Source organism: Gilliamella sp. Pas-s95 (genome assembly GCF_009795795.1).
GTDB classification, from domain to species: domain Bacteria; phylum Pseudomonadota; class Gammaproteobacteria; order Enterobacterales; family Orbaceae; genus Gilliamella; species Gilliamella bombicola.
Map to the genome: position 1 here is coordinate 57672 of NZ_WTFC01000002.1, position 46348 is coordinate 104019.

Sequence of the window (46348 nt, forward strand, 5' to 3'; positions counted from 1 at the left end):
CTTGTTCCACAAGAATTTAATTTTAATCAATTTGAAGAAGTGCTACAAATAGTTACTAATCAAGGTGGTTATTATGGATTGCCCCGAAAATTTGCATTAGAGCGTGCTGAAAAATATTTGCGAATTTTAGATTTATGGGACAAACGCCATAGTCGAGCTAGCATGTTATCCGGTGGTATGAAAAGGCGATTAATGATAGCAAGAGCGCTTGTGCATGAGCCTAAATTATTGATTCTTGATGAACCAACTGCAGGTGTTGATATTGAATTACGCCGTTCTATGTGGGATTTTTTGCGTGAAATCAATCGGCAAGGTATCACAATTATTCTAACCACCCATTATTTAGAAGAAGCCGAAATGCTATGTCGAAATATTGGTATCATTCAGCATGGTCAATTGATAGCTAACTCATCCATGCGTGATCTATTGGCGAAAAGCCAATCTGAAACAATTGTTATTGATTATGTCCCTACATCTGAGCCAATTAAATTACAAGGATACAATTATTCTGATGTGGAGCCCGGCATGTTAGAAGTGCAAGTAGATAAGCAACATGGATTAAACCAATTATTTGAACAATTAAATCAACAAAATATTAAAGTGATCAGCGTACGAAATAAAGCAAATCGATTAGAAGAGTTATTTGTTGATCTGTTGCATAATGATACCCAACGAAAAGGTAGTATTGATGAATAATTTATATTGGATTGCCTTAAAAAGTATTTGGCGTAAAGAAGTGACACGATTTTTAAGAATTTGGGTTCAAACGCTAATTCCACCCGTTATTACCATGTCTCTTTATTTTATTATCTTTGGTAATTTAATTGGCTCTCGTGTTGGTGAGATGGGGGGATTTAGCTATATGGCATTTATTGTGCCGGGATTAATTATGATGTCAGTTATTACCAATTCTTATACCAATGTTTGTTCATCCTTTTTTAGCGCTAAATTTCAACGTAACATTGAAGAGTTATTGGTCGCACCTGTACCAACGCATATTCTTATTTTGGGGTATGTTGGTGGTGGCGTTATGCGTGGTATTTTAACTGGTATTTTAGTGACTATTGTGTCACTATTTTTTGTTCGTTATGAAGTTCATTCTTGGTTATTTGTTGTTTGTACATTGCTATTGACCTCAATTCTGTTTTCATTAGCTGGCTTATTAAATGCGGTATTTGCCAAGTCATTTGATGATATAAGCATTATTCCAACATTTGTATTAACACCATTAACTTATCTTGGTGGTGTTTTTTATTCCATTACTATGTTGCCAGACTTTTGGCAGTGGATTTCAAAAATTAATCCAATCGTTTATATGATTAACGGTTTTCGTTATGGATTTTTGGGCGTGACAGACGTGCCATTAGGGATCACGTTTTCAATACTGATTTTGTTTGTTACCGGACTATATGTAATTGCATGGCGACTTATTGAAAGTGGGCGAGGATTGAGAAGTTAATAAGGATAGACGACGAGTAGTTTTACCGCCGATATGATATCGGCGGAATAATAACAGTTATTTTGCACCAGCAACAGCTTCTTTTGCCATTTCCGTAATTTTAGCAAAATCCCCTTTTGCAATTGCATCGGTTGGAATAAACCAAGTACCACCGACGCAAAGTACATTATCAAGTGCAAGGTAATCGCGATAGTTTTTAGGGTTTACTCCTCCTGTTGGACAGAACTTCATATATCCACAAGGGCCAGCAAAAGCTTTTAATGCTGCAACGCCACCATTGATTTCAGCTGGAAAGAATTTTAGTGCCGTTAGACCATATTCTTGTGCTGTTAATAGTTCAGAAATAGTTGCAATACCTGGGATAACAGGAATAGGACCTTCAACTGCAGCTTTTAAAATAGCGTCAGTAATACCAGGAGTGATGACAAATTCAACACCAGCTTCGGTGACTTGTTTTAATTGTTCAACAGTTGTCACTGTTCCGGCACCAACCACAGCTTCAGGAACTTCTTTGATGATTTTCTTTATTGCATCAATTGCGCAAGCTGTTCGTAACGTCACTTCCAATACTTTAACGCCACCAGCAATGAGCGCTTTGGCTAGCGGTACAGCATCTTCAATACGTTCAATCACAATAACCGGAACAACAGGTCCCATGGTTAAAATCTCTTCAGCGCTTTTTTCCCAATTTTTCATTTATATCTACCCATTCCTTATTGATACTTAAATATAGCAATAATCCCTAATAGATAGGGATTATTTTGTTACTCATAAATGCCTAATTTCTTTTCTAAATAATGAATGTTAGTGCCACCTTTTTGGAAGCCTTCATCATTCATGATTTCAATATGAAGATCAATATTGGTTTTGATTCCATCAATCACTAGCTCTGCTAAGGCATTTTTCATCCGTGCAATGGCAACTTCGCGTGTTTCACCATAAGCAATTAATTTTCCAATCATTGAGTCATAGTAAGGTGGGACAGTATAACCTGCATAAATATGTGACTCCCAACGAATACCAAAGCCACCTGGCGCATGAAAACGGGTAATTTTTCCTGGTGATGGCATAAAGGTTTTGGGATCTTCAGCATTAATTCGGCATTCAATCGCATGGCCTTTGATTTCAATGTCGCTTTGTTTAATTGACAGTGGTTTGCCGGCGGCGATCAAAATTTGTTCTCTTATTAAATCAACACCAGTTATCATTTCGGTAACCGGATGCTCTACTTGAATACGAGTGTTCATTTCAATGAAATAAAACTCACCGTTTTCAAATAAGAATTCAAATGTACCTGCACCACGATAGCCAATTTCAATACATGCATTAACGCAACGTTCACCAATAAATTTACGCATTTTAGGTGTGATTCCGAGTGCTGGTGCTTCTTCCACAACTTTTTGATGACGTCTTTGCATTGAGCAATCTCGCTCACCTAAATAAACAGCATGTCCCTGACCATCAGAAAGCACTTGAATTTCGATATGACGTGGGTTTTCTAGGAATTTTTCCATATAAACCATATCATTATTGAAAGCTGTTTTTGCTTCTAATTTGGTCATTTTGATGGATTGTTCAAGATCTTTTTCTTCCCGAACAATACGCATACCGCGACCACCTCCGCCACCAGAAGCTTTAATAATTACAGGATAGCCAATTTGTTTAGCGATTTGTTTATTAGTTTCAATATCACTACCAAGCGGCCCATCTGAACCCGGTACACAAGGCACACCAGCTTTTTTCATGGCATGAATTGCTGATACTTTATCGCCCATTAGACGAATTGTGTCGGGTTTTGGACCAATAAAAATAAAGCCTGATCGCTCAACTTGTTCAGCAAAGTCTGCATTTTCAGATAAGAATCCATATCCTGGGTGAATAGCAGCAGCACCAGTTACTTCAGCAGCTGAAATTAATGCTGGTACATTAAGGTAACTTTTTACTGAAGCTGCTGAGCCAATACAAACAGTTTCATCTGCTAATAATACATGTTTTAAATCTTTATCTGCTGTAGAATGAACTGCAACAGTTTTAATCCCAAGTTCTTTACATGCTCGTAATATACGTAGAGCTATTTCTCCACGATTCGCAATAAGAATTTTATCAAGCATATTCTATCTCTTAATCGTATAGTCAATAATAAATTCAGGTTATTCAATAATGAATAGAGGCTGATCAAATTCAACTGGTTGACCATTTTCAACCAAGATAGCTTTTATAGTACCAGCCTTTTCTGACTCAATTTGGTTCATCATTTTCATCGCTTCAACGATGCAAAGTACATCACCAATATTTACTGTTTGACCAACTTCAACAAAAGCTTTTGATTCTGGGCTTGGTGTGCGATAAAAAGTTCCAACCATTGGAGATTTTATTGTTGCACCATCATTTGCAACAGTATCTGTTACAACTTCTGTTTGAACTGTTGGAGCCACAACGACGGGTGCCGGTTGAGGAATTTGAATGTTTTGTACTGGCGCCGAATAGTTTGTAGTAGGAGCTGAGCGACTAATTCTAACTGATTCTTCGCCTTCAGAAATTTCAAGTTCAGAAATACCTGACTCTTCAACTAATTCAATTAATTTTTTAATTTTGCGTATATCCATGAATTACACCGTGTTTATTTGATATAAGTAACAATGATTTTAATGCATCCTTATCATCGACAAAAGCTATCTTGTAGTTGATAATAAGGTAGTAACTCAACATTTACGCGGAAGAATACACTGTAAAACAGAATTTGTCATTATATATCTCCTTTACAAACACTTGTTATACTATTTTCTAGGTATTATTTTATAATTGCGATACAATAGTAAGCGTAAATTACTATTGAGGTTGGCTATGGTTTAAAAGGGGTAAATAATATTTTATTTAGCTTAACTAAAGTTAAAATATATATTTTTTGATTCCATGGTTTGTTTTTAAAAACAAAAATATACTTAAGCAAGATTAATTCTAGGAAGAGTTTTTATTATGTTCAAAAAAGTTCGTGGCTTGTTTTCAAATGATTTATCGATCGATTTAGGTACAGCAAACACACTTATTTATGTAAAAGGACAAGGTATTGTATTAAACGAACCTTCAGTTGTAGCGATTCGCCAAGATCATCGCACTGGCACACCGAAAAGTGTTGCTGCTGTCGGGCATGCTGCGAAACTGATGTTAGGGAGAACACCTGGTAATATTGCAGCTATTAGACCAATGAAGGATGGTGTTATTGCCGATTTTTCTGTCACAGAAAAGATGTTACAGTATTTTATTCGTCAAGTTCATAGTCATAGCTTTTTAAGGCCAAGCCCGCGTGTGCTTGTTTGTGTTCCTGTTGGTGCTACACAAGTTGAACGTCGTGCTATTCGTGAGTCAGCATTAGGAGCAGGTGCTCGTGAAGTATATTTAATTGAAGAGCCAATGGCCGCTGCTATAGGCGCTGATTTACCTGTCTCTGCACCAACGGGTTCAATGGTTGTTGATATCGGTGGTGGAACGACAGAAGTCGCTGTTATTTCATTAAATGGTGTTGTTTATTCTGCATCTGCACGTATTGGTGGTGACCGATTTGATGAAGCGATTATTAACTATGTTCGTCGTAATTATGGCGCATTAATTGGTGAAGCAACAGCCGAAAAAATTAAACATTTTATTGGTAGTGCGTATCCTGGAGATGAAGTCCTTGAAATCGAAGTTCGTGGACGTAACCTTGCCGAAGGGGTGCCTCGTAGTTTTACTTTAAATTCTAATGAAATTTTAGAGGCGCTACAAGAACCTTTAAGTGGCATAGTCAGTGCAGTTAAAGTGGCGTTAGAGCAATGTCCTCCAGAACTTGCTTCTGATATTTCAGAGCATGGTATGGTTTTAACAGGCGGTGGAGCTTTATTACGTAATATTGATAAATTATTATCGGCTGAAACTGGTATTCATGTTGTAGTGGCTGAAGATCCATTAACATGTGTTGCGCGAGGTGGTGGAAAAGCGCTAGATATGGTTGACATGCATGGTGGCGATCTATTTAGTGAAGAGTAATTGCTACCTTAATCGTTGCTGAATTTCATGTTAATGAAACGATTAGTAAGTAAACATCTCATATTTTATCCGCCGACATTGTCGGCGGAGTCGTATCTTAAAATAATTAGATCTTGAGCATAAAACAGGTAAGTACTGGATAATGAAATTACTCTTTTCTAAACGTTCTCCTCTCAGTGTACAATTATTTACTTTTTTAGCATTAGCTTTAGTACTAATTGTATTAGATGTCAATTATCGCCCATTTAAAGAAATTCGCTATTATTTAGATACTATCATTTCGCCTCTTTATCATGTGTCGAATGCGCCAATGTCTTCATTTGATTCTCTTTACGAGATGTCAAAAACACGAGAAATCTTGATCAGTGAAAAAGAAAAATTGCATGCAGAATTGTTGCAGCAAAAAAATGATTTATTGTTGCTTGAACATTTAAAACATGAAAACACTAGGCTTCGTGAATTACTTGGTTCTCCATTAAGACCTGATGAGCATAAAATGGCTGCACAAGTATTGCTTGCAGATACAGATCCTTATGTTTATCAATTTGTTGTAAATAAAGGTAAACAAGATGGTGTTTATGTCGGCCAGCCAGTAGTTGATGAAAAAGGAATAGTCGGACAAATTTATGAAACTGCTCAATCAACTAGTCGAGCTATTTTAGTATGTGATTATCAGCATGCAATACCAGTACAAGTACTAAGAAATGATATTGGTATGATTGCTGTGGGTAACGGATGTAGTAATGATTTAACATTAGAGTTTTTGCCTAATAATGTTGATATAAAAGTAGGGGATGTTTTAGTTACTTCAGGACTTGATGGTCGTTTTCCAGAAGGCTACCCGGTAGCAATAGTAAGTTCAGTAAAGCTTGATATTACTGATTCAACTCCAATTATTTCGGCTACACCAACAGCAGATTTAAAACGTTTGCGCTATTTATTGTTATTGTGGGGAAATCAAGGGGTAAAACATGAGGGGTCGTAATCGGATATTGATTATTTGGATAACGCTATTAATTGGCTTATGTTTGCAAATTATTCCATGGTCACCGTCATATAGCATGTTTAAACCGCATCTGCTGATTCTTATTTTTGCTTATTGGTTAATTGCTCTTCCTCATCGAGTTGGAATTGGTACTGCTTTCATCTTTGGAGTTGTAATAGATCTGTGTTCCGGTTCAATCTTGGGGATACATGCTTTTATTTATTCATGTATTGCTTATTTACTTGTTTTTAAATTCCAATTGATACGTAATTTAGCTTTATGGCAGCAGTCATTTATTATTTTTGGCATTTCGGTGTGCTACAATTTACTCGTGTTTTTATTTCAAGTTAGTATTTATCATACTATAACAATATCACCATTGATTTTACTATCAAGCTGTATTGATGGCTTATTATGGGTTGTTATCTATCTATTTTTGCGATTAATAAGACGAAGCTTTGCCATCAATTAAAAGGGAATTTTATGTCTGTTGAATTATTAATGAATGTAACGCCATCTGAAACGAGAGTTGCTTATATTGAAGATGGTGTATTACAAGAAATCCATGTGGATCGTGAATCTAGAAGAGGTATTGTTGGAAATATCTACAAAGGCAAAGTGATCCGTATTTTACCTGGTATGCAGGCTGCTTTTGTAGACATTGGGCTTGAGAAAGCGGCTTTTCTGCATGCATCAGACATTATGCCTCATACTGAATGTGTATCTGATACTGAACAAGAACAATTTCAAGTAAAAGATATCTCTGAACTTGTTCGTCAAGGACAGGACTTAATGGTGCAAGTAGTGAAAGATCCACTCGGAACCAAAGGAGCTAGACTGACAACCGACATTACTTTGCCATCGCGTTATTTAGTATTAATGCCTGGACCAAATTCTGCACATGTGGCAACTTCGCAACGCATAGAAAGTGAACAAGAACGGGAAAGATTAAAAAATATTGTTCAGCAATATGTGACAGACGAAGGCGGTTTTATTGTTAGAACGGCAGCCGAAGGTGCGAACGCTCATGAGTTAGAGCAAGATGCCAATTTTTTAAAACGACTTTGGACTAAGATTCAACAGCGTATGGCTCGTCCGGTAAGTAAAAATCTAGTTTATGGTGAATTGGCATTATCACAGCGTGTATTACGTGATTTTGTGGGCGATCCAATTGAACGAATTTTGGTAGACTCAAAATTAACTTATGATTTATTGGTTGAGTTTACGCAAGAATTTATGCCCGAAGTGACCAGTAAATTATCGCATTATCGAGGTAATATTCCGATTTTCGATCTTTATGATACCGAAAACGAGATTCAAAGAGCATTAGATCGTAAAGTCAAATTGAAATCTGGCGGATATTTGATTATTGATCAAACCGAAGCTATGACAACAATTGATATTAACACTGGTGCATTTGTTGGTCATCGTAATTTAGAGGAAACTATTTTTAATACCAATATTGAGGCCACAATCGCAATTGCTCGACAATTGCGATTGCGTAATTTGGGCGGTATTATTATTATCGATTTTATTGATATGCAAGAGGATTTGCATCGTGAGCGAGTATTACAATCGCTCCAAGATTTTTTATCTAAAGATAGAGCTAGAACTACCGTTAATCTATTTTCTACCTTAGGCTTAGTAGAAATGACACGCAAACGAACACGCGAAAGTATCGGGCATATTTTGTGCGAGGAATGTCCCGCATGTAAAGGCCGTGGTATGGTCAAATCAGTAGAAACAGTTTGCAACGAAATTTTACGCGAAATAGTTCGTGTTTATAAAGCACACCACTCAGAGTATTTTCTGGTTTATGCATCGGCTGCTGTGGCTAATGCTTTAACTAATGATGAGTCTCACGCTTTAGCTGAAGTCGAGGTTTTTGTGGGTAAGCGTGTTGAAGTAAAGATTGAACCACTTTATATTCAAGAGCAATACGATGTAGTATTAATGTAATAATCACATGTTTGATTATAAAATATTGAAAGAAAAAATATTATGATCAAATATTTATAAATGATCATCAAAAAAACTTGCATCCACAATTAAAATTTAAGGAATTTATGACACTAACTCAAGTGAGTGAACGATTGCTCAATCCAAATAATCTAAGCCAACAAGATCTTTTGTATTTACTTGATATGCTAAGTTCAAGGCAAATTGATTTTGGTGATTTGTATTTTTTATCTGGCTATTATGAAAGCTGGTTAATTGAAGACGGTATTATAAAAAATGCTTCATTCCATCGAGATCAAGGTGTTGGAGTTAGAGCTATTGTTGGTGAAAAAACGGGATTTGCTTATACTGATCAGCTTTCATTAGCTCGTTTAGAACAAAGTGTATTAGCAGCAAGTTCAATCACTACACTACAAACATCCATCGCGGTGACTCCATTTAGAACTACTCAAACAGTGTCAATATATCCATCAATCAATCCGATTAATTCGTTTTCTCAAGAGCAAAAAATTTCGCTGTTGCAACATGTTGATCAATTAGCTCGTTCAATTGATCCTAGAGTTATTGAAGTATCTGCTAGTTTAACTGGAAGTTATGAAGATATTTTAATCGCGGCAACAGACGGTACATTATGTGCCGATATTCGCCCTTTAGTTCGTTTATCTGTTTCTGTTTTAGTTGAAAAAGAAGGCAAACGTGAACGTGGCAGTAGTGGCGGTGGTGGGAGATTTGGGTATGAATATTTCCTAACAATCAATCCTAAAACATCAGAAAGTTATGCTGATAGTTACACTCGAGAAGCCGTACGCCAAGCGCTCGTGTCCCTTTCAGCAAAAGCAGCACCTGCTGGAACGATGCCTGTTATTTTAGGTGCTGGTTGGCCTGGTGTATTGTTACATGAAGCTGTAGGGCATGGATTAGAAGGTGATTTTAACCGTAAAAATAGTTCAGTGTTTTCCAGAAAAATTGGTGAAAAGGTTACCTCAGAATTTTGTACCATTGTCGATGATGGTACCATCGAAAATCGCCGAGGATCACTCTCTATAGATGATGAAGGTACACCAAGCCAAAAGACAGTCCTTATAGAAAATGGTATCCTAAAAGGATATATGTTTGATAAACTCAACGCAAAATTGATGAATACAAATTCAACGGGCAACGGGCGTCGTGAGGGGTATGCTTGCCTACCTATGCCAAGAATGACAAACACCTATATGCTGGCGGGAAATTCCTCCTTTGACGATATTATTAGTAGCGTTGATTATGGGCTTTATGCACCTAATTTTGCTGGTGGGCAAGTTGATATAACTTCCGGTAAGTTTGTTTTTTCAGCCTCAGAGGCTTATTTGATTGAAAAGGGTAAAATAACAACGCCGGTAAAAGGTGCAACACTAATTGGTTCAGGTATTGAAACCATGCAACAAGTATCTATGGTGGGTAATGATCTAGAACTAGATTCAGGTGTTGGCGTTTGTGGTAAAGCTGGTCAAAGTGTTCCTGTTGGCGTTGGGCAACCTACTTTGAAAGTGAATAATTTGACCGTTGGCGGTACTATTAACCACTAATAACGATACATCAATAGGATTTCAAAATAGATGGAAACAATAATTACACTTTATCATGCATTTATTAATTTGGATATTACAACGCTCTCAAATCCTAATGTACTATGGACTCTATATGGCATGTTGTTTGTTATTATCCTTTTAGAAAATGGAGTCTTACCAGCAGCTTTTTTACCTGGAGACAGCTTATTATTCTTAACAGGTGTATTAATTAGTCAAAATGTATTTCATTTTGGTTTAATTAATCTTATTTTGATTGCTGGTGCAGCTTTAGGAACTTGGTTAGGTTATGCACAAGGTTTGTGGCTTGGTAATACCAAGCTTGTACAAGGTTGGATGGCACACATACCGGAAAAGTATCATCATAAATCAGAACTATTATTCCATAAGTATGGATTACAAGCGTTATTTATTGGGCGATTTATTGCTTTTGTACGTACATTATTACCAATGATGGCAGGGTTATCGGGACTACATAGTCGGAAATTCCATATCTATAATCTAATCAGTGCGACATTATGGATCTTTTTGATTGTGACATTAGGTTATTTATTTGGATTATCGCCAATTTTCAAAGAATACGAAAAACAGATTATGTATATTCTGATGCTAATACCTGTTTTTTTATTAGTATTAGGATTGATATTTTCAATTTATCTTGCTGTTAAACGCTCATTAAGTAATAAAAAGCAATTTAAATCTAAAGCTATATCAAAAAATAATAAAAAGAATAATAAGTAGAAAGTGAAATTAACCGATAAGCCGGGTTCTGTCGTGGACAATCATTCCTCTAGGCTAATACTCACGTATTAGCTCAAGCAGTCTACCCGGATTCAACGCGGGCCACGCCAATGAATCCCTATTTGACCTTGCTCCGAGTGGAGTTTACCATGCCACAACTGTTACCAGTTGCGCGGTGCGCTCTTACCGCACCCTTTCACCCTTACCTGATCTTATATAATAAGCCATTGGCGGTATACTCTCTGTTGCACTAGTCGTGAATGTTTGCTCTCGCAAAACATCCCCCAGGCGTTACCTGGCACTCTGCCCTATGGAGCCCGGACTTTCCTCCCCTTCGTTTATCCCCTCTAATAAAGAACAACAAAGCAGCGATTGTCTGGTTAATTTCGTTGACAAGTATAACTTAAAGCACAATTTTGTCCAGCACTGTATGGGCATTAAAGAATAGATGAATGATGTTTAAACGTTTTTAATGTAAATAGAATTAGATAATAAAGATTAGACATAAAATGAAAAGCACATCTTGATGATGTGCTATAAAATAATATTACTTTAATTTAATTACCATTTTTTCTGTTTTTGATTTTCGTCATAATTAAACCAAGTTACAACGCCTTTAGAAATAATAATATCTAGCTTTCCTTCAAGGATATTGTATTGTGTTTCACCAATTAACATATGACTGGTTGAGCTTTTTTTAGTGTATTGGTATGTCCACTGTGTTTCATTATTATTAAGGATTTTTTTAGTTGTAGGTTCTCCAAATATAGATAAAATTTGAGATTCAGTGGATGAACCTTCAACAATTTTGCTTACTTTTTCGTTATTAAGAGGAGAGCCTTGTTCAATAAAATTTTTTTGTGCACATGCGGATAGGGCGAGTATAGAACTTAGAATTATAATAAATTTTTTTATATTTTTCATAGTATAGTTGCCTATTAGGTTATCAAAAATGTGAGTTGATAATATCATATGTTTTATAACGTTCAATATGCAGTAACTAAGATGTGATTAAAAAAGATAATTTGGCTAATTGTTATGTCTTTCTTTTTTGATACAGCATATATATATTTATAATAGTCACAAGATTTTATTTCTATTTTTTAATTCCTCTTAGTTTATAACCATAAGTATCTATGCTATGCTTTTTTAATACTAAGAACAGTAAGTTCAATGTTTGATTGTATATTCTAATATAGAATGTTTTTATAATAGTATTTAGGATGTTATAACAATTATTAATGAACAAAAAAAGATAGTTAGTGTTATTATATAAGCTGCGATATACTTTAAACGCTAGTAAAATTTAGTTGCTATGGGATAGCCAATGGAAAATCAGTTTCAATTAACAAATAGTAAAGAGATTATTGCTTATTTAGCTCAACAATTCCCGAATTGTTTCACCCTTGATGGTGAAGCAAAACCATTAAAGATTGGGATTTTTCAAGATATTATTTCTCGTCTAGACGGTTGTCAAATATTAAGTAAAACTAAACTTCGTATTGCATTACGTTCTTACACAATGAGTTGGCGTTACTTACATAGTATAAAAGAGGGTGCTAATCGTATTGATTTAGATGGCAACCCTAATGAAGTCATTAACCAAGAACAGATGGATCATGCTCAACAGCAATTAAAGGAGAGCAAAGAAAAGGCTAAAGAACGTTTTAAAGAACAAGCAAAAGAAAAACGTAAAACTACTAAACAGCCTTCTAAAAGAGTTAAACCTTTAAATAATGGTGATTTTGTTAAAGTTTTAGTAGGTAATAAACCTATAAAAGTACAAATTATCAATATTGAAAAAGATCATATTAAAGTAAAAATTGGTGCAGGTATGGAATTAACGGTTAAACCTGAATATATTATCAATAAATAGAGAATTTGAATGAATAAATTACTGAAAGGTATTATTACATTTAGCCTTGTTTTGTGTATTTTTGACCAAAACGCTCAGGCAAAAACACAAGCTAAAGAACAGATACCTCTTTTAAAGCAAGATGAGATCCACCAAGTTGTTGCTAGGCGTGTGACAAATTTTTTTACTCAGTCACATTATCGTAATTTTGCTTTAGATGGTGCTTTTTCTTCGAAGATTTTTGATCGCTATTTCAAATTATTAGATAGCAATAAATCTTTATTTATTCAAAGTGATGTTGATAGCTTTCGAAATAAACAAGAATCTTTAGGTCAGGAATTAATTGATGGTAATCTAAAAACGGCTTATGACATCTATAATCTCTTTTTGCAAAAACGTTATAACCGTTATCAATACGCCCTTGAAGTTTTACAAAAACCAATGGATTTTTCTACTAACGATGAAGTTGATTTTAATCGTGAAGAAATTGCGTGGCCTACTTCTGAAACTGAACTCAATGTCTATTGGGATAAACGAGTTAAATATGACGAGTTGAATTTATCTTTATCTGGAAAAAATGAAAAAGAGATCCGAGAAATATTAACTAAACGTTACAATCGTGTTTTAAAAACAGTAATGCAATCAAATAATGAAGATGCCTTTCAAGTATTTATGAATGCATTTGCAAGAGAGATTGACCCTCACACCAGCTACTTAGCGCCACGTAAAAAACGAGATTTTGATTCTGAAATGAGTTTATCCTTTGAAGGTATTGGTGCAACATTAAGTCAGCAAGATGATTATACAGTGATTATGTCTTTTGTAACCGGTGGTCCTGCAGAAAAAAGTAAGCAACTTTCCGTAGGGGATAAAATTATTGGCGTAGGCCAAAGCAATTCTGCAATTGAAGATGTTATTGGTTGGCGTTTAGATGATATTGTCGATAAAATTCGTGGGCCGAAAGGCACTGTCGTGAAGTTAGAAATTTTACCAACGGGTAATAACAGTAAAGCAAAAGTTATCGAACTTACTCGTGATAAAATTCATTTTGAAGATCGTGAAGCAAAATTAAAAATTATTGATAATGAACGTGGTAAAGTAGGTGTTATTGAAATACCGAGTTTCTATATGGGATTAACCGAAAAAGTTGATTCACTCTTATCGAAAGCAAATAAAGAAAATTTGCAAGGGCTGGTTATTGATTTACGAGATAATGGTGGTGGTTCATTAGCCGAAGTTATTTCTTTAACTGGTTTATTTATTGATAGCGGACCGGTTGTTCAGGTGCGTGATAATTTACAAAAAGTCATCACTTATAATGACAAGAATAAAGGTATAGAGTACACAGGTCCGCTTGTTGTAATGATTAACCGTTATAGCGCATCAGCATCAGAAATATTTTCTGCTGCTATGCAAGACTATGGGCGTGCATTAATTGTTGGTGAAACGACTTATGGGAAAGGAACTGTACAAACATCTCGTAACATTTCTTATCCGGTTGATGCAAGATTACATCCAAATTGGCCTGAATTTGGTGGCGCTCAGTACACTATTCAGAAGTTTTATCGTATCAATGGTGGTAGTACTCAATTAAAAGGTGTTGAACCAGACATTGAAATGAATAATGTTAAATATGTTGATGAAACAGGTGAACGATTCTTAGACAATGCTTTGCCTTGGGATAAAATTGCTTCAGCTGATTATTTGACTCTTTTCAATATTAAGCCATTGCTACCTGATTTGGAATCACAACATTTGGCTAGAATTTCAAAAAATACTGAATTTATTTATATTGATGAAGATATTAAAACTTTTAATGACAAAAAAGATCATCAATATATTGTTTCATTGAATAAGCAAAAAAGAGAAGCAGAACAAAAAACTAATGATGAACGTAGTTTAAAAAGAATGAATGAACGTTTAAATAAAGCAGGTTTACCATCGATCACTAAATTAGATGATTTACCTAAAGATTATAAGCAACCCGATGCTTATTTGGATGAGTCTATAGAGATACTTCTTGATTTTGCGCCTAAATATCCAAAAATTAGAGGTAGTAACTCTATTAATGGAGTTATTTCGTTCGATTTGCCAATCGAAAAAGCTAATTAATAAAAAATAATTGGAGATAATGAAATGTGTTCAAATTTAAAATATGCATTGATTACAACTGCCGGGGTGTTAGCTGTTTTGGTAACATTTGGTATCATCGTTTGTATGAATTAAAAAAGCTTGATTAATTATCTTGTGATCATTATAGTATGCAGCCTGCTTGAAAAGGCAGGTGCTAATAATTAGGTGAGGTGTCCGAGTGGTTGAAGGAGCACGCCTGGAAAGTGTGTATACGGCAACGTATCAAGGGTTCGAATCCCTTCCTCACCGCCATAAATAGTTAGTCATTAAAGGGTGGAACATTAGGTTCAACATTGTGATTATAAGCATACTGTCAAGATTACTCTAGCAAAACCCACTGAAGGCAGTCGCCTAAAATGACAAATAACACCTTCCTCTCCTAAAGCATTTGGAGTCATTATGGAAAACTTACGCACAGTTCAGGACTTTATACGCTGGACAGCATCGCAGCTTAATCTATCAGATGTCTTTTTAGGGCATGGTACGGATAATCCTATTGATGAATCTAAACAACTCATTTTGGCAACATTAGGGCTATCGTTGTTTATTCCTACGGAATTTTATTCGGCAAATCTGACTAATGATGAAAAAAATCAACTTTTTGATGTTATTCAAAAACGAATTAAAGATCGTGTACCAACCCCTTATTTAACCAATCAAGCTTGGTTTTGTGGCCATTCTTTTTATGTCGATGAACGTGTATTAATTCCTCGTTCTCCTATTGGTGAACTCATCAATAATCATTTTGAACAGATAATATTTACTGAACCTAAAAATATTTTAGATTTGTGCACAGGCAGTGGTTGTATTGGTATTGCTTGTGCTTATGAGTTTGCTGATGCTCAAGTTGATATCACCGATATTTCATTAGAAGCATTAGATATTGCACAAACAAATATTGAAATGCACGAAATGGATTTTCAAGTTACCCCTATTTTGTCAGATCTATTTAATGATGTGCCTGCAAAACAATATGATCTAATTGTCACAAATCCACCTTACGTTGATAGTGAAGATATGAGTGATTTGCCCGATGAGTTTTTATATGAACCTAAATTAGCATTACAGGCGGGCTTTGATGGTTTAGATTTGGTAAAAAGAATTTTACGAGATGCGATAGATTATTTAACTCCAGAGGGTGTATTAGTCTGCGAAGTTGGCAATAGTTGGATTAGCTTACAACAACAATACCCAGATGTTCCTTTCAATTGGATAGAATTTGAACGTGGTGGTCTGGGCGTATTTTCGATCACCTATAAAGAGCTAGTTCAATATCATGACTGTTTTAAATAAGCTGCTTTCAATAATTGGAATAAATTTATTATGGCTGGAAACTCAATCGGAAAATTATTTAAAGTGACCACATTTGGTGAGTCACACGGCATAGCATTAGGATGTGTTGTCGATGGTGTTCCTCCTGGACTTGCATTAACTGAATCAGATATGCAACATGATCTTGACCGCCGTCGACCGGGTTCATCTCGCTATACTACTCAGCGCCGAGAAGCCGACCAAGTTAAAATTTTATCTGGCGTATTTGAGGGTATGACAACAGGTACAAGTATTGGGTTACTTATTGAAAACACTGACCAACGTTCTCAAGATTATAGCAAAATTAAAGATATCTTTAGACCGAGTCATGCCGATTATACATATCAAAATAAATATGGCATACGTGATTATCGTGGAGGTGGTCGCTCTTCTGCTCGTGAAACTGCTATGCGCGTTGCCGCTGGTGCGATTGCCAAAAAATATCTACAAGAAAAGCTTGGCATAACTATTCGTGGTTATTTGGCTCAGATGGGCGATGTAAAATGTGAATTAAAAGACTGGCAACAAGTTGAACAAAATCCATTTTTTTGTGCTGATGAAAGTAAATTAGAGGCGCTTGATCAGTTACTCAGAATATTGAAAAAAGAAGGGGATTCAATTGGGGCTAAAGTCTGCATTGTTGCCGAAAATGTTCCTGTAGGACTTGGTGAACCTGTATTTGACAAATTAGATGCTGAACTTGCACATGCGTTAATGAGTATTAATGCAGTGAAAGGTGTTGAAATTGGTGATGGTTATGCGGTTGTCAATAAACGAGGCAGTGAAAATCGAGATGAAATAACTAAGCAAGGTTTTTTATCTAACCATGCTGGTGGTATTTTAGGAGGGATTAGCTCAGGACAAACGATATTAGCCAGTATTGCCTTAAAGCCAACACCCAGTATTGAAATTGCAGGGCAATCAATCAATATTCATGGCGAAACCGTTGAAGTATCGACCCATGGTCGACATGATCCATGTGTAGGAATACGAGCCGTGCCCATTGCTGAAGCGATGGTTGCTATTGTGCTAATGGATCATTATCTTCGCTATCGCGCTCAATGTAATGATGTCAATTCGCTATGAGTTATGAGTTACTTATCTTACTGTTTATTATTGCTACTTTAGCAGGTTTTATTGATTCAATTGCCGGTGGCGGAGGTCTATTAACTGTGCCGGCTTTACTTGCTGTTGGACTGCCGCCAGCCAGTGCCTTGGCAACCAATAAATTACAAAGCTGTGGTGGTTCATTTTCAGCTAGTTTATATTTTATTCGTCAGCATATGGTGGATTTAAAACAGCAAAAATGGGCAATCGTGTTTGCATTTATTGGTTCGGCAGTTGGCACGTTACTGGTTATGCATATCCAAGCTGATTTTTTAAAGCTATTACTACCTATTTTAACCATTGGCGTGGGACTTTATTTTTTGCTTTCTCCAACCATTGGTGAAAACGATCGTAAAAGTCGCTTTTCAGTTATCCAATTTGCACTGATACCAGCTTTGGCAATTGGTTTTTATGATGGATTTTTTGGGCCAGGCGCGGGTTCATTTTATGCGTTAGCCTATATTACACTGGCAGGTTTTAATTTAACTAAAGCCACAGCACATACCAAAGTGTTAAACTTCACTTCAAATTTAGCCGGTTTACTGTTTTTTATTATTGGTGGCGAAGTGATATGGTCAATTGGACTTGTCATGTTAGTTGGTCAATTTATAGGTGCAAGACTTGGCGCTAAGATGGTCATTGCTAAAGGTCGCAAATTAATCAGACCAATGCTAATTACTGTTTCAACGCTTATGAGTATAAAATTAATTTACGAAAACTTCTTTTAATTGCCCACTATTTTAATCATTAATATTTGTTTTTCATCACTATTTTATAGCGCAACAAAATCGTTGTAAAAAACTTTCAGGAAAGCATGTGTTTGAGTATAAAAACGATAACAATTATTTACTTCACTTAAATATGATTTAGTATATATTTGTGTTAAGCAAGATAGTTTGTGTTAAGACATTAACTGATATTATGAAACTTCAACAACTACGTTATATTTTAGAAATTGCACGTTCAGGCTCAATTAATGAGGCAGCTAAAAATTTGTATATTACACAACCGAGTTTATCAACGGCGGTAAAGGATTTAGAAGCTGAATTTGGAATTGAAATTTTTGTGCGTACTTCTAAAGGTGTTTCACTTTCTACCGATGGTGTTGAGTTTTTAGGTTATGCTAAACAAGTTTTAGACCAAGCTGAACTATTGGAACAACACTATTCTAAAAAAGAACCATCTAAACAGTTATGTAGCATATCAACGCAACATTATGCTTTTGCGGTTAATGCCTTTGTTAATCTAATTAAAAAAAATAATACTGACGAATACGAGTTTACACTCAGAGAAACAAGAACATACGATATTATTACCGATGTCGCAAATTTACGCAGTGAAGTTGGTATTTTATATTTGACTGATTTTAACCAAAAGGTAATTTTGCGACTACTGAAAGAACATCGATTGACCTTTAATCCACTTTTTGAAGCGCATCCTCATGTATTTATTAGTACTCATCATCCATTAGCGGAAATGAAGTCATTAACGTTAGATGATTTAGAGGATTATCCTTATCTCTCTTTTGAGCAGGGTGAATATAACTCATTTTATTTTTCCGAAGAGATTTTAAGTACGGTTTATCATAAAAAAAGTATTCATGTCAGTGATAGGGCAACTTTGTTTAATCTATTGCATGGACTTAGCGGTTATACCATAAGTACAGGGGTTTTAAGTACCGATTTAAATGGATCTGATATTTTATCAATACCGTTAGATGTAGATGAAAAAATTCTAATCGGTTGGATCACATCCCAAAAAGCTCAATTAAGTCTATCTGCTCAAAATTATATTGAGGCGCTTAAAAAACTTATTCAAGATGAGTATGGTTTTGAACTCAAGTAGAACTTGCCGTTAACTAAACAAATCAAATTGCTATTTTAATAAATTTCAGTATAATTGGACAATTCATATTTTTATAGTATGAATACTGAGGGATGTCTGAATTAGAGATCGGTCATTCCATATTTAATGTTAATTTTAAGAGGTTTATTATGTCTCTAACTGTAGAAACTAAAGCGAAAATCGTTGCTGAATATGGTCGTGGTACTAACGATACCGGTTCAACTGAAGTTCAAGTTGCTCTTTTAACTGCACGTATTAATGATTTACAAGGTCATTTTTCTGAGCATAAAAAAGATCACCATAGTCGCCGTGGTTTGTTACGCATGGTGTCTAGCCGTCGTAAATTATTAGATTACTTACGTCGTAAAGATATTGAACGTTATAACCAACTGATTAAAAAACTAGGTTTGCGTCGCTAATTATTATCTACTTGAAAAGAGGCTTAGGCCTCTTTTTCGTTGTGAAAAATTGATACTCTGATATAATACAGAGCTCAAAAAAAATTAATATTTTATGTAAGTCAACAAAGTAAAGATTGTATCTCATGTTTCGCGCGACTAATGAGAGCTCTATAGTTTATAGATTTGTCATTAGTCGTGACAGTGAAATAATCTTTTTGTTGAATATATCCCCACATTGTTGAAGAGAGTATCAATAAGCGTAGTGTAGAACTGCGTCCTGTCGAAATATCAAACTTCAACATAACAAATAACAAGAGGACATTATTTTGTTTAATCCGACATATCAAAAATTTCAATATGGTCGTCATACTGTGACTTTAGAAACCGGTATTATGGCTCGTCAAGCAACTTCAGCTGTTATGGTTAATATGGATGATACTGCTGTATTTGTTACAGTTGTTGCTAATAAAAAAGTAAAAGAAGGCCAAGATTTTTTTCCGTTAACGGTTAATTACCAAGAACGTACTTATGCTGCAGGGCGTATTCCTGGAGGATTTTTTAAACGCGAAGGGCGTCCAAGTGAAGGCGAAACTCTAATTGCACGTTTAATTGACCGTCCACTTCGTCCATTATTTCCAGAAGGATTTGTTAATGAAATCCAAATTATTGCAACAGTTGTTTCCGTTAATCCTGATGTGAGCCCAGACTTAGTTGCTATGATCGGTGCTTCTGCTGCGCTTTGCTTATCTGGTGTACCATTCCATGGGCCTATCGGTGCTGCACGTGTCGGCTTTATCAATGATGAATTTGTCTTAAATCCATCAGTAAAAGAGCTTGCAACGAGTCGCTTAGATTTAGTGGTTGCAGGAACTAAAAGTGCAGTATTGATGGTTGAATCTGAAGCTGATCTACTGACTGAAGATCAAATGTTAGCCGCAGTGGTATTTGGTCATGAACAACAACAAGTTGTTATTGATAATATCAATGAATTTGTAGAAAAAGCCAATTGTGAAAAATGGGATTGGGTAGCGCCAGCTAAAAATGAAGCGCTATATAATACTATCATTGAGCTCGCTAAAGATCGCCTAGGAGAGGCTTATCGTATCACTGAAAAACAAGCGCGCTATGCTCAAATTGATTTAATCAAAGAAGAAGTATTAGCAGCACTAAAAGAACAGAATGAAGAATTAGATGAAAATGAAGCTATCAATATCATCGTCGATTTAGAGAGCCAAATTGTTCGTCAACGTGTTATTGCTGGTGAGCCACGTATAGATGGTCGCGAAAAAGATATGATTCGTGCGCTTGATATCCGTACAGGTGTTTTACCACGAACACATGGTAGTGCTTTATTTACTCGTGGAGAAACCCAAGCATTAGTTACTGCAACTTTAGGGACAGAGCGTGATGCTCAGATTATTGATGAATTAACGGGTGAATATACTGAACGTTTTTTACTTCATTACAACTTTCCACCCTATTCTGTTGGTGAAACAGGCATGGTTGGATCACCAAAACGTCGTGAAATTGGTCATGGTCGTTTAGCTAAACGTGGTGTTGCAGCTGTAATGCCAAGTCGTGAAGAATTTCCATACACTGTCCGAGTAGTATCAGAAATTACTGAATCAAATGGCTCATCTTCAATGGCTTCTGTCTGTGGTGCTTCACTTGCACTAATGGATGCTGGCGTGCCAATTAAGTCATCGGTCGCTGGTATTGCAATGGGGTTGGTAAAAGAAGGCGACCAGTTTGTAGTATTGTCAGATATTCTTGGTGATGAAGACCACCTTGGTGATATGGACTTTAAAGTAGCCGGTACGCGCGAAGGTGTTAGCGCATTACAAATGGATATCAAAATTGAAGGTATCACTAAAGAAATTATGCAAGTGGCACTTAACCAAGCGAAAGGTGCACGTTTACACATTTTAGGTGTAATGGAACAAGCAATTAATAAACCTCGTCAAGAAATTTCGGAATTTGCACCACGTATTTATACGATGAATGTAAATCCTGATAAAATCCGCGATATTATCGGTAAAGGTGGTGCAACTATTCGAGCCTTAACCGAAGAAACAGGGACTACTATTGAAATCACTGACGATGGTACAGTTAAGATTGCCGCTTCAGATGGTAATAAAGCGAAAGATGCTATGGCGCGTATTACTAACTTAGTTGCTGATGTCGAAATAGGCAAAATTTATACAGGAAAAGTAACTAGAATCGTTGATTTTGGTGCCTTTGTATCTGTTATTGGTGGGAAAGAAGGACTTGTCCATGTTTCTCAAATTGCTGATCATCGAGTCGAAAAAGTGGCTGATTATCTAAAAGTAGGTCAAGAAGTGAGTGTTAAAGTACTTGAAATTGATCGCCAAGGCAGAATCCGTTTGAGTATGAAAGATGCTGTTGAGCAGACAGTAGACGTTGCTCCAACAGCAGAATAAAAGTATTATTCACTAGGGGGATAAAAGTGGGATTATTCAACCTGAGAACTGTATACTGCTTTTTGCTAGCCGTTATTCTTTTGTCGGGTTGTTCTAACTCCCAGCCTTTGCTGGCTGTTCCTGAGCAAGTTTCATATGATGACGAATTAAAAATTGCTCAGATCAGCCAACAGTTATCACGAAAAGATCTAGATACTGTAACGCGAATGCAACTCATCTTTGAGCGTGGTATTGTTTACGATTCATTAGGTTTTAAAGCCTTTGCACAAAGTGATTTTTCATATTTGTTAAATTTTAATCCAGAAATTCCCGATATTTATAATTTTTTGGGAACTTATGCTCTCAGAGAAGGTAATTTTGATGAAGCTTTAACATCGTTTAATACGACCTTAGAACTTGATCCTACTTATGCTTATGCTTACTTAAATCGTGCAATTACATTATATCGCACAGGGCATTATCAAGCTGCAGAGCGTGATGCATTACAGTTTTATCAATATGATGTGAATGAACCCATCAGAATTTTATGGCTTTATCTGATTGAAAAAGAAAATGATAATAAAGCTGCCCAAAATGAGCTACAAAAACGTTATGATCTGATTAATGATAAAACGATTTATAGTGGTAATATTATTGCATTTTATCTAGGCAAAATAAATGAGTCTAGATTAATGCAGAACCTTCAGCAGGGTGTTGAAAATAATCGGCAGTTAGCCGAGCGCCTTTGTGAAGCTTACTTTTACTTAGGTAAGTATTATCAAAGTAAAGGTGACAATGAGCGTGCCAAAATGTTATTTAAATATGCTTTAGCTAATAATATTTATAATTATGTTGAACATCAACAGGCACTCTATGAAATAAAGTTACTTGAAGAAAAAGAAAAGTAACAAGGGTCATGCCAGTTTTAAAAGTGAAAATATTGTTATAGCGTAGTTCTGATTTGCCAATAATATATTCTCAATATTTGATAATGTAGTTAGCTTTATCTTAGTTATATCAATTATCTTAAAATTTATGTTGTTTTTATATCGGATAATTGTTGGGATAATATTGGCAGTTAGTTATTGGGGTGAGTTGTAAATTTTCAATTTAGTGAGCTGGCATAAATTTATATTTGCTTTCTTTATTTGGTTTAGCAAAAACAAGATATATCGAAATTGGTGTTAGTTAATAATCATCAATCTTTTTGTTAACTAAATAAGTAAGTTTATATATTCAAAATTTATAAGCGAGTTTACATGACAACAGAAGTTTCTTTTATTGACCTTGGTTTATCCGAGGATATTCTTAATGCATTAAATGATCTTGGTTTTAGCAAGCCGTCACCAATCCAATCAGAATGTATTCCTTTATTATTAAAGGGTAACGATGTATTGGGAATGGCACAAACGGGTAGTGGTAAAACAGCTGCTTTTTCAATCCCTTTTTTAATGAATATTGATGCAAACTTAAAAGCACCACAACTTTTAGTTCTAGCACCAACGCGTGAATTGGCTATGCAAGTTGCAGATGCTTGTTCTGAATATTCAAAATACATGAAAGGGGTAAAAGTACTAGCTTTATATGGCGGTCAGCGTTATGACGTGCAATTACGTGCCTTAAAACAAGGACCACAAATTGTTGTTGGTACACCAGGGCGTTTGCTTGATCACTTAAATCGTAAAACATTGGATCTTTCCAATCTGAAAGGTTTAGTGCTTGATGAAGCTGACGAAATGTTAAGAATGGGCTTTATTGATGATGTTGAAAGCATCATGGCAACCATTCCTGAAAATCATCAAACAGCGTTATTTTCGGCAACGATGCCGGCACCGATTCGTCGTATTACTAAACGATTTATGCACAATCCGAAAGAAGTTCAAATTAAAGGCACTAATCAAACGGCGCCTGATATTGACCAAAGTTATTGGCTTGTTCGCGGTATGCGTAAAAACGAAGCAATTGTTCGCTTTTTAGAAGCAGAAGATTTTGATGCTGCCATTATTTTTGTTAGAACAAAATCGGCTACTTTAGATGTGGCAGAAGTACTTGAAAAACACGGTTATAGTTGTGCTGCATTAAATGGCGACATGACACAACAATTGCGTGAACAGACATTAGATCGTTTACGTAATGGTCGTTTAGATATTTTAATTGCAACAGATGTTGCGGCTCGTGGTTTAGATGTTGAACGTATTAGCTTAGTGATTAACTATGACATTACATTGGATTCTGAATCTTATGTTCACCGTATTGGGCGTACAGGGCGAGCAGGACGTGCTGGTCGTGCTATTTTATTTGTTGATAGTCGTGAACGTCGTTTGCTTAAAAATATTGAGCAAACCATTAAAAAGCCAATTCCAGAAGTTGGATTACCATCAAAAGAATTACTTGAAAAACGCCGTTTAGCTAAGTTTACTCAGCAAGTTCAAAAACAATTAGAAAGTAGTGATTTAGAACAATATCAAACCTTATTATCACAAATACAGGCTGATAGTGGTACTGATCTGGAAACATTAGCAACAGCATTATTAAAATTAGCTCAAGGCGAACGTCCACTCATTCTTCCACCTGATCCTGTATTTAAACCATCACGAGAAACCCGTGATTTTGATGGTCGTGGAGGAGAACGTCGTTTACGTGGGGATAACCGTGAAACGCCAAAACGTCGTGAACGTCGCGATGTAGGCGACATGGATATGTATCGTATCGAAATTGGTAAAGAAAATGGTGTAGAAGTTCGTCATATCGTTGGCGCTATTGCAAATGAAGCAGATATTAGTAGTCGTTATATTGGTAATATTAAGCTTTATGAGACTTACTCTACTGTTGAATTGCCAAAAGGGATGCCAAAAGACATATTAAAACACTTTGAAAAAGTAAGAGTGCTTAATCAGCCAATGAAAATGAGTCTTGTTAGTGGAGCAGCCTCTGATGCTAAGCGAGGGCGTAAAAGCAACAAATTTGATGCATCAGATAAAGGGGGCGCTAAAAAACGCGGTCGCCCTTCAGCACCTAAATTTTAGTTTGACTAACCTTTGCCCAAGTGGCAAAGGTTTTTTTATTCATTTCATACGTATTATTACAGTTCCTTGCACTAGCGTCATATAATCAATGCTAATCAAATATTGGTTTTATTTAACTTGTAGTTATTCAAAAATAAAGGCTTTTAATTGCATCACTTTAACTGCAATAAAAAAGCGTTAGCATTTTGCCCTAAGTTATGATTGAGAGTATACTGTTAGCAGTATTAACTAGGAAATTGAGGTATAGCATGACAGATTCTTTAAATAAATGTAAAGCAAACGAAACTGCAGCGTGTTGTTGTGTGGATGTTGGCACAATCATTGACAACGAAGATTGTAGCGCAGAGTATGAGCACGTTTTTGCAACAGAGTCAGAAGCTCAAGCCAAATTAGCTTTATTGACCCAGGCAGCCGAAGATGTTGCAACTGAACCATGTGAAATCACAAGTCGCCTTGAAAAGGTTAACAATGGTTTTAAATTAACTGCTAACTTCACTTTTTGTTGCGGTGCTGAATGCATGATTTTCCAATTAAAATTACGCTAATTAAACATTTATGAAAGTTTGTATTATGAGACACGGTGAAGCCGGATTTTCAGCTTCATCGGATTCAAGTCGTACGTTAACGAATCATGGTATTGAGCAGTCAAATCAAGCGGGAATATGGCTTAAACAGCAAAACTACCGATTTGATTTTGGTTTAGTGAGTCCTTACCTACGAGCTCAACAAACACTAACCGAATTATCATCACATGTTAGTGTTGCAAGTGTTGAAACTCATTCGTTTTTAGTGCCCGGAGGTAGCCCATCTCATGCTGTCGATATATTAACGATGTTATTAAATGATGGTGTTGAAAATGTGATTGTGGTATCACATTTACCCTTAGTCGGCTATTTAGTTAATGAACTGTGTCCGCAAGTTTCTCCTCCTATGTTTCCTACTGCTGCAATTGCTTGTATTAGTTTATCGCCCAACTCTGCAGGGAAATTTGAATGGTTTCATCAAGCAGAGTAAAAAAACTTAATCTTTTTGATTTACCTTTAACTGGTCGAACTTTGATTGAAGCGTCAGCCGGAACAGGTAAAACTTATTCGCTTGCCTTTATTTACTTAAGGTTATTACTGGGTATTGGCCAAAATAGTCATCCAATACCTTTAGAAGTGAATGAAATTCTAGTGGTTACCTTTACTAAAGCGGCAACTCAAGAATTACGCTCGCGGATAAGACAAAATATTCAAGAATTGCGAATTGGATTGCTAAAAGGACAACATCAAGATCCTATTTATCAACAATTAATTGATTTAATTGTTGATCGCAAGTTGGCTGTACAACAACTTACTGTAGCTCAACAATCAATGGATGATGCAGCAATTTATACTATACATAGTTTTTGTCAGCGAATACTCACTAGTCATGCTTTTGAATCTGGCGTTTTATTTGAACAAACGCTTATTTCTGATGAGAATCAACTAAAATTACGAGTAGTACAAGATTTTTGGCGGCACTATTTTACGCCACTTGATAAACCACTTGCTCATTTAGTACTTAATACATGGCAAGATCCAACCTCATTATTGAAAGATATTAACCCATATTTAGGTCTAAATCTTAACGATAATACCAAGGTAAACTCAGATATTAGTGTAACAATTGAGGCATTTTATCAACAAAATTATCAAAAGATTGAAGATATTAAACAGTCTTGGTTAGCATCGACCGATGAATTAGTTGATATCATCATCCAATCAGGTGTCAGTAAACAATCTTATAGTAGTCGATATTTGCCCAATTGGATAAATAAAGTATCTAAATGGGCTAGTAATCCAACGCTAACATTTGAATTACCAAGCGAACTTGAAAAATTTAAGCAATCAGTTTTAATTGAAAAAACGAAAGAAGGAAAGGTTGTGCCATGTCATTTTGTTTTTGAACAAATTGACAATCTATATCAACAGCCATTGAATTTACGCAGCCAAATCTTAATGGATATTGTTAGCGTGATTCAAAAAGGGATCTATAATGAAAAAATCAAACAAAGCAAAATGAGCTTTGATGATCTTATTTGGCAACTTAACCGAGCATTACAAGCAAAATCAGGCGAACGATTAGCGAAAAGTATAGCTTCAAAATACCGTGTTGCTTTGATTGATGAATTTCAAGATACCGATCCTGCGCAGTATCAAATTTTTAACCGTATTTATGGAAACTCACACTCTGAACAAGGTTTGCTGTTTATTGGTGATCCCAAACAAGCAATTTATAGCTTTCGAGGCGCTGACATATTCACTTATTTAAAAGCGAAGCAATCAACGGGAGAAAATTATTTCACTATGGATGTAAACCATCGTTCATCTGCTTCGATGGTTAAAGCTGTTAACCAATTATTTGCTAATAATGATAATCCATTTATATTTAAAGATATTCCTTTCTTACCTATGGATGCGGCAAAACGAAATCAGCAAAAATCTTTACAAATTAATAACCAAGAAGTTGCCGCATTAACTGCTTATTTATTGCCTGATGATATTGTAGCAAATGATGGTTATCAAGAGCTCATAGCAAGCTGTTGTGCTAACCAAATTGTGACTTTGTTATCTAACTCCTCACTATTAATTGATAACGAAAAAGAACAACGTCCTGTAACTACTGCTGATATTGCGATCTTAGTGCGTACAGGGCGAGAAGCTAGCATTATTCAGCAAAAATTGGCCAATTGTGGCGTTAAAAGTGTTTATTTATCAAACCATTGTAGTGTCTTTTCTTCAATTGAAGCAAAAGAGGTATTGAACCTATTACAAGCAGTCTTGATGCCTGAAAATGAAACAAAACTAAGATTAGCATTAATGACCTCGCTCTTAGGACAAACGATGACTGAGCTTGAGCAAATCAGCGATGATCAAGATAAGTGGGAAAACTTAGTCGAAGAATTCAAACAATATCAAGCAATTTGGCAATACTATGGTGTATTAGTGATGTTACGCAGAATGATGAGAAAACGTCATTTAGCTGAAAATATCTTAGCTCGCCAAGACGGTGAGAGAACATTAACTAACTTAATGCATTTAGGAGAATTACTTCAAGATGCTTCTGATGAATTAGATAGTCCCCATGCCTTAATTCGTTGGTTGACCAAACAAATAGTTAGTCCAGATCTGAATCTAGAAAATCATCAGCAACGGCTTGAAAGTGACGAAAACCTTGTCAAAATAATTACCATTCATAAATCTAAGGGACTGGAATTCCCAATTGTTTGGTTGCCATTTATTTCGATGTATCGTGTGTCTGATAGCCAATTTTATCACGATAAAGACAATGATTATCAACCAACTTACGCATGGTTATTAACTGACGAAATTAAGCAACAAATTGAAGATGAACGCCTTGCTGAAGATTTGCGGCTATTATATGTTGCAATGACGCGTTCGGTTTATCATTGCAGTATTGGCCTTGCCTCTTTGAAAAAAAACAGATCGGCTATTAATCATTTATTAAAAGGTGAGCTAAGAACAATTGCCAATATGGCTCATTTAGTTGATGTTCAATTGCCGATAGAGAACAAACAATATTTTCCCTTAATTTTACCAAATCAATCATTATCGGCTAATGCATTTACACGTAAGATATCAAACAGCTGGCGAGTCACAAGTTATACAGAATTGCAAAAAAATAATCATATTGTATTGGCTTATAATTCCGATATTATTAATGATTGGGACGAATCTACACTCGAATCTGACAACGTTGAACCAAAAGATTTACCATACGATATTCATCATTTTCCTAAAGGTGCATATGTCGGTACATTGATGCATAGCATGATGGAAAATATCATGTCAGATAACCTTGATGAACTCTCTGAGAAAATGATAAAAAAACTCAATTTAGATTTAGTATGGAGTGGTGTAATAAAAAATTGGATGCAACAAATACTTTCGACTCAATTGAATGAGCCGAATTTAATATTATCACAAGTGCTAAAAGGGAAGTGCATTAACGAATTACAATTTTACCTCCCGATACGAAAAACTGTTACTAGTCAGCAATTGGATAGCTTATGTAAACAATATGATTGCTTATCAAAATTATGTCCTGAGTTAGATTTTGACTCCGTACAAGGCATGTTAAAAGGATTTATTGATTTAGTCTTTGAATTTGAAGGCAAATATTATGTAGTTGATTATAAATCAAATTGGCTAGGTGAGCGTGTTGATTCTTATACACCAAAAGCACTAGAAAAAGTAATGTGCGAGCACCGCTATGACTTGCAATATCAACTTTATTGTTTAGCATTACATCGTTTTTTAAAAAGTCGTTTATTAAATTATCAATACCAAACGCATTTTGGAGGTGTCTATTATCTCTTTTTGCGAGGTATGCCCGAACATGGCATTTTCTACCATCTACCTGAACAAGCATTTATTGAAGATCTTGATAAGCTATTTGATGGTGAAATGTCGTATAAAAAACACGATTAAATAATTTAAAATGAGCAATCAATAATAGATTGCCTGTTTTTATTCCTTGAATTTTCTAAGTAATTGTATAAGCATTTACACTTTTAATAAATCATGGAATGTTGAATTGTTTTTTTACAATTACCAATATTCGATTTCTCTTGTTGTTATTACAGTTCCAGTTCCTTGTGAACCTTGATTTTTTCTAAATGTGATGGCTTTAGTCCAATCACCATAATTGTTGTACTCACCAAAAGTCGTTTCCGAACTAACAATTTTTTTATCTGGCAAAATTGAATACATTTCTAATTTTATTATTTGTTTTTTTAAGTTATATGAATAATTAAACTGGGTATGAATTTTTAATTTGTCATTTTTAAAAATTTGTCTTTCCAACTTTATGAGTTGAAAATCTTGCCAATGCATTTTAGTTTCAGTTTTTAGTTTACCAACTTCTGTAACAGAAAGAATAATTTTGCCATCTTTAAAAGTATTTATTTGATTGTATTTAAAGTCATTCTCGAAAATAGTACCATCGTTGACTCCTGATAATTTAATAAAATCATAATTATTATTATCTAATATGAAGTCCCCACCAGTGATATTAATTCGATATAAATGATTATAATGATTAAATTTTTTATGCTTATAATCGAATTCAAAACCAGTTTCAAGATTATTTGAATTAGCATATTTGGCATGGCTTGATAATATATTTCCTGATTTTGTATATTGATAAGTTTCAATACTTTCTAATTCACCATTAGCTTCTGTTTTAAGCACTTGCTTTTTTATATAACGAGAGTATGGAGCTATCATGGGTTCTTCATTCAAAGCTTTAAATTGTTTTGTTGTTGAATGGCAACTGCAAAGGAAAATAGATAAAATTAAATAACAATATGTAATAAAGTGTTTCATTTCTATACCTTGGTAATATTAATCGTATAAGTAATCACGCGTATTAACTAAAATCTGTATTGCTTTAGTTGAGTTAGGACCTTTTGGCAAAATTGAAATAGTGCTACTTGTAATAAACGAATGATATGCGTCATGTTTTTAGAGTCAAAATTATTACTATTTTTAATATTGCTTAAGTGTCCCTGATGATTACATTTTTCGACCCATTGTCAGTTGGTTTTATAGTCTCACAGCGATGTGATGAAAAACCATTGCAATCAAAACTTCAAGAAGCGACAAAGGGTGTATTAATGGTAACCGATATTAAACATAGATCGGTTATTATGCCATGACAACCACAGGTTCCCACTGCATCATAAAACAGAGCTTATAAATCCCGTCCATGGCGAACATTCACTAATCCACATTGATGTTGTTCAAAATTATAATTATGTTGGGTCGGTCAATTATTTAATAGATAACTCTGTTATTCATCAATAATATAGCAAAAATCCATTATTGTTTCACGCTTTACTTCAATGAGATTATGGATTTTTAGGTTTAGTCCTTTTGCTTTTTATTTGTAAAATGCATAGTCAGCAAAAGTCTGCTTGGTGTGTTTAGATAAAAACAAATATAAAACATTCATCGTAAGGATTAGTGTGAAATAAGACCTCAATATACTACGAATATTGTAACCGATTTCGCTTTAGGGTTTAAAACGATTATTATAAAATGACTATGCGAATTGCTGTTTATTTATGATATCATGTGCCTATTTATGGGTGATTGTTGGAAATATAATGAAAAAACAAAATATTATTGCGCTACTTTCGTTTTTGTCCATGGCTTTTAATACTTATGCTATAGACAAATATGTGACTGATAATGTCGATATTTATTTGCGTCGTGGCCCGGGTTCGCAATATGCGTATTCTAATGCTGTTAAAGCTGGAGAAAAAGTTATTGAGCTTGAAAAAAGCACAGATGGTAAGTACACCCGCATTCAACTTAATAATGGTAATACAGCTTGGATTGAAACAGCTAAACTAAGTGAGCAACCGAGCTATAAAGAGCGTTTTCCATCACTAGAAGCAAAACTTGCAGAATATCAAGACAAAGTTGATAATGCCGAAGCAAATCAACAAAAATTGGTAAGCGGCTATATCGAAAAGCTACAATTGGCTGAAAAATCAATAGAAACACTACAAAATAAGAATGCAACCTTAGAACAGCAAGTCAAAGAACAGGGCTCACAGATTGAATCGATGTTAAATCAAGTGGATGATAAACGTCGTGATCTTATTACCACTTGGTTTACCTATGGTGGACTTGTTGCAGGTGGTGGACTTATTTTAGGGTTGGTATTGCCAAGTATAATACCTAGACGTCGCAAAAAAGATCGTTGGATGTGATAGATGAGTGAAATCTATCTGGTAGGCGGAAGTGTACGTGATCGATTGTTGCATCTGCCTGTTGCCGATCATGATTGGGTTGTTGTTGGTGCTACGCCAGACGAGCTTTTGGCTTTAGGATATCAACAAGTTGGTAAAGACTTCCCCGTATTTTTACACCCTATCACAAAAGAAGAATACGCATTGGCTCGCACTGAGCGCAAATCAGGTAAAGGCTATACTGGGTTTATTTGCGATTTTAGTGAAGAAATCACATTAGAACAGGATCTGATTCGTCGAGACCTAACGATTAACGCCATTGCCATGGATGAAAACGGCAATATCATCGATCCTTATCATGGTGTTGATGATATTAAAAAAAAGATTTTGCGTCATGTCTCGCCTGCTTTTCGTGAAGATCCGCTACGTATTTTACGCGTGGCACGCTTTGCTGCTCGTTTTTATCAACTCGGTTTTACGGTAGCACCACAAACCCTAGATTTAATGAAACAAATGGTATTTGCAGGCGAAATAAGTTACCTAACAGCCGAACGCATATGGAAGGAAACCGAAAAGGCGTTATCAGCAGCAAATCCTCAAGTTTACTTTCAAGTGTTAGAACAGTGCGGAGCATTTACATTACTCTTTCCTTCATTAAACTTATCAAACAATATTATTGATGCATTAAAACAATCCGCTTTATTAACCGACGATTTGACTATCCGTTTTGCGGTATTGTGTGCGCAACTACCTAACAAGTCAGTGGTTGAAGCCTTATGTAAAAAAATCAAAGCACCTAACAACTACACTAAAATTGCCATTATGGTTCAGCAATATCGTCACGATCTTGAATGTGTACAAACGCTGACTGCGGAGCAAATTGTTTCTTTACTCAATAGTATAGATGTTTGGCGTAATCCGTTACATCTTGACCAACTGATTATTGCAGGCCAAGCGTTTGCTAAAACAACCTCATTTTCACAGGCAAATTACCTAAAAGAAGCTTATAACATTGCTAGCCATGTCAACGTGCAACACATTCTTGCTGAAGGTTATACAGGAAAACAAATTCATATTGAGCTACAAAAAAGGAGAATTGAAGCGTTATTAAACTGGATTTGATTGCATCTTAATCAGTTGTCGTTTTTTTTCAAAATATCTAAAAAAAATAGTTGACGATTTGACGTAACACAAGCATAATGCGCCTCGCAGTGTTGGTTATGACGTTGCGAATGAATGGCTACGTAGCTCAGTTGGTTAGAGCACATCACTCATAATGATGGGGTCACAGGTTCGAATCCCGTCGTAGCCACCATTAAGATTAAGTAGTACTTTTACCGGAAGTATCCAGTTGCGGGTGTGGCGAAATTGGTAGACGCACCAGATTTAGGTTCTGGCGCCGCAAGGTGTGTGAGTTCAAGTCTCTCCACCCGCACCATTTAATCTTAATGAATATCCTTTATTGGGGTATAGCCAAGCGGTAAGGCAGCGGGTTTTGATCCCGCCACGCCCAGGTTCGAATCCTGGTACCCCAGCCATTCCAACTGCTCAAATTTTTGATATCTGATTATTCAGTCTATCTTTGTTATTGCAATTTACTTTTTCGATTATTCCTAACGGGTATGGCGGAATTGGTAGACGCGCTAGATTCAGATTCTAGTTCCGAAAGGTGTGCGAGTTCAAATCTCACTACCCGTACCAGATATCACATCTCCTTCATTGGGGTATAGCCAAGCGGTAAGGCAGCGGGTTTTGATCCCGCCATGCCCAGGTTCGAATCCTGGTACCCCAGCCATATTTACACTCATAGATAGCCTTCTTAACGGTTGTGTCTCTCTAAATACAATTTCTAATTAAACTAAAATACTGATTTGCTACTGTTGAATAGAATTTGAGGAATGCTTTTTGCTTGCTTAATTGATTATAGCTGTTTGATTTTAATTTAAAATAAAAAACTTTAATAAAATCAATACCTTTTCTGACTGATTTTTAAACTAAAGCCCACGCTGGCAAACGGATTGTCGCGTGGGATGATTTTTTATAAAGACGAGTCTATTTATGCTTTATTTATATAAATTGACAAAAATAGTTTGTGCTGTACCTGCTGAGTTTGCTGACACTTCTTTTACATAATAAAAATGTGCACCATTAGCAACAGCATGTTTTTGTGCGGCTTCGCTGATTTCGGACGTATTGTTAAAGCTTCCATGGAAACTGATAGTATTGTATGGTGTCATGCGTTTAAATGCATCACTACTGATTTCGTAGGCATCTTGACCTTGTATTGCGGTTGCGACGATATAATCCCTTACAGGTGCATCTTTTTTGTATAATGCAACGTCAATATCTTGCGCTTGATTTTGACTATCAGCCGATGAAATAGAATCGATATAAAATGCATAGGCATTTTTTTCAGCAGCTAATTTACTTGCAGCTTCAGTAATTGCAGAGGTGTTATTGTAATTACCTTTCAATTTAACAACTTCAAATGGTAAATAGTAAAGCGCTTTTGAACGGCTATAGGAAACAACACCATTATAAGTAGTTGGATTTTGCTCCACGACAATTGGTGCATTAGAGCTATAAATGTTTGCATAAACAATAGCACGATCTGATGAAGTTCCATTAGCAGGGTTTTCCATTGCTGTAATATAGTAATATTTAGCACCAGCTTCATCGGCAGCACGCGAAATATCATTAGCGGCGTTATTAGCTTGTAAATAACTTCCTGTCACTGAAATTTCTTTTAATGGTACTAAGTGGCGACTTTCTTTTGCTGTTAGTGGTTGGGCTGCGTAAAGATTGGCAACAGGTAAAGATAATAATACGGCTAAAGCAATAGAAGTTTTGGTAAAACGTTTCATGATTGAATCCTTCATTTTGAATTATTAAAATAGAAAATCACTGTTTAACGCTTATTTAATTAATAGATTTATAATGGCATTGCTTCGATAGTATTCGAACTTGTGGAGCTCCTGAATGTTTTGTCCTTGTCTACTTGTTAAAAGCGTTAAGACATATCGTTGTTTTGGTAGGAATAAAAAGTAAAACAACTAACTACCTTTATAAGACGTTCAGCAATAATCCTCAAGTTCTTTTAACAAAATAGTAAAAGCCTAGCACAAATTGCTTAAAATAAATTATTTAAAAAAATGATAATTTTGTGCTGATTAGTCTATTAGCAACCTTTTCATATTTTGTTGATAGCATTATTTACAAATGGTTTCGATGAAACGTTTAAGGATTTGTGCGGTTAATCCCCAAATAACCCAATTATGATACTGATAAAAATAGACAGTATGTTCAGATCTTTTTTGCCAATGTGGTGAACGATTAGCAATGATGTCAAAAGGGAAATCATCAGCAGGCTTATGTCCTACAAACATTGTTGCATGCTCTGGTGGATGACGAATAAACCACTCAACAGGGACGGTAAAAATCTGTTCAACCTCGTCATGGTTTAGTTGTAAATCATCTAGTGAGTTTATTGTGCCTACAAATGGATAAATGATCATGCCTAATGTGGCAATAAATTTGGGTAATTGTCCTAAAATCTTTATTTGATCAAAGGCTATACCTAATTCTTCAACCGTTTCACGTTTAGATGTGTATTCGGGGTTGATGTCAGTTAATTCAACACGCCCACCAGGAAAGCAAATATCCCCCGGTTGCCATCTTAGTTTTTTCGATCTAACTTGAAACAAAATATGCAATTGATGATCAATATCTACGATAGGTAATAACACCGCAGCTTTGTTATCAGCAAATTTAGTGTTTTCTTGTTTTTTAATCTGTTTTGCTATATTTTCAATTGTGATCATAATAATTAATTTTACTCAGTGTTTAAATTTCAGCCCTATTTACCTTACATCAATAACATGCTAGATTTACTAAATGCGTTAATTTAATACGCGTGTTTTACCTAATTGAAGCCATGCAATATTATATCAATAACATAAAAAAAGAACTTGAAGATCTTGCCAATTTAAAACGAGAGCGAGCTCTGTGTGGCATGCCTGATGAATTTCAACAGGTATTTTTGTTACTTCCTGCTCTTTTTCATTATCATACTCCTGAGTTACCAGGATATATGGAAGATAATATACCTTCAGGTATTGCTCATTATCAATTGCCTGATGATGTAAATAAACTGCTTAAAAGCAAATTCAATTTTTTAGCAACTAAAGACGAAACCACAGCTCTTGCTTCCCCTGCAATATCAGCTTTATATTCAATGGGCAGTACTTGTTCTATTGGGCAATCGGTTCAATCTGATCTTGATATTTGGATATGCATTGAAAACAGTTTAACCGCTCAACAAAAAGAAGCCTTACAAAAAAAATGTCGTTTAATCGAAAACTGGGCTGACAATTTACAAGTCAAATTAACGTTATTTGTGGTCGATGCCGATCGTTTTATTAATAAACATCATGAATGTCTAATGGGCGAAAATTGCGGATCTGCGCAGCATATTTTATTGCTTGAAGAGTTTTACCGTTCAGCCAATTTATTAGCGGGCAAATTTTTATTATGGTTTGCGGTACCTTACAATTTCACCGTGAATAACGTCACTTATCCAACTTATGAAAAGTGTGTTAATGCAATGGTTGATCTTAAGTTAATTGAACGAGATCAATGGATCGATTTTGGTCCACTAACTGGTTTATCGGCTGAAGAGTATTTTGGTGCAAGTTTATGGCAACTTTATAAAAGTATTGATTCACCCTTTAAAGCAGTACTTAAAACCCTGTTATTAGAAGCATATTCATGGATTTACCCACAAAATAAGCCTGTTGCTTATCAAATGAGAGAACTGATTCAAAATGGTAAAGTACATAAAGGCATGTATCTAGATTCATACTACATGCTGTTAGACAGAATTAGTAACTACCTCATTGAAATTAATGATTTCCAGCGCCTTGAATTAATTCGCAACTGTTTTTACTTAAAAGTAAATGAAAAACTGTCCATTCCAATGCAGTCACCATCATGGCGTCGCGCTATTTTGACTAATTTAGTAAACGATTGGGGATGGAATGAGCAACAAATTAAAAAATTAGATGCGTGTCAAACTTGGAAAATAGGACAAGTACGAGAAATACACGAGATCTTGTTACACACTATGATGACAGGCTATCGAAATTTACTCAATTTTGGTCGTCGTAATAATTTAGACTCATTAATTAGCCCTCAAGATCTGGCGATCTTAACGCGCAAGCTCTATGCCGCTTTTGAAGTATTGCCGGGTAAGATCACCACTTTAAAGCTCAACATATCAGATAATTTGCAAGAAGACGCATTAACGTTTATTCATGTGGCTGAAGATCGCATCAATCGATCGGGGTGGTATGTTTATAATCAAAAACCCATGATGCAATCAATCATTGGTCATCAATATTTGGAATACAGCAAATACCTAGTAAAATTGGTGGGTTGGTGTTATTTTAACGGATTAATTGCTGATTCAACTCACTTTTATTATCGTGATGGTCAAAATCGAAATAACTCAAAAATTAATAAATTGATTGTGGACCTAAAAAATTACTTTCCTATTGACGTGCCTGCAGCAACCGAAGAGCAGTTATATGGTCCTTGCGAAATCCGTCACTTAGCTATTATTTTAAATATAGAAGACGATCCTACAGTTAATATTGATTTAGACGACGGGGTTACTAATAGCGTACTTAATTACGGCGAAGACGAGCTAAGTTTGGTGGGATCAATTGATCTTCTTTATCGCAATTCGTGGAATGAAATTCGCGTACTCCACTTTAGTGGTGCATTATCGGTACTTGAGGCAATCAAGGCGTTATTAAATCGCATGCACAAAGATGCAGACTTGCCCAATTCAATCGAAATTTTTTGTTATAGTGAATATTTAAGCGGTGAAATCAAACAGCAAATGAAAAAACTCATGGATGAATGTATTGATCTACGTTTAACTACGACTCAAGATAACTCAACGCAAGTCAAACCATTAAGAATAGGCGGATCTTCTTGGTATCTATTTTTTGAACGGTTAGGTGTTTCCAGTCATCAATTTGAAAATGCGATCGATTTTTATGGTGCGGTATCCAATAACAAAGTACAAGGCAGACCACTGAACATTTTAGACGAAACCAATGAACTACCGATAGAAATTGACAGTGTTGCTTATAGAGGAATCATTCAATTCTTTTTTGAAGATACCGATTCGGGTTTTGATCTTTATATCCTAAACGAACACAACCAAGTCGAAATTTACCGTAATTGCAACGGTTCAAAAGATAACATGGTTAAAGATATCAACGAATTTTATGCCCTATCAGACGATCGTTTTACTTTTACGACTAGCAGCTCAGTTAATTTTAATCTACCTCAATTTTATCAAATCACTTATAATGACTGTGGTGAACGAGATATAACCCCACTCAATTAAACGATCTAAAAATGATCTTATTTAGACAGGCTTATATCTAAAAGTTTCAGAAAACGATCCGTTTTAGTATAAAAAGAATAAAAATTTACAATTAATAAGTAAAATAATTAAATTTCTATTAAAATAATGGGAACTTTTTTTCAATTTAAGAATCTAACTGTTAGAGTGCACAAATATGGGCCGATAGACAGTTATTAACATAATAAGGAATGGCCTTTAATGGGGGAGCAAGTAACAGACCAAGTATTAGTTGATCGCGTTCTTAACGGAGATAAAAACGCATTTAATTTACTTGTGGTTCGTTATCAAAACAAATTAGCTCATTTGGTTTCTCGTTATGTATTAGCGTCCGAAGTTCCCGATGTTGTACAAGAGACTTTTATTAAGGCGTACCGGTCGTTAAGTCTTTTTAAAGGTGAAAGTGTTTTTTACACATGGTTGTATCGAATTGCGGTTAATACGGCAAAAAATTTTTTAATTTCTCAAGGACGAAGGCCGCCGTCATCAGATATTGATGCTAGCGAGGCTGAAAGTTACGAAGGTGCGGATTCATTAAGGGATTTTGATAACCCTGAAAATCTAGCCCTTTCAGAAGAAGTAAAAAAAGCCGTATTTTCAGCGATTGAAGCGCTACCTGATGACTTAAAAACAGCAATTACTTTGCGCGAAATTGACGGTTTAAGTTACGAAGAAATCGCCGAAATTATGGATACACCTGTTGGAACAGTGCGATCACGGATCTTTAGAGCACGTGATGCAATAGATGAAAAAATAAAACCATTACTCAGTTAATGGCTACAAACTAATAAAGAGTAGTCATAAATTTAAGGTATTTACTATGCAAACAGAACAGAAAGAGCAACTTTCATTACTTATGGATGGCGAATTCGTAAACGATCATATTATTGATGAAGTATCGCATAATGAAAGTTTGCAATCATGCTGGCACCGCTACCATATTGTAAGAGACACAATGCGAGGTGAGTTGCATAGTAGTGTATTGACGTTAGATATTTCTAATCAAATCGCTCAGGCTATTGCAAGCGAAGATTTATACAATCAACTCCCTGATCAGCCTAATACCAAAACAACCGCTTTACCAAAAGCTGAAAATCTAATTTGGATTCACGTTAAAGACTTTTTTGCTAAAGCAAGCCAAGTTGGACTTGCGGCATGTGTAACGCTTGGTATTATTGCTGGTGTACAATATCAACAAAGCCAAACTGATAATACCAATGGAAGCCCTATATTAAACACCATTCCAGTGGGGGTTAATGTTGCGCCTGTAGGTGGGATTCATCAACAAAATGATCAACAACTACTTGAAAAGCGACAATACGACAAAATCAGATTGCTTGTACAAGATTATGAATTACAAAAAAGACTAAACGCTCATTAATTCAAAATGAAATTACCCCATTATAATTTCTTGCTACATTGTATAAAACAGAGTGAAAACATTATTTTTGCTCTGTTTTTTGCGTTTTTTTCAGCGTCGATTTATGCTGATGAAACAAACGATGCATTAGCATTATTAAACAAAATGAATCACGCAGCCCAAACGCAAGATTACCGCATTCACTTTTTATCTCAAGATAAAGATCGGTATGCAACCACATTTGAATATAGTCATTTAGGGGCAACAAGCAAAGATGCTGTTAACGCATGTCTACGTTATCTTGAAGGTCCAGATAAAGAGATTATCCTGCATAACGGCATAACTAGTTATTTTCAACCAGACAGCCCATCATTTTCGATTACAAGTTCCCGTATTATCGAGGTTTTTCCTGATGTTATTTATAATAATTTCAATGATCTAAAAGATATTTACGACTTTATTATATTAGGTAAAGCAAGAACTGCAAATCGTAGTGCACAACTGGTCAAAATCATTGCCAAAGAAAAAGATCGTTATAGCTATGTGATTTGGATTGATGATGAAACGTATTTACCGATTAGGGTTGATTTATTAGATCAAAATAACGATATCATTAGTCAACTAAAAGTTATTCAACTTGATGAAAAATTTGATAAAAAACAAATTGATAACTATATAAATAACCGAACTTACCCCATTTTACTGTCGATCGAAAAACAGAATAACGGGCTCGACCAATGGCGACTTGCTTGGTTACCACAAGGCTTTAAAGAAATAGCTGCCTATAATTTGAATTTTTATAGCTCTGATATTGCCACTAGATTGTATTCAGACGGTGTCTTTTCGTTTACAGTTAATATCTCGTCAGAACAAGCGAAGCCATCAAACCAAATCATTCAACAAGGCGGAAGAACTATTTATTCAACTAACTTAGGCCACAAAAATATTATCATCATTGGCAATTTACCGCGGGATACCGTTGAACGTATTGCACAAAATATTATTCAGAAATGAGTGCAAACTTCTCGATAACGCTATGCTTGGCAGCGATAAATGTGTAAAATGTTCCCTTTATGACTATGTAATTATTAGCAATGTTGGTAACAACCAAAGCCATTTTAGATAGTTAACCATTAATAACCAAGATACTCATTATAATTTATTAATATGAATAAAAATATCCGCAATTTTTCAATTATTGCCCATATTGACCATGGTAAATCAACGCTTTCAGACCGCATAATTCAGATTTGTGGTGGACTGTCAGATCGCGAAATGGAAGCCCAAGTGCTCGACTCAATGGATCTTGAGCGTGAGCGAGGAATCACCATTAAAGCACAAAGTGTCACGCTTGATTATCATGCTAAAAATGGCCAAACCTATCAGCTCAATTTTATCGACACACCAGGTCATGTTGATTTTTCGTACGAAGTGTCGCGCTCACTTGCTGCTTGTGAAGGGGCATTATTAGTTGTGGATGCAGGGCAAGGCGTTGAAGCGCAAACACTAGCAAACTGCTATACCGCGTTAGATATGGATCTTGAAGTTGTTCCTGTCCTTAACAAAATTGACTTACCGGCTGCTGAACCAGAGCGCGTAGCGGCTGAAATCGAAGACATTGTTGGCATTGATGCAAGCAATGCTGTTCGCTGTTCGGCTAAAACTGGCGTTGGTGTTATTGATGTACTTGAACAATTAGTTAGCGACATTCCGCCACCAGAAGGGGACTCAACAGCACCATTACAAGCACTGATTATTGATTCGTGGTTTGATAATTACTTGGGTGTAGTTTCATTAATTCGCATAAAAAATGGCGAATTAAACAAAGGTGATAAGATCAAAGTCATGAGCACAGGTATGACTTATAATGTTGATCGACTTGGTATATTCACCCCTAAACAAGTTGACAAACAATGCTTGCATTGCGGCGAAGTGGGTTGGGTTGTTTGTGCTATCAAAGATATATTAGGCGCCCCAGTAGGTGATACCTTAACTTTAGCAAAAGCACCTGCGCAAACTCCATTACCGGGTTTTAAAAAGGTTAAACCGCAGGTTTATGCTGGGTTATTCCCAACCAGCTCCGACGATTATGAAGCTTTTCGTGATGCGCTTGGCAAATTAAGCCTAAACGATGCATCGCTATTTTACGAACCGGAAAATTCTGGCGCTTTAGGTTTTGGATTCCGCTGTGGTTTTCTTGGCTTACTGCATATGGAGATCATCCAAGAACGTTTAGAGCGTGAATACAACCTTGATCTTATTACTACTGCGCCAACAGTTGTTTATGAAGTGCTAACCACATCGAACGAAACAATTTATGTTGATAGCCCCGCAAAATTACCTGCGGTAAATAACATTCAGGAGTTACGCGAACCGATTGCCGAATGTAACATATTAGTTCCGCAAACTTATTTAGGTAACGTCATCACACTATGCGTTGAAAAACGCGGCGTGCAAACCAACATGGTTTATCATGGTAACCAAGTTGCTTTAACGTACGAAATTCCAATGACTGAAGTTGTATTAGACTTTTTTGATAAACTCAAATCGACTTCGCGTGGGTATGCCTCGTTAGATTATAGTTTTAAACGATTCCAAGCGGCCGATATGGTAAGATTGGATGTATTAATTAACGGTGAGCGAGTGGATGCATTAGCCCTAATCACCCATAAAGATAATGCACCCTATCGAGGACGAGAATTAGTCGAAAAGATGAAAGATCTTATTCCTCGTCAACTATTTGATATCGCTATTCAGGCAGCTATCGGCAATCATGTCATTGCACGATCAACAGTCAAACAGTTACGTAAAAACGTATTAGCCAAATGTTATGGTGGTGACGTAAGTCGTAAAAAGAAACTTTTACAGAAGCAAAAAGAAGGTAAAAAACGCATGAAACAAGTGGGTAATGTTGAATTACCACAAGAAGCGTTTTTAGCGATTTTGCATGTAGGAAAAGATTAACTAACTAAAACGAATTGGTAAGAAGATTCATTTAAAGAGGAAAAAAAATGGCTGGAACATTTGCCATCACATTAACAGTAGCAACTTTTATTACCGGGATATTTTGGTTTTTAGAAAAATTCAAATGGAAACCTGCAAGGCAGCGAAAAGTTGAAGAAATTCGCACCCAAAGCAATGGCGAAATAGATGGAAAGATACTTGCCGAAGTTGGAAAACCCAAAGGTTGGGTTGAAAACTTCGCATCATTTTTCCCTGTTTTATTTGTGGTATTTTTTATCCGCTCATTTTTATATGAGCCGTTTCAAATCCCATCAGGATCAATGATGCAAACGTTGCTCGTTGGCGATTTTATTGCTGTTGAAAAATACGCTTATGGCTTGCGTGATCCTATTACTAACACCATCATCATTCCAACAGGACAGCCTAAACGCGGTGATGTAGCGGTATTTAAACACCCAAGTATCCCAAAAATGGATCTTATCAAACGTGTAGTTGGTCTACCGGGTGACAAAATCGTCTATCTTGTTAAAGAAAAGAGAATCGTCATTTACCCTGCGTGCCAAATTACCGATACCAATTGTGTAGGGCAACAATCACAGCCACTTGATTTACATTATAGCGAACCCAAACCAAGCAATTGGAAAGAAGTTCATGAACAGTTTAAATCTGCTCCTCGCTTCTATACTTTAGATCAATATACCGACAAAGGTGTTGTCGATTCTGAATCTATCGTGACATTGAATGTAAATATTCAACAAGAAACTCTAGGCAACACGCCACATAATATTCTAATCACTCAAGGCTCCCAAGAAGATCCAAATTACTATTACCGCCAAAATGGTCAACCTATAGCGACTTGGGTTGTGCCACAAGGTCATTACTTTATGATGGGCGACAACCGCGATAACAGTGGCGACAGTCGATACTTTGGTTTTGTGCCCGAAGGTAACTTTGTTGGTAAAGCAACTGCTATTTGGATGAGTTTTGAAAAACAGCCCGACCAATGGCCAACAGGAATTCGCTTTAGTCGTATTGGCGGTATACATTAATAACTATAATTATGAAAAAATTTAGTCAAATTCAACAATCAATCGGCTATCAGTTTCAAGATATCTCCCTACTTGAATTAGCACTTACTCATCGAAGTGCTAATAAACTGCATAACGAACGTTTAGAGTTTTTAGGGGACTCTATTTTAAGTGTTGTCATTGCTGACGAACTCTATCACCGTTTTGTTCAACAAGACGAAGGTGACCTAAGCCAAATGCGCGCAACACTAGTTTGTGGTCAAACACTTGCCGAAATCGGTAAAGATTTTAAATTGGGTGATCACCTTATTTTAGGACAAGGTGAGCTAAAAAGCGGTGGGTTTCGCCGTGAATCGATTATTTCAGATGCGGTTGAAGCCATTATCGGTGCCATTTACTTAGATAGCAACATCGACACAATTCGCCCGCTAATCTTAGCGTGGTACCAAAGTCGCTTAAACCAAATTCAACCCGGCATTAAACAAAAAGATGCTAAAACAAGATTGCAAGAATATTTACAAGGAATTCATCGTCCACGTCCATGTTATTTAATTGTCGAAGTAACTGGTGATAACCACGAGCAAGAATTCTTAATTCAATGCAAAATCGACAACGATAACCACGAGTATTTAGGTCGTGGTTTAAGTCGCCGAAAAGCAGAACAAGCAGCTGCACAAGAAGCTCTCAACCAATTAGGTATAAAATGACAGAAACAATACAACATTGTGGATTTGTCGCCATTGTTGGGCGACCAAATGTAGGTAAATCAACACTATTAAACCAATTACTTGGGCAAAAAGTCTCGATCACATCACGTAAAGCACAAACCACAAGGCACCGTATTGTCGGTATTGACACCCAAGATAACAACCAAATTATCTACATCGACACCCCTGGACTTCATATAGAAGAAAAAAGAGCCATTAACCGTTTAATGAATCGAGCAGCAAGCAGCTCAATTGGTGATGTGGAGCTAGTGATTTTTGTGGTGGAAGGCACCCATTGGAATGATGACGACGAAATGGTCGCCAATAAACTCAAAGACTGCAAAAGTCCAGTTTTGCTGGTGATTAATAAGATTGACAACGTCACCGACAAAACACAATTATTACCGCATATTCAAACTATTAGCCAAAAAGTTAATTTTCTTGATGTTGTGCCAATTAGCGCTGAAAAAGGAGAGGGTGTTGATATTATTAAAGATATCGTCAAAAAACACTTACCTGAGGGTGAACACCATTTTCCTGAAGATTACATAACCGACCGCTCGCAACGCTTTATGGCATCAGAAATCATCCGCGAAAAACTTATGCGTTTTTTAGGTGATGAATTACCTTATTCCGTGACTGTTGAAATTGAACAATTCAAAGTAGACGAACGCAATGGAATGTATCGCATTAACGGATTAATCTTAGTTGAACGCGATGGACAAAAGAAAATGGTCATCGGCAATAAAGGCGAAAAAATCAAAAAAATAGGCATCGAAGCCCGCAAAGATATGCAGTCATTTTTTGACAACAAAGTCCATCTAGAGCTTTGGGTCAAAGTCAAAGCAGGTTGGGCTGATGATGAGCGAGCATTGCGCAGCTTAGGCTATAGTGACGATTAACCACCATAATTAACATACAAACAAAAATCAGGTATCAACAACTACCTGATTTTTATCAATATTACAACAAGGTTATTATTATTTTGTAACTACCCCTTATTATCATTTTTTTTCTTTACTTAGGTATTCTGATTCGCGAACTTTATCGACAATGATACCATGATTAATCATATACCTTACCGCCTTGCCACTTATCGTCAAATCAAAAAGATTATAATCAAAAGACGGAAGCTTAATTTTAGCCTCTTTTAACGACGTATAACCTGAGTTTGAAACAGCAAACTGATAATAATCGTTTCTTAAACTGTAAAAATCCATCTTCATACCAACATAGATCTTCTTACTCTTATTCTTCGCGTCTTTATTAAAATCGTCTGTACTTACGCCATCTATATTAGTCAGGTTTTGTTGATAGATATCATCCTGATTAAACTCATTACTGTATTTATAATTAAAGGTATTAAATTTAGCTAAATCAATTAAATACACATCATGTTTCATCGGCATAAACACAGAATAATAAGGATCCTTCTTAGAGGATGTACCTAAAGATCGACGAATGACATCGGTCATAATATCGTTTTGACGCAAGTCAGCCATTTCCCGATCATCAAGTGAATTATGCTGCCTAGTATAAGAAGACGACAAAATGAGATTTGATTTAGCTTGGCTTAATGAAGTATAAGCCACATTCGAAAGTGCAACAGAGTAGACATAATTGCTTGAATTATAGCTTAACAACTTCATTCCCACATAAAGATCTTGATATCTACCAATCTTATCAGTATTGAAGTTATCAATATCAGAATCATCTATTTTAATGATCTTCTCTTGATACAGATCATAAATAAAATCGTTAGAATCATCGTTACCGTTTCTTCCAACATTTACTAAATTAAACAAATAGATATCCCCCACTTTAGGCGTAAAAAGGAGATGATCGCCTTTATTTCGGTAGGATCTTTCTTGTGCAAAGCAATAGGTTAATGGAACAAAAGCAAGAATGAAAATAAAGAGTAGCAATATAATCCTAGCACAGCTTTTCGGATTTCCATCCATTGACGTAAACCGACTACCTCGGCATATCCATGTTATCAACATAATTCCTATCATTGTATTAATAAACAGCAATATAATAACATCAATTTAACAACAAATCGACAACCTCCCCACCAAACAAACTCCTCAAATTTAACCAAAAATCGGTCAGGAAAGGTATTGATTTTATTAGAGTTTTTCTGGATGTTTTTTTAACAAAAACTGCCTTATAAAAACACAATAACCCATCCCAAAAAACGATGGTTATGTTATTTGTCTTATTCCGGCGTCAGAATGTGCCGACAACAGAGCGAGGTTAGCACGCCAAACAGGGATGT

The 46348-nt window shown here is 35.7% G+C and carries 40 protein-coding genes, 6 tRNA genes and 1 other RNA gene (1 of these 47 running past the window's edge); 38 read left to right on the forward strand and 9 right to left on the reverse strand.

What is annotated here, in order from left to right; genetic code table 11:
• Both GQ598_RS00965 and GQ598_RS00970 read left to right on the forward strand, forming a co-directional pair.
• Positions 1 to 696: the 3' portion of an ABC transporter ATP-binding protein gene (locus GQ598_RS00965; RefSeq protein WP_160401952.1), read on the forward strand. It extends 249 nt beyond the left edge of the window; the window shows 696 of its 945 coding nt (coding positions 250-945); the start codon falls outside the window, past its left edge; the stop codon is at positions 694 to 696.
• Positions 689 to 1459, forward strand: coding sequence for an ABC transporter permease (locus tag GQ598_RS00970; RefSeq protein WP_160401953.1), 771 nt, complete (start codon positions 689 to 691; stop codon positions 1457 to 1459). The genes GQ598_RS00965 and GQ598_RS00970 overlap by 8 nt, the downstream gene beginning before the upstream one ends.
• 57 nt (positions 1460 to 1516) lie before the next feature.
• On the opposite strand, the gene GQ598_RS00975 is transcribed toward GQ598_RS00970, so the two are convergent.
• From GQ598_RS00975 to accB, 3 genes are all read right to left on the reverse strand, one after another.
• Positions 1517 to 2155 (reverse strand): bifunctional 4-hydroxy-2-oxoglutarate aldolase/2-dehydro-3-deoxy-phosphogluconate aldolase, encoded by a 639-nt coding sequence (locus GQ598_RS00975; protein ID WP_160401954.1) that lies wholly within the window; start codon positions 2153 to 2155, stop codon positions 1517 to 1519.
• A 68-nt stretch (positions 2156 to 2223) separates the two neighbouring features.
• Positions 2224 to 3570 (reverse strand): acetyl-CoA carboxylase biotin carboxylase subunit, encoded by a 1347-nt coding sequence (gene accC / locus GQ598_RS00980; protein ID WP_160401955.1) that lies wholly within the window; start codon positions 3568 to 3570, stop codon positions 2224 to 2226.
• Positions 3571 to 3609: 39 nt separating this feature from the next.
• Positions 3610 to 4065 (reverse strand): acetyl-CoA carboxylase biotin carboxyl carrier protein, encoded by a 456-nt coding sequence (gene accB / locus GQ598_RS00985; protein ID WP_160401956.1) that lies wholly within the window; start codon positions 4063 to 4065, stop codon positions 3610 to 3612.
• A gap of 370 nt (positions 4066 to 4435) precedes the next feature.
• Between accB and GQ598_RS00990 the strand changes: the two genes are divergently transcribed.
• The 6 genes from GQ598_RS00990 (at position 4436) to GQ598_RS01015 (ending at position 10732) form a co-directional block, all read left to right on the forward strand.
• Positions 4436 to 5482: a rod shape-determining protein gene (locus tag GQ598_RS00990; RefSeq protein WP_091347585.1), complete on the forward strand. Its 1047-nt coding sequence runs from the start codon at positions 4436 to 4438 to the stop codon at positions 5480 to 5482.
• A gap of 142 nt (positions 5483 to 5624) precedes the next feature.
• Entirely contained in the window at positions 5625 to 6467 is an 843-nt protein-coding gene (mreC, locus tag GQ598_RS00995; protein ID WP_160401957.1) for a rod shape-determining protein MreC, read from the forward strand.
• The gene (gene mreD / locus GQ598_RS01000; protein ID WP_160401958.1) at positions 6454 to 6939 is read left to right on the forward strand and encodes a rod shape-determining protein MreD; all 486 of its coding nucleotides are present in this window, start codon (positions 6454 to 6456) and stop codon (positions 6937 to 6939) included. Before mreC ends, mreD begins: the two co-directional genes overlap by 14 nt.
• Before the next feature lie 11 nt (positions 6940 to 6950).
• Positions 6951 to 8426 carry a ribonuclease G gene (gene rng / locus GQ598_RS01005; RefSeq protein ID WP_160401959.1) on the forward strand — a complete coding sequence of 492 codons (1476 nt, stop codon included), beginning with the start codon at positions 6951 to 6953 and terminating at the stop codon, positions 8424 to 8426.
• 107 nt (positions 8427 to 8533) lie between these two features.
• A complete protein-coding gene (gene tldD / locus GQ598_RS01010; RefSeq protein ID WP_160401960.1) occupies positions 8534 to 9991 on the forward strand; it encodes a metalloprotease TldD in 1458 nt (485 codons plus the stop codon).
• Positions 9992 to 10021: 30 nt separating this feature from the next.
• The gene (locus tag GQ598_RS01015) at positions 10022 to 10732 is read left to right on the forward strand and encodes a DedA family protein (protein ID WP_160401961.1); all 711 of its coding nucleotides are present in this window, start codon (positions 10022 to 10024) and stop codon (positions 10730 to 10732) included.
• A 1-nt stretch (position 10733) separates the two neighbouring features.
• Here the strand turns inward: GQ598_RS01015 and rnpB are convergent.
• Positions 10734 to 11120, reverse strand: an RNA gene (gene rnpB / locus GQ598_RS01020) — RNase P RNA component class A.
• Between the two features lie 173 nt (positions 11121 to 11293).
• On the reverse strand, positions 11294 to 11656 hold the full coding sequence (bamE, locus tag GQ598_RS01025; RefSeq protein ID WP_160401962.1) for an outer membrane protein assembly factor BamE: 363 nt from the start codon (positions 11654 to 11656) through the stop codon (positions 11294 to 11296).
• A gap of 403 nt (positions 11657 to 12059) precedes the next feature.
• Here bamE and proQ point away from each other — a divergent pair, with 403 nt between their 5' ends.
• The 15 genes from proQ (at position 12060) to recB (ending at position 29305) form a co-directional block, all read left to right on the forward strand.
• Positions 12060 to 12608: an RNA chaperone ProQ gene (proQ, locus tag GQ598_RS01030; RefSeq protein ID WP_160401963.1), complete on the forward strand. Its 549-nt coding sequence runs from the start codon at positions 12060 to 12062 to the stop codon at positions 12606 to 12608.
• 9 nt (positions 12609 to 12617) lie between these two features.
• A complete protein-coding gene (prc, locus tag GQ598_RS01035) occupies positions 12618 to 14699 on the forward strand; it encodes a carboxy terminal-processing peptidase (protein WP_160401964.1) in 2082 nt (693 codons plus the stop codon).
• Positions 14700 to 14723: 24 nt separating this feature from the next.
• Entirely contained in the window at positions 14724 to 14813 is a 90-nt protein-coding gene (locus GQ598_RS11285; RefSeq protein WP_141683339.1) for a YnhF family membrane protein, read from the forward strand.
• A 71-nt stretch (positions 14814 to 14884) separates the two neighbouring features.
• Positions 14885 to 14972 (forward strand) — tRNA-Ser (locus GQ598_RS01045).
• Positions 14973 to 15119: 147 nt separating this feature from the next.
• The gene (gene prmB / locus GQ598_RS01050) at positions 15120 to 16013 is read left to right on the forward strand and encodes a 50S ribosomal protein L3 N(5)-glutamine methyltransferase (protein ID WP_160401965.1); all 894 of its coding nucleotides are present in this window, start codon (positions 15120 to 15122) and stop codon (positions 16011 to 16013) included.
• 30 nt (positions 16014 to 16043) lie between these two features.
• Entirely contained in the window at positions 16044 to 17117 is a 1074-nt protein-coding gene (gene aroC, locus GQ598_RS01055; RefSeq protein WP_160401966.1) for a chorismate synthase, read from the forward strand.
• Positions 17114 to 17866, forward strand: a complete 753-nt coding sequence (locus GQ598_RS01060; protein ID WP_160401967.1) for a TSUP family transporter — start codon at positions 17114 to 17116, stop codon at positions 17864 to 17866. The genes aroC and GQ598_RS01060 overlap by 4 nt, the downstream gene beginning before the upstream one ends.
• Before the next feature lie 193 nt (positions 17867 to 18059).
• The gene (locus GQ598_RS01065) at positions 18060 to 18983 is read left to right on the forward strand and encodes a LysR family transcriptional regulator (protein WP_160401968.1); all 924 of its coding nucleotides are present in this window, start codon (positions 18060 to 18062) and stop codon (positions 18981 to 18983) included.
• 149 nt (positions 18984 to 19132) lie between these two features.
• Positions 19133 to 19402 (forward strand): 30S ribosomal protein S15, encoded by a 270-nt coding sequence (gene rpsO, locus GQ598_RS01070; RefSeq protein WP_085164450.1) that lies wholly within the window; start codon positions 19133 to 19135, stop codon positions 19400 to 19402.
• Between the two features lie 308 nt (positions 19403 to 19710).
• On the forward strand, positions 19711 to 21825 hold the full coding sequence (gene pnp / locus GQ598_RS01075) for a polyribonucleotide nucleotidyltransferase (RefSeq protein ID WP_160401969.1): 2115 nt from the start codon (positions 19711 to 19713) through the stop codon (positions 21823 to 21825).
• A 26-nt stretch (positions 21826 to 21851) separates the two neighbouring features.
• Positions 21852 to 22712 (forward strand): lipoprotein NlpI, encoded by an 861-nt coding sequence (gene nlpI, locus GQ598_RS01080; RefSeq protein ID WP_160401970.1) that lies wholly within the window; start codon positions 21852 to 21854, stop codon positions 22710 to 22712.
• Positions 22713 to 23063: 351 nt separating this feature from the next.
• Positions 23064 to 24830, forward strand: a complete 1767-nt coding sequence (locus tag GQ598_RS01085) for a DEAD/DEAH family ATP-dependent RNA helicase (protein ID WP_160401971.1) — start codon at positions 23064 to 23066, stop codon at positions 24828 to 24830.
• A gap of 248 nt (positions 24831 to 25078) precedes the next feature.
• Positions 25079 to 25375 (forward strand): YfcZ/YiiS family protein, encoded by a 297-nt coding sequence (locus GQ598_RS01090; protein ID WP_160401972.1) that lies wholly within the window; start codon positions 25079 to 25081, stop codon positions 25373 to 25375.
• A 25-nt stretch (positions 25376 to 25400) separates the two neighbouring features.
• Positions 25401 to 25844, forward strand: a complete 444-nt coding sequence (gene sixA, locus GQ598_RS01095) for a phosphohistidine phosphatase SixA (protein ID WP_237410286.1) — start codon at positions 25401 to 25403, stop codon at positions 25842 to 25844.
• Positions 25823 to 29305, forward strand: coding sequence for an exodeoxyribonuclease V subunit beta (gene recB / locus GQ598_RS01100; RefSeq protein ID WP_160401974.1), 3483 nt, complete (start codon positions 25823 to 25825; stop codon positions 29303 to 29305). The genes sixA and recB overlap by 22 nt, the downstream gene beginning before the upstream one ends.
• Positions 29306 to 29425: 120 nt before the next feature.
• On the opposite strand, the gene GQ598_RS01105 is transcribed toward recB, so the two are convergent.
• The gene (locus GQ598_RS01105; RefSeq protein ID WP_160401975.1) at positions 29426 to 30202 is read right to left on the reverse strand and encodes a hypothetical protein; all 777 of its coding nucleotides are present in this window, start codon (positions 30200 to 30202) and stop codon (positions 29426 to 29428) included.
• 782 nt (positions 30203 to 30984) lie between these two features.
• Here GQ598_RS01105 and GQ598_RS01110 point away from each other — a divergent pair.
• From GQ598_RS01110 to GQ598_RS01140, 7 genes are all read left to right on the forward strand, one after another.
• On the forward strand, positions 30985 to 31596 hold the full coding sequence (locus GQ598_RS01110) for a TIGR04211 family SH3 domain-containing protein (RefSeq protein ID WP_160401976.1): 612 nt from the start codon (positions 30985 to 30987) through the stop codon (positions 31594 to 31596).
• A gap of 3 nt (positions 31597 to 31599) precedes the next feature.
• On the forward strand, positions 31600 to 32697 hold the full coding sequence (locus GQ598_RS01115; protein WP_160401977.1) for a multifunctional CCA tRNA nucleotidyl transferase/2'3'-cyclic phosphodiesterase/2'nucleotidase/phosphatase: 1098 nt from the start codon (positions 31600 to 31602) through the stop codon (positions 32695 to 32697).
• A 116-nt stretch (positions 32698 to 32813) separates the two neighbouring features.
• Positions 32814 to 32890: transfer RNA gene (locus tag GQ598_RS01120), tRNA-Met, on the forward strand.
• Between the two features lie 38 nt (positions 32891 to 32928).
• Positions 32929 to 33013 (forward strand) — tRNA-Leu (locus GQ598_RS01125).
• A 25-nt stretch (positions 33014 to 33038) separates the two neighbouring features.
• A tRNA-Gln gene (locus tag GQ598_RS01130) sits at positions 33039 to 33113 on the forward strand.
• Positions 33114 to 33191: 78 nt separating this feature from the next.
• Positions 33192 to 33276 (forward strand) — tRNA-Leu (locus GQ598_RS01135).
• A 19-nt stretch (positions 33277 to 33295) separates the two neighbouring features.
• A tRNA-Gln gene (locus GQ598_RS01140) sits at positions 33296 to 33370 on the forward strand.
• 268 nt (positions 33371 to 33638) lie between these two features.
• On the opposite strand, the gene GQ598_RS01145 is transcribed toward GQ598_RS01140, so the two are convergent.
• Together GQ598_RS01145 and GQ598_RS01150 are read right to left on the reverse strand one after the other, a co-directional pair.
• The gene (locus tag GQ598_RS01145; RefSeq protein WP_160401978.1) at positions 33639 to 34439 is read right to left on the reverse strand and encodes a YdgH/BhsA/McbA-like domain containing protein; all 801 of its coding nucleotides are present in this window, start codon (positions 34437 to 34439) and stop codon (positions 33639 to 33641) included.
• Positions 34440 to 34784: 345 nt separating this feature from the next.
• Positions 34785 to 35396 (reverse strand): CoA pyrophosphatase, encoded by a 612-nt coding sequence (locus tag GQ598_RS01150; protein ID WP_160401979.1) that lies wholly within the window; start codon positions 35394 to 35396, stop codon positions 34785 to 34787.
• A 113-nt stretch (positions 35397 to 35509) separates the two neighbouring features.
• Between GQ598_RS01150 and GQ598_RS01155 the strand changes: the two genes are divergently transcribed.
• The 8 genes from GQ598_RS01155 (at position 35510) to era (ending at position 44972) form a co-directional block, all read left to right on the forward strand.
• Positions 35510 to 37993 (forward strand): class I adenylate cyclase, encoded by a 2484-nt coding sequence (locus GQ598_RS01155; protein ID WP_160401980.1) that lies wholly within the window; start codon positions 35510 to 35512, stop codon positions 37991 to 37993.
• A 219-nt stretch (positions 37994 to 38212) separates the two neighbouring features.
• Positions 38213 to 38785, forward strand: coding sequence for an RNA polymerase sigma factor RpoE (gene rpoE / locus GQ598_RS01160; RefSeq protein ID WP_160401981.1), 573 nt, complete (start codon positions 38213 to 38215; stop codon positions 38783 to 38785).
• A gap of 46 nt (positions 38786 to 38831) precedes the next feature.
• The gene (locus GQ598_RS01165) at positions 38832 to 39392 is read left to right on the forward strand and encodes an RseA family anti-sigma factor (protein ID WP_160401982.1); all 561 of its coding nucleotides are present in this window, start codon (positions 38832 to 38834) and stop codon (positions 39390 to 39392) included.
• A 6-nt stretch (positions 39393 to 39398) separates the two neighbouring features.
• On the forward strand, positions 39399 to 40385 hold the full coding sequence (locus tag GQ598_RS01170; RefSeq protein WP_160401983.1) for a MucB/RseB C-terminal domain-containing protein: 987 nt from the start codon (positions 39399 to 39401) through the stop codon (positions 40383 to 40385).
• Positions 40386 to 40538: 153 nt separating this feature from the next.
• Complete coding sequence (lepA, locus tag GQ598_RS01175) at positions 40539 to 42335, forward strand: translation elongation factor 4 (RefSeq protein ID WP_160401984.1); 1797 nt, start codon at positions 40539 to 40541, stop codon at positions 42333 to 42335.
• Positions 42336 to 42382: 47 nt separating this feature from the next.
• Positions 42383 to 43384 carry a signal peptidase I gene (lepB, locus tag GQ598_RS01180; RefSeq protein WP_160401985.1) on the forward strand — a complete coding sequence of 334 codons (1002 nt, stop codon included), beginning with the start codon at positions 42383 to 42385 and terminating at the stop codon, positions 43382 to 43384.
• 8 nt (positions 43385 to 43392) lie between these two features.
• Positions 43393 to 44070, forward strand: a complete 678-nt coding sequence (gene rnc / locus GQ598_RS01185; RefSeq protein ID WP_370516510.1) for a ribonuclease III — start codon at positions 43393 to 43395, stop codon at positions 44068 to 44070.
• Positions 44067 to 44972 (forward strand): GTPase Era, encoded by a 906-nt coding sequence (gene era, locus GQ598_RS01190; RefSeq protein WP_160401987.1) that lies wholly within the window; start codon positions 44067 to 44069, stop codon positions 44970 to 44972. Before rnc ends, era begins: the two co-directional genes overlap by 4 nt.
• Before the next feature lie 102 nt (positions 44973 to 45074).
• On the opposite strand, the gene GQ598_RS01195 is transcribed toward era, so the two are convergent.
• The gene (locus GQ598_RS01195; RefSeq protein WP_160401988.1) at positions 45075 to 46073 is read right to left on the reverse strand and encodes a hypothetical protein; all 999 of its coding nucleotides are present in this window, start codon (positions 46071 to 46073) and stop codon (positions 45075 to 45077) included.
• Positions 46074 to 46348: the final 275 nt, after the last annotated feature.

What these genes read in the sequence shown, in the direction of transcription:
- GQ598_RS00970 (WP_160401953.1), top strand. Translation starts at nt 689, where the DNA reads ATGAATAATTTATATTGGATTGCCTTAAAAAGTATTTGGCGTAAAGAA.
- GQ598_RS11285 (WP_141683339.1), top strand. Translation starts at nt 14,724, where the DNA reads ATGTGTTCAAATTTAAAATATGCATTGATTACAACTGCCGGGGTGTTA.
- GQ598_RS01165 (WP_160401982.1), top strand. Translation starts at nt 38,832, where the DNA reads ATGCAAACAGAACAGAAAGAGCAACTTTCATTACTTATGGATGGCGAA.
- rng (WP_160401959.1), top strand. Translation starts at nt 6,951, where the DNA reads ATGTCTGTTGAATTATTAATGAATGTAACGCCATCTGAAACGAGAGTT.
- GQ598_RS01015 (WP_160401961.1), top strand. Translation starts at nt 10,022, where the DNA reads ATGGAAACAATAATTACACTTTATCATGCATTTATTAATTTGGATATT.
- lepB (WP_160401985.1), top strand. Translation starts at nt 42,383, where the DNA reads ATGGCTGGAACATTTGCCATCACATTAACAGTAGCAACTTTTATTACC.
- GQ598_RS01065 (WP_160401968.1), top strand. Translation starts at nt 18,060, where the DNA reads ATGAAACTTCAACAACTACGTTATATTTTAGAAATTGCACGTTCAGGC.
- mreD (WP_160401958.1), top strand. Translation starts at nt 6,454, where the DNA reads ATGAGGGGTCGTAATCGGATATTGATTATTTGGATAACGCTATTAATT.
- accC (WP_160401955.1), bottom strand. Translation starts at nt 3,570, where the DNA reads ATGCTTGATAAAATTCTTATTGCGAATCGTGGAGAAATAGCTCTACGT.
- sixA (WP_237410286.1), top strand. Translation starts at nt 25,401, where the DNA reads ATGAGACACGGTGAAGCCGGATTTTCAGCTTCATCGGATTCAAGTCGT.
- accB (WP_160401956.1), bottom strand. Translation starts at nt 4,065, where the DNA reads ATGGATATACGCAAAATTAAAAAATTAATTGAATTAGTTGAAGAGTCA.
- era (WP_160401987.1), top strand. Translation starts at nt 44,067, where the DNA reads ATGACAGAAACAATACAACATTGTGGATTTGTCGCCATTGTTGGGCGA.
- GQ598_RS01155 (WP_160401980.1), top strand. Translation starts at nt 35,510, where the DNA reads ATGCAATATTATATCAATAACATAAAAAAAGAACTTGAAGATCTTGCC.
- rpoE (WP_160401981.1), top strand. Translation starts at nt 38,213, where the DNA reads ATGGGGGAGCAAGTAACAGACCAAGTATTAGTTGATCGCGTTCTTAAC.
- proQ (WP_160401963.1), top strand. Translation starts at nt 12,060, where the DNA reads ATGGAAAATCAGTTTCAATTAACAAATAGTAAAGAGATTATTGCTTAT.
- mreC (WP_160401957.1), top strand. Translation starts at nt 5,625, where the DNA reads ATGAAATTACTCTTTTCTAAACGTTCTCCTCTCAGTGTACAATTATTT.
- GQ598_RS01150 (WP_160401979.1), bottom strand. Translation starts at nt 35,396, where the DNA reads ATGATCACAATTGAAAATATAGCAAAACAGATTAAAAAACAAGAAAAC.
- prc (WP_160401964.1), top strand. Translation starts at nt 12,618, where the DNA reads ATGAATAAATTACTGAAAGGTATTATTACATTTAGCCTTGTTTTGTGT.
- GQ598_RS01090 (WP_160401972.1), top strand. Translation starts at nt 25,079, where the DNA reads ATGACAGATTCTTTAAATAAATGTAAAGCAAACGAAACTGCAGCGTGT.
- GQ598_RS01105 (WP_160401975.1), bottom strand. Translation starts at nt 30,202, where the DNA reads ATGAAACACTTTATTACATATTGTTATTTAATTTTATCTATTTTCCTT.
- GQ598_RS01195 (WP_160401988.1), bottom strand. Translation starts at nt 46,073, where the DNA reads ATGTTGATAACATGGATATGCCGAGGTAGTCGGTTTACGTCAATGGAT.
- recB (WP_160401974.1), top strand. Translation starts at nt 25,823, where the DNA reads ATGGTTTCATCAAGCAGAGTAAAAAAACTTAATCTTTTTGATTTACCT.
- aroC (WP_160401966.1), top strand. Translation starts at nt 16,044, where the DNA reads ATGGCTGGAAACTCAATCGGAAAATTATTTAAAGTGACCACATTTGGT.
- GQ598_RS01110 (WP_160401976.1), top strand. Translation starts at nt 30,985, where the DNA reads ATGAAAAAACAAAATATTATTGCGCTACTTTCGTTTTTGTCCATGGCT.
- lepA (WP_160401984.1), top strand. Translation starts at nt 40,539, where the DNA reads ATGAATAAAAATATCCGCAATTTTTCAATTATTGCCCATATTGACCAT.
- bamE (WP_160401962.1), bottom strand. Translation starts at nt 11,656, where the DNA reads ATGAAAAATATAAAAAAATTTATTATAATTCTAAGTTCTATACTCGCC.
- tldD (WP_160401960.1), top strand. Translation starts at nt 8,534, where the DNA reads ATGACACTAACTCAAGTGAGTGAACGATTGCTCAATCCAAATAATCTA.
- GQ598_RS00975 (WP_160401954.1), bottom strand. Translation starts at nt 2,155, where the DNA reads ATGAAAAATTGGGAAAAAAGCGCTGAAGAGATTTTAACCATGGGACCT.
- rpsO (WP_085164450.1), top strand. Translation starts at nt 19,133, where the DNA reads ATGTCTCTAACTGTAGAAACTAAAGCGAAAATCGTTGCTGAATATGGT.
- prmB (WP_160401965.1), top strand. Translation starts at nt 15,120, where the DNA reads ATGGAAAACTTACGCACAGTTCAGGACTTTATACGCTGGACAGCATCG.
- GQ598_RS01170 (WP_160401983.1), top strand. Translation starts at nt 39,399, where the DNA reads ATGAAATTACCCCATTATAATTTCTTGCTACATTGTATAAAACAGAGT.
- GQ598_RS01085 (WP_160401971.1), top strand. Translation starts at nt 23,064, where the DNA reads ATGACAACAGAAGTTTCTTTTATTGACCTTGGTTTATCCGAGGATATT.
- GQ598_RS00990 (WP_091347585.1), top strand. Translation starts at nt 4,436, where the DNA reads ATGTTCAAAAAAGTTCGTGGCTTGTTTTCAAATGATTTATCGATCGAT.
- GQ598_RS01060 (WP_160401967.1), top strand. Translation starts at nt 17,114, where the DNA reads ATGAGTTATGAGTTACTTATCTTACTGTTTATTATTGCTACTTTAGCA.
- GQ598_RS01145 (WP_160401978.1), bottom strand. Translation starts at nt 34,439, where the DNA reads ATGAAACGTTTTACCAAAACTTCTATTGCTTTAGCCGTATTATTATCT.
- GQ598_RS01115 (WP_160401977.1), top strand. Translation starts at nt 31,600, where the DNA reads ATGAGTGAAATCTATCTGGTAGGCGGAAGTGTACGTGATCGATTGTTG.